Annotated in this window: 53 protein-coding genes and 1 pseudogene (2 of these 54 only partly in view); 31 read left to right on the forward strand and 23 right to left on the reverse strand. The window is 71.9% G+C overall.

Features of this window, described 5'->3' with window-relative positions; translation table 11 throughout:
- The 5 genes from MILUP08_RS00680 to pheA form a co-directional block, all read left to right on the forward strand.
- A protein-coding gene (locus tag MILUP08_RS00680; RefSeq protein WP_007453741.1) for a hypothetical protein crosses the window boundary here: on the forward strand, positions 1-491 show its 3' portion. Its footprint begins 250 nt before the window's first position; the window shows 491 of its 741 coding nt (coding positions 251-741); its start codon lies off the left edge, out of view; its stop codon occupies positions 489-491.
- A gap of 168 nt (positions 492-659) precedes the next feature.
- Positions 660-1118: a hypothetical protein gene (locus MILUP08_RS00685; protein ID WP_007453743.1), complete on the forward strand. Its 459-nt coding sequence runs from the start codon at positions 660-662 to the stop codon at positions 1116-1118.
- 75 nt (positions 1119-1193) lie between these two features.
- Entirely contained in the window at positions 1194-1583 is a 390-nt protein-coding gene (locus MILUP08_RS00690; RefSeq protein WP_007453745.1) for an ACT domain-containing protein, read from the forward strand.
- An 83-nt stretch (positions 1584-1666) separates the two neighbouring features.
- Positions 1667-2269 carry a hypothetical protein gene (locus tag MILUP08_RS00695; protein WP_337588087.1) on the forward strand — a complete coding sequence of 201 codons (603 nt, stop codon included), beginning with the start codon at positions 1667-1669 and terminating at the stop codon, positions 2267-2269.
- Between the two features lie 10 nt (positions 2270-2279).
- Entirely contained in the window at positions 2280-3236 is a 957-nt protein-coding gene (gene pheA / locus MILUP08_RS00700) for a prephenate dehydratase (protein ID WP_039905106.1), read from the forward strand.
- A 44-nt stretch (positions 3237-3280) separates the two neighbouring features.
- Here the strand turns inward: pheA and MILUP08_RS00705 are convergent, their stop codons facing one another.
- The 3 genes from MILUP08_RS00705 to MILUP08_RS00715 all read right to left on the reverse strand — a co-directional run bounded on the left by MILUP08_RS00705 (position 3281) and on the right by MILUP08_RS00715 (position 5074).
- Positions 3281-4003 carry an AIM24 family protein gene (locus tag MILUP08_RS00705; protein ID WP_007453751.1) on the reverse strand — a complete coding sequence of 241 codons (723 nt, stop codon included), beginning with the start codon at positions 4001-4003 and terminating at the stop codon, positions 3281-3283.
- 137 nt (positions 4004-4140) lie between these two features.
- Positions 4141-4488, reverse strand: a complete 348-nt coding sequence (locus MILUP08_RS00710) for a metallopeptidase family protein (RefSeq protein ID WP_193376559.1) — start codon at positions 4486-4488, stop codon at positions 4141-4143.
- Positions 4489-4642: 154 nt separating this feature from the next.
- Positions 4643-5074 carry an OsmC family protein gene (locus tag MILUP08_RS00715; protein ID WP_007453754.1) on the reverse strand — a complete coding sequence of 144 codons (432 nt, stop codon included), beginning with the start codon at positions 5072-5074 and terminating at the stop codon, positions 4643-4645.
- Positions 5075-5248: 174 nt separating this feature from the next.
- Here MILUP08_RS00715 and MILUP08_RS00720 point away from each other — a divergent pair, with 174 nt between their 5' ends.
- The 3 genes from MILUP08_RS00720 to MILUP08_RS00730 all read left to right on the forward strand — a co-directional run bounded on the left by MILUP08_RS00720 (position 5249) and on the right by MILUP08_RS00730 (position 7845).
- A complete protein-coding gene (locus MILUP08_RS00720; RefSeq protein ID WP_007453756.1) occupies positions 5249-5968 on the forward strand; it encodes a hypothetical protein in 720 nt (239 codons plus the stop codon).
- A 243-nt stretch (positions 5969-6211) separates the two neighbouring features.
- Positions 6212-7033 carry an HAD family hydrolase gene (locus tag MILUP08_RS00725; RefSeq protein ID WP_007453758.1) on the forward strand — a complete coding sequence of 274 codons (822 nt, stop codon included), beginning with the start codon at positions 6212-6214 and terminating at the stop codon, positions 7031-7033.
- A complete protein-coding gene (locus MILUP08_RS00730; protein WP_007453760.1) occupies positions 7033-7845 on the forward strand; it encodes an HAD family hydrolase in 813 nt (270 codons plus the stop codon). Before MILUP08_RS00725 ends, MILUP08_RS00730 begins: the two co-directional genes overlap by 1 nt.
- 8 nt (positions 7846-7853) lie before the next feature.
- Here MILUP08_RS00730 and MILUP08_RS00735 read toward each other — a convergent pair whose 3' ends face one another.
- Positions 7854-8456 (reverse strand): bacterial proteasome activator family protein, encoded by a 603-nt coding sequence (locus MILUP08_RS00735; RefSeq protein WP_039905022.1) that lies wholly within the window; start codon positions 8454-8456, stop codon positions 7854-7856.
- Between the two features lie 84 nt (positions 8457-8540).
- Here MILUP08_RS00735 and MILUP08_RS00740 point away from each other — a divergent pair, with 84 nt between their 5' ends.
- Complete coding sequence (locus tag MILUP08_RS00740) at positions 8541-9338, forward strand: alpha/beta hydrolase family protein (RefSeq protein ID WP_039905109.1); 798 nt, start codon at positions 8541-8543, stop codon at positions 9336-9338.
- A 79-nt stretch (positions 9339-9417) separates the two neighbouring features.
- A complete protein-coding gene (locus MILUP08_RS00745; RefSeq protein ID WP_007453766.1) occupies positions 9418-10605 on the forward strand; it encodes an ABC transporter substrate-binding protein in 1188 nt (395 codons plus the stop codon).
- A gap of 76 nt (positions 10606-10681) precedes the next feature.
- On the opposite strand, the gene ddaH is transcribed toward MILUP08_RS00745, so the two are convergent.
- The gene (gene ddaH / locus MILUP08_RS00750; RefSeq protein WP_337588088.1) at positions 10682-11515 is read right to left on the reverse strand and encodes a dimethylargininase; all 834 of its coding nucleotides are present in this window, start codon (positions 11513-11515) and stop codon (positions 10682-10684) included.
- A 59-nt stretch (positions 11516-11574) separates the two neighbouring features.
- Here ddaH and MILUP08_RS00755 point away from each other — a divergent pair, with 59 nt between their 5' ends.
- Together MILUP08_RS00755 and MILUP08_RS00760 are read left to right on the forward strand one after the other, a co-directional pair.
- The gene (locus MILUP08_RS00755) at positions 11575-12036 is read left to right on the forward strand and encodes an Lrp/AsnC family transcriptional regulator (RefSeq protein ID WP_007453771.1); all 462 of its coding nucleotides are present in this window, start codon (positions 11575-11577) and stop codon (positions 12034-12036) included.
- Between the two features lie 60 nt (positions 12037-12096).
- The gene (locus tag MILUP08_RS00760; protein WP_007453773.1) at positions 12097-13053 is read left to right on the forward strand and encodes a zinc-binding dehydrogenase; all 957 of its coding nucleotides are present in this window, start codon (positions 12097-12099) and stop codon (positions 13051-13053) included.
- A 3-nt stretch (positions 13054-13056) separates the two neighbouring features.
- Here MILUP08_RS00760 and MILUP08_RS00765 read toward each other — a convergent pair whose 3' ends face one another.
- The 3 genes from MILUP08_RS00765 to mobA all read right to left on the reverse strand — a co-directional run bounded on the left by MILUP08_RS00765 (position 13057) and on the right by mobA (position 15292).
- Positions 13057-14160 carry a T3SS (YopN, CesT) and YbjN peptide-binding chaperone 1 gene (locus tag MILUP08_RS00765; RefSeq protein ID WP_007453775.1) on the reverse strand — a complete coding sequence of 368 codons (1104 nt, stop codon included), beginning with the start codon at positions 14158-14160 and terminating at the stop codon, positions 13057-13059.
- A gap of 182 nt (positions 14161-14342) precedes the next feature.
- A complete protein-coding gene (locus MILUP08_RS00770) occupies positions 14343-14627 on the reverse strand; it encodes a DUF6457 domain-containing protein (RefSeq protein WP_007453777.1) in 285 nt (94 codons plus the stop codon).
- Positions 14624-15292, reverse strand: a complete 669-nt coding sequence (gene mobA / locus MILUP08_RS00775) for a molybdenum cofactor guanylyltransferase (protein WP_007453778.1) — start codon at positions 15290-15292, stop codon at positions 14624-14626. The genes MILUP08_RS00770 and mobA overlap by 4 nt, the downstream gene beginning before the upstream one ends.
- A gap of 132 nt (positions 15293-15424) precedes the next feature.
- Here mobA and fdhD point away from each other — a divergent pair, with 132 nt between their 5' ends.
- Positions 15425-16291: a formate dehydrogenase accessory sulfurtransferase FdhD gene (gene fdhD, locus MILUP08_RS00780; protein ID WP_007453780.1), complete on the forward strand. Its 867-nt coding sequence runs from the start codon at positions 15425-15427 to the stop codon at positions 16289-16291.
- A 152-nt stretch (positions 16292-16443) separates the two neighbouring features.
- Here the strand turns inward: fdhD and MILUP08_RS00785 are convergent, their stop codons facing one another.
- A complete protein-coding gene (locus tag MILUP08_RS00785; RefSeq protein ID WP_007453782.1) occupies positions 16444-17490 on the reverse strand; it encodes a DUF4192 domain-containing protein in 1047 nt (348 codons plus the stop codon).
- Between the two features lie 152 nt (positions 17491-17642).
- Between MILUP08_RS00785 and MILUP08_RS00790 the strand changes: the two genes are divergently transcribed.
- The 5 genes from MILUP08_RS00790 to MILUP08_RS00810 all read left to right on the forward strand — a co-directional run bounded on the left by MILUP08_RS00790 (position 17643) and on the right by MILUP08_RS00810 (position 24345).
- Positions 17643-18557, forward strand: coding sequence for a fructosamine kinase family protein (locus MILUP08_RS00790; protein ID WP_039905111.1), 915 nt, complete (start codon positions 17643-17645; stop codon positions 18555-18557).
- The gene (moaA, locus tag MILUP08_RS00795; RefSeq protein ID WP_007453785.1) at positions 18554-19567 is read left to right on the forward strand and encodes a GTP 3',8-cyclase MoaA; all 1014 of its coding nucleotides are present in this window, start codon (positions 18554-18556) and stop codon (positions 19565-19567) included. Before MILUP08_RS00790 ends, moaA begins: the two co-directional genes overlap by 4 nt.
- 3 nt (positions 19568-19570) lie before the next feature.
- On the forward strand, positions 19571-19825 hold the full coding sequence (locus MILUP08_RS00800; protein ID WP_007453787.1) for a MoaD/ThiS family protein: 255 nt from the start codon (positions 19571-19573) through the stop codon (positions 19823-19825).
- Positions 19826-19838: 13 nt separating this feature from the next.
- The gene (locus tag MILUP08_RS00805) at positions 19839-21089 is read left to right on the forward strand and encodes a metallophosphoesterase (protein WP_007453788.1); all 1251 of its coding nucleotides are present in this window, start codon (positions 19839-19841) and stop codon (positions 21087-21089) included.
- Between the two features lie 61 nt (positions 21090-21150).
- A complete protein-coding gene (locus MILUP08_RS00810) occupies positions 21151-24345 on the forward strand; it encodes a UvrD-helicase domain-containing protein (RefSeq protein ID WP_039905024.1) in 3195 nt (1064 codons plus the stop codon).
- 198 nt (positions 24346-24543) lie between these two features.
- On the opposite strand, the gene MILUP08_RS00815 is transcribed toward MILUP08_RS00810, so the two are convergent.
- Together MILUP08_RS00815 and MILUP08_RS00820 are read right to left on the reverse strand one after the other, a co-directional pair.
- Entirely contained in the window at positions 24544-25173 is a 630-nt protein-coding gene (locus MILUP08_RS00815) for a prepilin peptidase (protein ID WP_007453790.1), read from the reverse strand.
- Positions 25174-25183: 10 nt separating this feature from the next.
- On the reverse strand, positions 25184-26188 hold the full coding sequence (locus MILUP08_RS00820) for an EamA family transporter (RefSeq protein WP_007453791.1): 1005 nt from the start codon (positions 26186-26188) through the stop codon (positions 25184-25186).
- Between the two features lie 516 nt (positions 26189-26704).
- Here MILUP08_RS00820 and MILUP08_RS37245 point away from each other — a divergent pair.
- From MILUP08_RS37245 to MILUP08_RS00835, 3 genes and pseudogenes are all read left to right on the forward strand, one after another.
- Positions 26705-27175 (forward strand): annotated as a pseudogene (locus MILUP08_RS37245) (LppU/SCO3897 family protein); the annotation flags it as partial.
- Between the two features lie 384 nt (positions 27176-27559).
- Entirely contained in the window at positions 27560-28015 is a 456-nt protein-coding gene (locus tag MILUP08_RS37250) for an LppU/SCO3897 family protein (protein WP_051065633.1), read from the forward strand.
- 134 nt (positions 28016-28149) lie between these two features.
- Positions 28150-29391, forward strand: a complete 1242-nt coding sequence (locus tag MILUP08_RS00835) for an ATP-binding protein (protein WP_007453794.1) — start codon at positions 28150-28152, stop codon at positions 29389-29391.
- Between the two features lie 16 nt (positions 29392-29407).
- Here the strand turns inward: MILUP08_RS00835 and MILUP08_RS00840 are convergent, their stop codons facing one another.
- On the reverse strand, positions 29408-29956 hold the full coding sequence (locus MILUP08_RS00840) for a GNAT family N-acetyltransferase (protein WP_039905025.1): 549 nt from the start codon (positions 29954-29956) through the stop codon (positions 29408-29410).
- Positions 29957-30090: 134 nt separating this feature from the next.
- On the opposite strand from MILUP08_RS00840, the gene MILUP08_RS00845 reads away from it, so the two are divergent.
- Together MILUP08_RS00845 and MILUP08_RS00850 are read left to right on the forward strand one after the other, a co-directional pair.
- A complete protein-coding gene (locus tag MILUP08_RS00845) occupies positions 30091-30636 on the forward strand; it encodes a DoxX family protein (protein WP_007453796.1) in 546 nt (181 codons plus the stop codon).
- Between the two features lie 215 nt (positions 30637-30851).
- The gene (locus MILUP08_RS00850) at positions 30852-32297 is read left to right on the forward strand and encodes a glycosyltransferase 87 family protein (RefSeq protein ID WP_007453797.1); all 1446 of its coding nucleotides are present in this window, start codon (positions 30852-30854) and stop codon (positions 32295-32297) included.
- Positions 32298-32301: 4 nt separating this feature from the next.
- On the opposite strand, the gene MILUP08_RS00855 is transcribed toward MILUP08_RS00850, so the two are convergent.
- The 5 genes from MILUP08_RS00855 to MILUP08_RS00875 form a co-directional block, all read right to left on the reverse strand.
- Complete coding sequence (locus MILUP08_RS00855) at positions 32302-32730, reverse strand: molybdenum cofactor biosynthesis protein MoaE (protein ID WP_007453798.1); 429 nt, start codon at positions 32728-32730, stop codon at positions 32302-32304.
- A complete protein-coding gene (locus MILUP08_RS00860) occupies positions 32727-33983 on the reverse strand; it encodes a molybdopterin molybdotransferase MoeA (protein WP_039905029.1) in 1257 nt (418 codons plus the stop codon). The genes MILUP08_RS00855 and MILUP08_RS00860 overlap by 4 nt, the downstream gene beginning before the upstream one ends.
- A 129-nt stretch (positions 33984-34112) precedes the next feature.
- Positions 34113-34583, reverse strand: coding sequence for a MogA/MoaB family molybdenum cofactor biosynthesis protein (locus MILUP08_RS00865; RefSeq protein WP_007453802.1), 471 nt, complete (start codon positions 34581-34583; stop codon positions 34113-34115).
- Positions 34580-35071, reverse strand: coding sequence for a cyclic pyranopterin monophosphate synthase MoaC (gene moaC, locus MILUP08_RS00870; protein ID WP_007453803.1), 492 nt, complete (start codon positions 35069-35071; stop codon positions 34580-34582). Before moaC ends, MILUP08_RS00865 begins: the two co-directional genes overlap by 4 nt.
- A 259-nt stretch (positions 35072-35330) precedes the next feature.
- Positions 35331-38429: an AfsR/SARP family transcriptional regulator gene (locus MILUP08_RS00875; RefSeq protein WP_007453804.1), complete on the reverse strand. Its 3099-nt coding sequence runs from the start codon at positions 38427-38429 to the stop codon at positions 35331-35333.
- A gap of 528 nt (positions 38430-38957) precedes the next feature.
- Between MILUP08_RS00875 and MILUP08_RS00880 the strand changes: the two genes are divergently transcribed.
- The 5 genes from MILUP08_RS00880 to MILUP08_RS00900 all read left to right on the forward strand — a co-directional run bounded on the left by MILUP08_RS00880 (position 38958) and on the right by MILUP08_RS00900 (position 44877).
- Positions 38958-41486 carry a putative bifunctional diguanylate cyclase/phosphodiesterase gene (locus MILUP08_RS00880; RefSeq protein ID WP_039905031.1) on the forward strand — a complete coding sequence of 843 codons (2529 nt, stop codon included), beginning with the start codon at positions 38958-38960 and terminating at the stop codon, positions 41484-41486.
- A 186-nt stretch (positions 41487-41672) separates the two neighbouring features.
- On the forward strand, positions 41673-43010 hold the full coding sequence (locus MILUP08_RS00885; protein WP_420329256.1) for a glycosyltransferase 87 family protein: 1338 nt from the start codon (positions 41673-41675) through the stop codon (positions 43008-43010).
- A gap of 41 nt (positions 43011-43051) precedes the next feature.
- The gene (locus tag MILUP08_RS00890) at positions 43052-43684 is read left to right on the forward strand and encodes a phosphoribosyltransferase (RefSeq protein ID WP_007453807.1); all 633 of its coding nucleotides are present in this window, start codon (positions 43052-43054) and stop codon (positions 43682-43684) included.
- A 22-nt stretch (positions 43685-43706) separates the two neighbouring features.
- Positions 43707-44078, forward strand: a complete 372-nt coding sequence (locus MILUP08_RS00895) for a TFIIB-type zinc ribbon-containing protein (RefSeq protein ID WP_007453809.1) — start codon at positions 43707-43709, stop codon at positions 44076-44078.
- Between the two features lie 121 nt (positions 44079-44199).
- On the forward strand, positions 44200-44877 hold the full coding sequence (locus MILUP08_RS00900) for a maleylpyruvate isomerase N-terminal domain-containing protein (RefSeq protein WP_007453811.1): 678 nt from the start codon (positions 44200-44202) through the stop codon (positions 44875-44877).
- A 16-nt stretch (positions 44878-44893) separates the two neighbouring features.
- On the opposite strand, the gene MILUP08_RS00905 is transcribed toward MILUP08_RS00900, so the two are convergent.
- Positions 44894-49384, reverse strand: a complete 4491-nt coding sequence (locus tag MILUP08_RS00905) for a replicative DNA helicase (RefSeq protein WP_337588090.1) — start codon at positions 49382-49384, stop codon at positions 44894-44896.
- 9 nt (positions 49385-49393) lie between these two features.
- On the opposite strand from MILUP08_RS00905, the gene MILUP08_RS00910 reads away from it, so the two are divergent.
- Positions 49394-50932 (forward strand): hypothetical protein, encoded by a 1539-nt coding sequence (locus MILUP08_RS00910; protein WP_007453814.1) that lies wholly within the window; start codon positions 49394-49396, stop codon positions 50930-50932.
- 81 nt (positions 50933-51013) lie between these two features.
- Here MILUP08_RS00910 and rplI read toward each other — a convergent pair whose 3' ends face one another.
- The 4 genes from rplI to rpsF form a co-directional block, all read right to left on the reverse strand.
- Entirely contained in the window at positions 51014-51460 is a 447-nt protein-coding gene (gene rplI, locus MILUP08_RS00915) for a 50S ribosomal protein L9 (RefSeq protein WP_007453817.1), read from the reverse strand.
- A gap of 14 nt (positions 51461-51474) precedes the next feature.
- Positions 51475-51714 (reverse strand): 30S ribosomal protein S18, encoded by a 240-nt coding sequence (gene rpsR, locus MILUP08_RS00920; protein WP_007073789.1) that lies wholly within the window; start codon positions 51712-51714, stop codon positions 51475-51477.
- Between the two features lie 41 nt (positions 51715-51755).
- On the reverse strand, positions 51756-52295 hold the full coding sequence (locus tag MILUP08_RS00925) for a single-stranded DNA-binding protein (RefSeq protein ID WP_193376555.1): 540 nt from the start codon (positions 52293-52295) through the stop codon (positions 51756-51758).
- A 90-nt stretch (positions 52296-52385) separates the two neighbouring features.
- The gene (gene rpsF / locus MILUP08_RS00930; RefSeq protein WP_007453836.1) at positions 52386-52676 is read right to left on the reverse strand and encodes a 30S ribosomal protein S6; all 291 of its coding nucleotides are present in this window, start codon (positions 52674-52676) and stop codon (positions 52386-52388) included.
- 642 nt (positions 52677-53318) lie between these two features.
- Here rpsF and MILUP08_RS00935 point away from each other — a divergent pair.
- Positions 53319-54110, forward strand: coding sequence for a deoxyribonuclease IV (locus MILUP08_RS00935; RefSeq protein ID WP_007453838.1), 792 nt, complete (start codon positions 53319-53321; stop codon positions 54108-54110).
- Positions 54107-56419, forward strand: coding sequence for a hypothetical protein (locus tag MILUP08_RS00940; RefSeq protein ID WP_007453840.1), 2313 nt, complete (start codon positions 54107-54109; stop codon positions 56417-56419). The genes MILUP08_RS00935 and MILUP08_RS00940 overlap by 4 nt, the downstream gene beginning before the upstream one ends.
- 15 nt (positions 56420-56434) lie before the next feature.
- On the opposite strand, the gene MILUP08_RS00945 is transcribed toward MILUP08_RS00940, so the two are convergent.
- On the reverse strand, positions 56435-56988 hold the 3' end of the coding sequence (locus MILUP08_RS00945; protein WP_007453842.1) for a glycosyltransferase family 87 protein. 958 nt of this gene lie beyond the right edge of the window; 554 of the gene's 1512 nt are visible here — the last part of the coding sequence; its start codon lies beyond the right edge, outside the window; the stop codon is at positions 56435-56437.

Consider the following 56988-nt stretch of genomic DNA (forward strand, 5'->3'; position numbering starts at 1 on the left):
CGGACGTCCTGCTCGACCGCACCCAGGACGACCGTGCCGGGTTCCTCGCCATCGGGCCGAGCGGCCTGTTCGCGGTGACCATCGCCGACCACGGCCGGGCCCGGGTGCTCGTCGCCGGGGACGTCGTGCAGATCAACGGCAAGCGGCCTCCGTACGTCACGGAGGCCCGCCGGGACGCCAAGCGGGCCAGCAAGGCCCTCTCCGACGCGGTGGGACTGACCATTCCGGTGACGCCGGTGCTGACCTTCGTGGGCTCCGGCGTGATCAGCGTCTACGGCCTTCCGAAGGACTGTCTGATGGCCACCCACCGGGAGTTGGATCGGCTCCTCGTGGCCGGTGGCAGCCGGATCAGCCCGGCCACGGCCGAGAAGCTGTCCCGGGTGGCACAGCACCCCAACACCTGGCTGAACGGCACCTACCGTCCATCGGCCGACTACCGGTGGTACGACGAGGGCCGAACGGCCGCTGACAAGCCGGCCCACCGCCGGTAACGTCACCGGCGACGCCACGCGGCCCCGGTCCCCCACCTACCCCACCGGCCCCCGCGCCGTCGCCGGCCGCCCCGGTTCGAGCTGTGCGGCCCGGTGACCTGGTGCGCTCGGTGATTCCGTCGGCGACCGGCTAGCGTGGACAGTCCGTCGGTGGACATAGGAGGCGCGGTGGCCCACGTCGAACTCTCGCTCTCGGAAGTGTTCGTGCCATCGGCGCGGGCCTCGACAGAGCTGGAGTCCGACAACGTCGGCCAGTGGTCCTCGACTGTCGGCCGGGCCGATGAGCCCTGCCTGCTGATCGACGCCGACACCCGGGTGGTGGCCATCTCCACCGCCGGCTGCGAGCTGCTCTGCCTGGGCGACCCGGCCGGCCTGATCGGGCGACCGCTGCTCGACGGCGGGCTGCGCCTGCTGGATTTCACCGCCAATCGGGGCGAGCTGACCGAGGCCGAGATCGACAAGATTCCGCCTCTGCTGGCGCTCTCCTCCGGCCGGCTCGCCCGCGGGCTGCTGCGGGTGCAGGCCGCGTCGGCGGACAGCTCCGACGCGACTGTCGACGCGATCTCCACCCCGGTGCTCACCGACGGCGCGGTGGCCGGCTCGCTCACCTTCTTCTCCGAGGTCTGACCTGCGGCGCAATGTGTCGTTCGCCGCACGCGGCGATGACGGGGTGGGCCCACACCCACGCCGTAAGGTGCCCTCATGCTCGATATCGCTCTGCTCCCGGGGGAGTACGCCGTGTGCCGGTTACGTGCCGGCACCGCCCTGCCGGACGCACTGTCGAGCGGGCTGGGCCGCGCCGACGTGGTCACGGTGAGCTGGACAGCCGACGGGATCTCGGTGATCTGCCCGGCCGACCGGGTACCCGCCCAGGCCGTGGTGGAGACCACCTGGCGCTGCCTGCGCGTCGTCGGCCCGACGGGCGTGGACGGCACCGGCACACTGGCGGCGCTCGTCGACCCGCTCGCCGCGGCCCGGGTCAGCGTGGTCACGTTCTCCACCTTCGACACCGACTACGTGCTGGTGCCGACCGTCCGGTTGACCGAGGGCACAGCCGCCCTGGAGCGCGCCGGGCACCGCGTCCTCGGCTGACCTTCACCCGGCCGACCACTCGCCCTACGATGGGCTCGGCCACCCCGGCCGCGACGACGTTCCCCTGTCCCGAGGATCGGCCCGTGCCGTTCACCACGCCCCGCCACCCGGCGCCCCCACCCCGGGTGACAACCGCCATCACACCCGTGGCGGTTCGTGCGCTGCCCCTGGCCGGGGCCCTGCTGGCGCTCCTCACCATCGGGGCGCTGACCGGCTGCGGCGCCCCTCCCGAGCTGAGCGATCCGGCCGGGGCGCCCAGCGGCGTCAGCACCCCGACGGCACCCGGCCCGACCGGCGTCCCGACGGGCACGCCGTCCACCGTGCCGAGCACCCCGCTGTCCACTCCGTCGGCCACCCGGGACCCGGGCCTGGTCGCGACGGCCTGCCGGAACGGCCCCACCGGCCAGCGAGTGGTGCAACTGCTGCGCGGTCGGGCGTCGGTGCTCCCGGACAACGTCCGGGTGCGGGTCCGCACCGGGCCGCTGTGCGCCGGCGACTGGCAGTACACCGTGGTGGAGGTGACCGGGCACGAGGAGCTCCAGGTCGTCACCCGGGGTCGACCCGCCGCCCCGGAACTGGTCACCGCAGGCACCGACGTGTGCACCATCGAGGTCCGGGCCACCGGGCCCGCCGGGATCCGTACGCTCGCCTGCGATGAAGGTCCGGCGGTCCGACCGGGTGCGTAGTCTGGTCGACATGCCCGGAACACCGCCTACGCGCTTCGTCTACCTCGGTCCCGAGGGCACCTTCGCCGAGCAGGCCCTGCGCACCGTCCCCGCCGCCGAGCACGGCTCCCGGACACCGGCCCGCAGCGTCGGGGAGGCACTGGACGGCGTCCGTGCCGGAGATGCCGACGCGGCGCTGGTGCCGTTGGAAAACTCGATCGGCGGGGCGGTCGGCGTCACCCTCGACGAGATGGCCGAGGGCGAGCCGCTGGTGATCACCCGTGAGGTGATCCTGCCTGTCGACTTCGTGCTCGCCGCGCGTGCGGGCACCGCGCTGGCCGCGGTCCGCACGGTCGCGGCGCACCCGCAGGCGTCCACCCAGTGCCGGGGCTGGCTGCGTGACCACGTTCCCGACGCGGTGGTGGTCGACGTGCTCTCCAACGGCGCGGCAGCCGCCGGCGCCGGGTCCGGTGAGTACGACGCGGCGATCTGCGCGCCGATCGGGGCGGCCCGACACCGACTCGCCCTGCTCGCCGACAAGATCGCCGACCACCCCGACGCGGTGACCCGTTTCGTCCTGGTCTCTCGCCCCGGCCCACCCCCACCGCCGACCGGCGACGACCTCACCTCGCTTGCCGTCTACATCGCCCACGACCGGGTCGGCGCGCTGCTGTCGGTGCTGATGGAGCTGGCCGTCCGCGGCGTCAACCTGACCCGGATCGAGTCCCGCCCGACCGGCGAGGCGCTGGGCCGGTACGTCTTCTTCCTCGACTGCACCGGGCACGTGGCCGACGTACGCCTGGGCGAGGCGTTGCAGGGGCTGCGCCGGGTGTGCGCGGACGTCCGCTTCCTGGGGTCGTACCCCCGACACCGCTGGGTCGAGGCGGCGGGCGAGCGACCCGTGCCCGCGCCGGCCGGCCTCTCCGATGTCGACTACGCCGACGCGGCGGCCTGGCTGGCCCGGCTGCGCAGCGGCGAGTTGAGCTGACCGGGCGGGGCCCTCCCGGATCAGGGAGCGCCCCGCCGGCGTGGTCAGCTCAGCAGACCGCCGAGCAGACCGCCCTCCTGCTGCTGCTGACCGCTGCCCAGGACCGGCGGCTCCTCGGACGGCTGGACCACCACGAAGCCCTGACCGGCGAAGCTCATCGTGAACGACTCACCGGTGCGCCGGCCCAGCAGCGTGCCGAGGCCGAGCTGCTCGGCCCGGTGGTAGCCGGTCTGGAGGTTGGCCGACCAGCAGACGGCGGCCTGCGGGTCGACGTACGTCGGGGCGTCCACGTTGAGCACCACCGGGGTGCCCTTGGTCGTGATGGCGATCCGGCCGTGCCCGCTGAACACGCAGTTGAACAGGCCGGACGAGGAGGCCATCCCGGCGCCGCCGACCATCCTGATGTCGTACTGGAGGGTCGAGTCGAAGGCGAGCACGCTGGAACCGTTGATGGAGAGCGCGTCACCCGGCTCCAGGTCGATGATGTGCACGTCCTTGGCCAGCTCGGCGAGGAAGACGTCCCCCTGGCCGGTGACCTTCATCAGCGGGACGCCCTCGCCGGTGAGCTTCTGCTTGAGGAACTTGCCGAGCCCACCCGAGCCCAGCGCCTGGAACTGCACGTTGCCCTGGTAGGCGACCATCGACCCGACCCGGGCCATCGCCTCGCCGTTGAGCTCGATCTTCAACATCTTGGAGTTCTGTAGCCGCATGCCGGCCTGCGCGGACTCCTTCTCCAGATTTTCCGCCGAGAACAGCTCGCTGCGCATGAAAGGTGCCTCCTGAAAACGGTCGCGGTCGCTGCTCCGACGGTAGGCGACCACGGCAACCGGGGGCCATCGGCCGAGCGGCGTGCCGCGCGCGGGCATCGCGGGAAGCGGCCGGCATCGCGGGAAGCGGCCGGGTCTCAGCCCCAGCCCAGTGCGTGCAGCCGTGCGTCGTCGATGCCGAAGTGGTGGGCGATCTCGTGCACCACTGTCACCGCGACCTCGTCGACGACGTCCTCGTCGCTGTCGCAGATCCGCAGGATCGGCCGACGGTAGATGAAGATCCGGTCCGGCAGCACCCCGGAGTAGTCCCAACCGCGGCTGGTGAGCGCATGCCCCTCGTAGAGGCCGAGCAGGTCGGGTTCGGTGTGCGGTGGGTCGTCCTCGACCAGGATCACCACGTTGCTCATCAGGCCGAGCAGTTCCTCGGGCACCTCGTCGAGGGCGTCAGCAACCAGCTCCTCGAAGCGCTCGCGAGTCATCTCCACCGGCACGGCGTCCATTGTGCCCGACACCGGACCGATCGGCCGGCTCGTCGTGCTCGGGGACGCAGCCCGCTGTCCGCGCGTTCACGAAAGGGAGCGGCCACCCGGGACCGGGCGGAGGCTCCTTCCGTGAACGTGCGGCGTGCGGATCAGTTGGTCAGGAAGCCAGGCGAGCGGTGAGGGTGATCTCGGCGCCCGGCGACAGCAGGCGGGAGATCGGGCAGTTGGCCTTGGCGGCCTCGGCGAGCTTCTGGAACTCCGCCTCGTCGACCCCGGGCACCTGGCCGACGGTCTCCAGGTCGATCCGGGTCACGCTCATTCCGGCGTCGGTCTTGTCCAGGTGGACCTTGGCGGTGGTCTCGACCGAGGTGGGCGTCGAGCCGGCGTCGGCGAGGGCCTTCGAGAACGCCATCGAGAAGCAGCCGGCGTGTGCGGCGGCGATCAGCTCCTCGGGGTTGGTGCCCTCACCCTCCTCGAAGCGCGACTTGAAGGAGTAGTTGCCGGACAGGCCGCCCTTACCGGTGCGGACGGTGCCGGAACCCTCGGTGAGATTGCCCTGCCATTGTGCGGAAGCGGTACGGATAGGCATGAGGAGAACGCTAGCGGAAACGCGTCTCCCGAGCGACCGACCGGCACCGACGCCTGTCGTGCGATTCCCGTCACCCCTCGCGGAGGCGCGACGCGGGCGGCTTCGGCAGCGCCACCAGCGCGAGCCTCTGTGCCATGATTCGACGCAGGCCCGTGACCGGCGGAAGGATGGCCGATGTCCGAGGAGCTGCCCATCCCACGGCAGGGCGACCCGTCCGACGGGCCGGCCGTGATCGAGTGGGGTGCCGACGAGCCCCCCACCGGACCCCGCCGCCTCGGCTGGTCCCTGGCCGGCATCACCCGGGATCCCCGCCTGCCCGTGCTGCTCGCCGGGCTCGGCGCGGTGGCGGGGGTGGCCTCGCTGCTCGGCGAGTGGCTGGTGATGACCCTGCCGAACGGCGGCCCGGCCGGTTCCACGACGATCGACGTGCCCGCCGGGGTGTCCGACGTCGGCGGCTTCGGCATCGGCTGGCTGGTCGGTCTGCTCGCGCTGGTCTGCACCGTGGCGCTGGCGCTGCGGGGTACGCCGGCCGTCCGGCCGAACGCCCGACTGGTCGGGTTCACCCTTAGCGGCGCACTGCTGGCACTGCTGGTGGCGGCGACGGCGACGCTCGACGACACCGGTCAGCGCAACTACTTCTACGAGGCGGACGACAACTTCCGGGTCGCGTACGGCCGTGGTCTGGTGATGGCGTTCGTGGCCTGCGTGCTGTTCGCCGCGGCCCTGCGGCTGGCCCCGAGCATGCCGACCGAGGACGGCCCGCCCAGGGCCGCGACCGTGCAGGGCTGGCGCCGTCGGCACCTCGACCCGGTCGAGAAGGACGCCCCGCCCGCCCCGGCCGACCTGACCGTGACGTCGGCGGCCCCGTTCGCCCGCCCCGAACACCCCGCCTGAGCCAGGAAGACCCGCCCCGACCCGCCGACCCGTCGATCTTGCACTTTCTGGACCGGCGGAAGGCGCATTCCACCGCATCTCGGCGACGGAAAGTGCACGATCGCGGGGGTGGGGGAATGCTCCGCGAGTTGGTGTTCGATTCGCCTGGAAGCCATGGTTGAGGGCTGTTTCGCGAGGTACGGTTGCTGCCCGCCGTCACGCCGGGACCTGGCAGGTGCGACGGCGGCGGGCGAAGGAGGAACGATGACCCGCCCGGGACTGCCCAAACTGATCGCGACCGACCTCGACGGAACGCTGGTCCGCAGCGACGACACCGTCTCCGCGTACACCCATGGGGTGCTCGACCGGGTGCGGGCCGCCGGAATTCCGGTGGTCGGCGCGACCGGACGCGGCCCCCGACTGACCGAGCTGACCCGCAACGACATCCGGGCCGCCGACTTCCTGGTGATGGCCGGCGGTGGGCGCGTGGTCGACCAGAGTGACCCGACCGGCCCGGTGGTGCTCCGCGACGAGCGGCTGCCCGCCGAGGTGCTGGCCCGGCTGCTCGCCGACCTGGAGGCCGAGGTCGGCCCGCTGACCGTGATGGTCGAGGCGTCCGACGAGCAGGACGCCCCGCTCTGGGGTGACTACCACGAGAGCTGGCCCTACCAGGACCGGTTCGAGGCGCGCAGCCGCGCCGAGTGCCTCGCCTGCGACGTGATCAAGGCGTTCGCCCGGACCGCCGACCACCACGTCGACGAGCTGCTGGCGGTGGCCCGCCGAATCGTTCCGCCGCAGGTCGCGACGCTCACCCAGGCCGGGCTCGGGTTCATCGAGATCTGCCCGCCGGGCGCGGACAAGGCAACCGGGCTGGCCGTGGTGGCGCAGAGCCTGGGTGTCGACCCCGCCGACGTCCTGGTCTTCGGCGACATGCCCAACGACCTGCCGATGTTCGAGTGGGCAGGCTGGTCCCGGGTGGCGGTGGCCAACGCGCACCCCGACGTCCGGGCCGCCGCCGACGAGGTGACCCTGCGCAACGACGACGACGGGGTGGCGGTGTACCTGGACCGGCTACTGTCCCGGTAATGGGAGACACCCCTCGGCTGGTCGCCAGCGACATCGACGGCACGCTCATCCGCGACGACCGCACGCTCAGCCCGCGCACGGCCGACGTGCTCGCGCGCTTGACCGTGCGCGGCACGCCTGTCGTTCTGGTCACCGGCCGTCCGGTCCGCTGGCTGCAGATGGTGTACGACCAGCTCACCGAGCCGCTGCCGGCGGTCTGCGCCAACGGGGCGGTGGTCTACGACCCGGTGCGGGACGAGGTGCTGCGGGCCGACCCGCTCGCGCCGCAGCACCTGGCCGAGGTGGCCCGGAGGCTACGGGCCGAGGTGCCCGACATCAGCTTCGCGGTGGAGGTTCTGGACAGCCGGGAGATGCGGCACGAGGCGCACTATCCGCTGCGCTGGGACGCCGACCACGATCGGATCCGACCGGTCGAGACGCCGGAGGAGCTGCTGTCGGTTCCGGCGGTGAAGCTGCTCGCCCGGGCGGGTGAACAGGACCCGGACACGTTCGTCGAGCTGATCGGCGCAGCGGTGGCGGGGTTGGCCGAGGCGACGCACTCGTCGTACTCGGGGCTGGTGGAGATCTCCGCGGCCGGGGTGACCAAGGCGGCCGGTCTCGACTGGTACTGCGATCGGCTCGGCGTGGCCGCCGCGGACGTGCTGGCCTTCGGCGACATGCCAAACGACGTGCCGATGCTGAGTTGGGCCGGGCGCGGCGTGGCGGTGGCCAACGCGCACCCCGCCGTCCTCGCGGTCGCCGACGAGGTGATCGGGGCGAACTCCGAGGACGGCGTGGCGGCGTACCTGGAAAAGATCTTCGGGGTGGACTGACCGGCCGGTTACAGGTACTGACCGGTGTTGTGGCCCTCACCGCCGCCCGGCTGGCCGACGCCAGGCATCCCGGGAACGACCCCGCCGGGGCCGCTGGGCAGCGCCTGCCGGCCGCCGCGCATCTGCTCCAGCTGGACCCGCGCGGCCATCTGCTGGGCGACCAGGGCCGCCTGGATGCCGTGGAACAGGCCCTCCAGCCAGCCGACGAGCTGGGCGTGCGCGATGCGCAGCTCGCCCTCGCTCGGGGCCTTGTCCTCAGTGAAGGGCAGCGAGATCCGCTCCAGCTCGTCGCGCAGCTCGGGGGCGAGGCCCTCCTTGAGCTCGACGATCGAGCGCTCGTGGATCTCGCGCATCCGGTTGCGGCTGGCGTCGTCCAGCGGGGCGGCCTTGACCTCCTCCAGCAACTGCTTGATCATGCTGCCGATCCGCATCACCTTGGCCGGCTGCTCGACCAGGCGGGTCGGGTCCTCACCCTGCCCCTCATCGGTCTGCATGGTGCCGATCGGCCGGCCGTCCGGACCGACCACCACCACGGTGCCGGAGTGGCCGGAGTCGTCGGGGCCGGGCTGGTCGTTCTGCTCAGCGGAGCGCGCTTCGGTCATGGGGTCCATCTTTACCCAGTGGGCGCGACCCATGCTGCCCGGGACCGACTCCCTGTGCCGAACTACCCGGGCGGGGCGCGCTACCGTCGCGCCATGCCTGCCGACCCACGCGCCGTGCTGACCCGGCCCGCGCCGGCGCCGGACCTGACGGTGGCCTACGGCGACCACCCGGACCAGGTTGCCGACCTGCGTCGCCCGGCCGGTGTCGGCCCGGCCCGACCGCTGGTCGTCGTGGTGCACGGAGGTTTCTGGCGGGCGGAGTACGACCGCCGGCACACCGGGCCGCTGGCCGCCGCGCTCGCCGCCGAGGGCTACCCGGTGGCGCAGGTCGAGTACCGGCGTACGGGGCAGCCGGGCGGTGGCTGGCCGGGCACGCTCACCGACGCGCTGGCCGGGATCGCGGCGCTGCCCGAGCTGGCCGCCGAGGCGCTGCCCGGTCGGGTGAGCGGGGCCGCGCCGATCCTCATCGGTCACTCCGCCGGTGGCCATCTGGCGCTGTACGCGGCGGCCACCGCGCCGTCGACGGTGGGCGGGGTGCTGGCCCTGGCCCCGGTGGCCGATCTCGCGGCGGCGTACCGGCTGGATCTGGACTCGGGTGCGGTGGCCGCGCTGCTCGGCGGCGGCCCACTGGACTTCCCGGACCGCTACGCGGCGGCCGACCCACGATCATTGGTACCGATACAAACACGGACGGTAGTCGTACACGGTTCGGTGGATCACCAGGTGCCGGTGGCGATGAGCCGGGACTTCGTCGTGGCGGCTCGTGCCGCAGGATCCGATATTTCCCTTGTCGAGCTGCCCGGATGTGAGCATTTCGGGCTGATCGACCCGGAGTCTTCAGCATGGCCCCGAGTGCTCGGCGTGTTGCGGTCCCTGCACGATGATCACTAGCCATTGACGCAGCGTCGCCGAGCAGGTAGAACGCCGGAGGGGCGGTGTTCGGCCCTGCAACGCTCCTGGAAGGAACTCGGTGTCCCAGATGAATCGCAGGCGGGCGCTCCAACTGTTGGCCGCGCTCGGAACGACCGGGTTCGCCGCCGCGTGCGGCTCCGACACCGAGGACAAGCCGGCCGCTCCCAAGAGCCCGATCAAGATCGGGCTGATCGCGCCGAAGTCCGGCGGCTTCAAGTCCATCGGTGACGACATCACCAACGGCTTCCAGCTCTTCCTCGACCTGCACGGCCAGCAACTGGGCGGACATCCGGTCGAGCTGCTGACCGCCGACGAGGGTGACAGCGCCAAGACCGGCAAGGCCGCCGTCGACCAACTGCTCAAGCAGAACGTGCTGGCGCTCACCGGCGTGGTCAACTCGGCGGTGATGGTCGGCATCCGCGACACCGTGGAGGAGGCCCGGGTCCCGCTCATCGGCTCGAACGCCTCGCCGAGCAGCCTGCAGAGCGTCGTCTACATCTGGCGTACGTCGTACGTGCTGGACGAGGCCGGTCGGGCGCTGGGCCGCTACCTGCGCGACCAGCTACCGGCGAACGGCCGGATCGCGATCATCGTGCCGGAGAACGTGGGCAGCCCGGACGTGGTGCGGGGCTTCCGGCAGGAGTTCGGCACCTCCGACCCGCGCATCGCCGACCCGGTGACCAACACCAATCCGACCACGACCCCGGGCAAGGCCACCTACGTGGCGGACATCGAGAAGGCGCTGCGCAAGAACCCGACAGCCGTCTTCTGCTTCTTCGCCGGCTCGGCCGCCGTGGAGTTCATCAAGCAACTGCGTGACCAGTTCACCGGGCCGGTCTACGCGCCCGGCTTCCTCACCGAGGGCAGCGTGCTGGAGAGCCTGGACCGGGACGCGCTGGGCATCCAGACCGCGCTGAACTACTCGGCCGACCTCAACAACACGTCGAACCGGGTCTTCGCCTCCGCCTACCGCAAGAAGCACCAGGCCACGCCGACGACCTACGCGATGGCGTCGTACGACGCGGCGCAGGTGCTCGACCAGGCGATCCAGCTGACCGCTGGCTCGCCCGACCCGCAGAAGGTCAACCTGGCGCTCGGCCGGATCGGCCAGATCGACAGCCCGCGCGGCATCTGGCAGTTCAACCAGCCGCGTACGCCGCAGCAGAAGTGGTACCTGCGCGAGGTGCAGCGCGACGGTCAGGTCATGTCGAACGTGCTGATCAACGAGCTGGCCACGCTCGGCTGAGACGCCGACCAGAAGCAGCAGCAGGGGCCGGCCTCCGACGGGAGGCCGGCCCCTGCCGTACGCGGCAGTGTTCGGGTCAGTGCCGCAGTTCGGCGATGCAGCACTTCACGCTGCCGCCGCCCTTCTTCAGCTCGGCCAGCTCGACCGGAACCGGGTTGTAGCCGGCGGCCTTGAGCTTGCCGGCCAACCGGGTGGCCTCGCTGTTGAGCACCACGTTCGCGCCGTCGCTTACCAGGTTCAGCCCGAAGGCCATCGCGTCCTCGTCATCGGCGATCACCGCGTCCGGGAAGAGCTGGGTGAGCACCCGCTGGCTGGCCGCCGAGAACGCGCCCGGGAAGTAGACGACGTTCGCGTCGTCGAGCGCGGCGAGCGCCACGTCCAGGTGGTAGAAGCGGGGGTCGATCAGCCGCAGCGACACCACCGGCCGGCCCAGCACCTCCTGCGCCTCGGCGTGCGCCGCGATCTCGGTACGGAAGCCGTGACCGGCCAGGATGAGCCCGCCGTGCGCCTCCGGCACGTACGCGAAGTCACCCTCACCCTCGTTGGTCTCGCTCGGCGCGACGAACCGCCAGCTCTGCTCCGCGTAGAACGCGTGGTGCGCGGCGGCCTCGCCGGCCCGCTGCTCGTGCTTGAACCGAGCGCCGTAGACGCTGCCGTCGACCACGAAGGCGCCGTTGGCGGCGTACACCATGTCGGGCAGGCCGGGCTCCGGCGTGAGCAGGTGCACCTGGTGGCCGAGACCGACAAGCGTCTCGCGCAGGCGGTCCCACTGCTTGACGGCCAGTTCCCGGTCCACGGGAGTGGTCACGTCCATCCACGGATTGATCGCGTACTCGACCGCGAAGTGCTCGGGCGAGCACATGAGATATGTCCGCTTTCGCGAGACTCGCTGCTGGTTCACGGTCACCAAGAGTAGGTACCGTAGAACTTTGGTAACAGCCACAACCATTGCTTCCCAGAGGCGGAACGTTGCAGATAGACGCCGTTGACCAGCGGATCATTGCGTTGCTCGTCGCTGACGCCCGCGCGTCGTACGCCGACATCGGCACCCGGGTGTCACTCTCCGCCCCGGCGGTCAAGCGTCGGGTGGACCGACTACGCGCCACCGGCGTGATCAGGGGATTCACCGCCGTCGTGGACCCGGCGGCCGTCGGCTGGACCACCGAGGCGTTCGTCGAGCTGTTCTGCGCGGGCCGGACCACCCCGGCGCAGATCGGCGTGGCCGCCCGCCGGCACCCGGAGGTGGTCGGCGCGTACACCGTCTCCGGCGAGGCGGACGCGCTCGTGCACCTGCGGGCCGCCGACATCGCCCACCTGGAGGCGGCGCTGGAACGGCTGCGCGCCGAGTCCTTCGTGACGTCCACTCGCAGCACCATCGTGCTGTCCCGGCTGGTCGAGTCCCCCGGCGTCGGGCCGTCCACCCGGGCTTGACCTCAAGCGCGGTTCAGGTGTTGGACTCGTGGCGGCCTGGCACGACACGAGGGGGATTCCATGCGGGCGATCTGGTTACGTGAGTTCGGCGGTCCCGAGGCGCTGGTGCCCGGCCCCGCGCCCGACCCGACGCCCGGCCCCGGCCAGGTGCTCATCGACGTCGCGCACGCCAACATCACCTTCGTCGAGACACAGCAGCGCTCGGGGCGTCCCGGACCGTTCCGGGTCACTCCACCGCTGATCCCCGGCAACGGCGTCGGCGGAGTGATCGCCGCCGTCGGGCCGGACGTCGACCCTGCCCGCATCGGGCAACGGGTGGTCAGCGCCACCGGCGGCTCCGGCGGGTACGCCGAACGGGCCGTGGTGGACGCGGCCGCGCCGATCGAGGTGCCCGCCGGGCTGGCCCTGGACGCGGCGGTGGCACTGCTGGCCGACGGGCGTACCGCCGCGATGCTCGTCGACGCGGTAGGCGTCCGCGCCGGTGACCGAGTGCTGGTCGAGGCGGCGGCGGGCGGCGTGGGCAGTCTGCTCGTCCAGCTCGCGGCGCGGGCCGGCGCACGGGTGATCGGCGCGGCCGGCGGGCCGCGCAAGGTGGACCTGCTGCCCGACCTGGGCGCCGAGGTGGCGGTCGACTACCGGCAGCCCGACTGGGCCGACCGGATCCGGGACACGCTGGGTGGTGTCGACGTCGTCCTCGACGGCGTCGGCGGGTCGATCGCCCGGACGGCGTTCGAGCTGCTCGACCCGGGCGGTCGCATGGTCAGCTTCGGGTTGGCCAGCGGCGAGTGGTCCCCGGTGCCGCCGGAGGCCGCCGCCGCACGCCAGGTCACCCTGATCCGGCCGGACGTGCCTCCCGCGCGACTGCGGGCGTACACCATCGGGGCTCTGGCGGACGCGGCGGCCGGCCAGCTCCGGCCGCTGATCGGCCAGCGCTTCCCGCTGGAACGCGCCGCCGACGCGCACGCCGCCATCGAGGCGCGCGCGACGGTCGGCAAGACCCTGCTGGACGTGGTCTAGCGCCTACAGATACATGCCGGTGCGGTGCTCCGACTCGTCCCGCCGAACCGGCTTGTCACCCTCACCGAAGAACCGCTTGCCGCCGAACTCGCCGTGCAGGCGGTCGTCCAGCTCGTCGGCGAGGCCGGTCATCACCTGCACCGCCAGCATGAGGTGGGTGGCCTGGAAGTTGCGACCGAAGACCGGGATGGAGGCCCAGACCGTGTCGTCGGCGCAGTAGAGACGACCGATCGGCATCCGGTTGGTCAGCTCCGACAGCTTGACGTAGAGCCGTTCGGTCGGCTCGACCTCGGTGAGCACCGGCGAGAAGACGTCCACCAGGGGCGGATTGTCCCGTACCCGCACGAAGACCATCGCCGATCCGGCCCGGATGGTGATGTCACCGTCCGAGTCGATCTGCAACCGCTCGGCGTCGGACTTCAGCATCGTGGACACCACCGTGCGGACGCGGTCCGCCAGATCAAGCACGTCGTCCCGCCCGGTCTGCGCGGCGGCCGCCTCGGCCAGCGCCTCCTCCAGGTCGCCCTCGACGTCGGAGTCCGGCCCGAACTCGCTGCGCGCGGTGCCCAGCGGCTCGACCGTCAACGGCTCACCCTCGGCGTCATTCACCACGTACACGAGGAAGGCCGGGTGCGGGGCGCCGTACACGTCACGCAGCGTGCGGGACAGCAGTGGGGCGATCCGGGCGGCCTCCGCAGTCGTACCGTCCAGCCCGAACGAGCCGCCGGAGCCGGCCACCACACCGGGCGGGGACCAGCCCAGCGCCACCATGTCCGCCACCGCGGCACGGTCCAGCCGGTAGCCCTGCGGCAGGGCGGCGTTGCCGACGGCCCGAGCGGAGAGCCCGCCGTCGCCGGTCACGTCGACGCTTATCGAGTAGACGGCATCCCCCGTACCGGAGGCGGTGGGGTCGAGGGTCAGTTCGAGGTGCGCGCCGGCGGGCAGCTCCCGCAGCCGCAGCGCGAGCATCCGGGCGAACTCCCGCCACGCCTCCGTCACCTTGGCGCGCAGGTCCGTGGTGCTGGGCTCGTCGAGCAGGATCGACTCCGCCGGCTCGGATGTGCCGCCGGCCTCGCCGTCCGGCGCCGAGGGGTGGTCAGCCGTCATGATCGCCTCCGTCCGTCACGATCACCCTACTCACGCCGTCCGGACGTCGAATCAGCCCGGACCGGGATCGGACACCGGCCGGCCGGCAGCCGACCGCTCGCCATCGGGTCGGCCTGGTCACGAGACCCCGGCGGGGCAGGTCAGGCGGTGCGATCGTCGGACCGGGCGGTGGGATCGTCGGGTCAGGCGGTGGGATCGTCGGACGGGGCGGTGGGATCGTCGGGGTCGGCGCCCAACCGGACCGGCCAGTCGGCCGCGAGAGCGCTGAGCCGGGCCGCGGCGTCCGCCGGGTCGGCACCCCTGCCGACGGCCAACCCGAGCAGGTACGCGGTGACCGGCGCCCCGGGCCGCAGCACCTGGTGGGCGACATCGCGGGCGAGGTCCAGCACCGCCGACACGGGCACCTCGGTCGGGTCCAGACCCACCTCGGCACAGGCTGCCGTGACCCAGTCGTCCAACACCGTCATCGCACCCACTCCTCCGCCCGGCGTACGTCCTCGTCAGTGTCGCAGTCGAACCACGGCGGCGGACCGTCACCGGCCCACGGCACCTCCCGGACGGCGAGACCGGCCAACAGCCCCCGTACCGGAGCACCGGCCAGGCTGCCGCCCCGCTCGGCGGCCAGCCGGGCCAGGCCGGTCCGCAGCGCGGCGACCCGCCACACCCCGCACAGCGACTGCCGCCGGCCGTCCGCGTCGACGAAGCAGACCCCGTCGACCGACTCCGGACCGGCGGTGCCGGTGCCGGCCAGCGGAGTGGTGCTCCCCGGATTGACGGGTGACGAGCTGCCGGCCGGGGCGAGGTGGGTCAGCAGGTCGCCGATCGCGGCGCGGGTGAGCAGCGGGAGATCGGCGGCGAGCAACGCGACAAGCGTCGTGTCGGGATCGAGAAGTGCCAGCCCGGCCGCCGTCGCGGCGACCGGCCCGCCGCCGGGCGGATCCTCGCGGGTGACCCGGACACCGTCCGCAACACCGTCACCCGGGCCGACCAGAACCCGCGGCGCGGCATCGTCCACGGCGGCCAGCACCCGGTCACGCATCGACCGGCCACCAACCGGAAGCGCGGGCTTGTCCACCCCGCCCATCCGTCGGGCGGCCCCACCAGCGAGCACCACCGCGGCGTACGTCCCCACCCGGTCACGGTAGCGGGGTCTGGTGCCCGCTGCTGGAGTGCGTTGGCGGGTGCCCGGCGTGAGCGTGCGCCGGCGGGTGCCTGGTGACCGGCGGCCGTGCGGGTGGGCCGGGGTGGGGTGCAGGATGGCGGGATGGGACGGGCGACAGACCGACGGGGCGTACTGCGGATCGACCTGGACGCGGCGGTCGACGGGCGCGTAGCCGTCCGACGGCCGGACACCCTCGCGGTGGAGGAGCCGTTGGAGATCCGGGTCGGCGCGGCCGGTCCCGGCCGCCGAAAGCCTCTCGCGGTCACCATGCGCACCCCGGGCGACGATCTGGACCTGGCGATCGGGTTCCTGCTGACCGAGGGGCTGATCCGGTCGACAGACGATGTGCTGACCGCCCAGCTCTGCGCGGGCGCGGAGACTCCGAACACGTACAACGTCGTGGACGTGGTGCTCGCCCCCGGCGTGCCGGAACCGACCACCGACCCGTCCCGGAACTTCTACACGACCAGTTCCTGTGGGGTGTGCGGCAAGGCGAGCATCGACGCGATCCGGACGCGGTCGCTGTTCGACGTCACGGCGGACCCGCTCACCGTGCCGGCCGCACTCCTCGCCGAACTGCCCGACCGGTTGCGTGCCGCCCAGCGCGCGTTCGACCGCACCGGCGGGCTGCACGCGGCGGGCCTGTTCAGCCCGGCCGGTGAGCTGGTGGTGCTCCGGGAGGACGTGGGCCGGCACAACGCCGTGGACAAGGTGATCGGCTGGGCGGTGCGGGAGCGCCGGCTGCCGCTCACCGGGCACCTGCTGCTGGTGTCCGGCCGGGCCAGCTTCGAACTGACCCAGAAGGCGTGGATGGCCGGCCTGCCACTGCTGGCCGCGGTGTCCGCGCCGAGCACCCTCGCCGTCGAGCTGGCCGAGGAGGCGGGCATGACGCTTGTCGGCTTCCTGCGCGGCAGAACCATGAACGTCTACGCCGGCCCGCAGAGGATCACGGTCGACCAGCCGACCTGACAAGCCGTTCGCAGGTCTGTGGTCTCGCGGGTCGCCGGACTGGACAAGTGGAGTTTGATCGACTCGGGTTCGCTGATAACGGGGTATCCCGGTAGCGGGGATGCCCCGAGTTCCATGAAGTTGCGGTATTACCGAGCGTCCGGGCGGGCCCGTCAGCGCCGGCCACGTCGACGCCGCTTCCGTGGCCGGACGACGCCGGGCATCCCGACCGACGGCCAGCCGTCCAACTCGGACGGCGGCACGCCGCGCCGGAGCAGGTCGTCCAGGAGCAGGGCCAGCGAGTAGTCGGGGTGCAGGCTCAGCGTGCGCTCCAACGCGACCGCCGCCAGTGCCCCCTGCCCCGCTCGCCAGGCCGCGAACGCCAGCAACGCGCCCGGGGCGGCGGTCAGCTCCGGCTCGGCGCGGCGCAGCACGTCGGTCCAGAGGGCGATGTCCCGGTCGCGACCGTCGGTGCGCTCCCAGGCGTGGTCACGCACCGGCAGGTGACCCAGCAGCAGGCTCAACCAGGCCACCTCGTCGTCGTCGAGCCGCTCACCGCGCCGCTGTCGGCGTTGCGCCTCGCGGACCGCCGCCACCCCGGCGGAGCGCAGGGCCCGCCCGCCGAGGAGGTCGCTGTCGGGCGCCTGCTCGAGAAGTTCGACCAGTCGCCGTTCGGCCCGCACGGTGGCCGCGCGCAGCGCCTCGCGGGCCGGGCCGTCCACCGGCGACACCTGCGCCGCGAGGGCCGCCCGGTCGGGGAGCGCGACCTGGCCGGCGAACACGGCGGACGCGGTCACCGGGTTGGCCGTCGGGTCGTAGCGCCGGCCCTCGGGTGGGCAGCAGTCCGCCTCGGTGCACAGGTAGGACCACCACCTGCCGTCGGTCACCCGCAGCGCGTCGAGGACCTCCAGGCCGGCGCCGGTCAGGGCTGCCCGGACCGCGTCCACGCTCGGGGTCACCCGGTCGGGTGGCCCGTACCCCACGACGGTGGCGGCATCCGCGCCCTGTCGCTTGATCACCCCGGCCAGGTGTCGGGCGCGGTCGACCGGGTCCGTGGACGGATCGGGCAGATCGGCGCGGGCGGCGAAGATGATCTGCCGGCCGCGCAGGGCCACCGCGACCACGCTGTCGGCGGGATGGAAGCCGAGCAGGTACGGCACGGCGGCGAGCAGGTCGGCGGGTGAGCGGACGGAGAGCTTCGCACGTTCGGTCGAGGTCATGTCGGCAGCCTGCGGCGGACCCACCCGGCCGCGCCGCCCCTGTGGATGACACGCGGCTCATCCACAGCTACGGAGCGTATTCATGCAGGTGGACGTGTTTCGACATCCGCGCACGGCATCGCGCTGTCATGGGCAGCGGCTACCGTGCGCTGATGGACCTGGCGTACCTGCGCGCGCACCCGGCACACCTGCCGACGTTCCGGACCCATCAGCGACTCCGCGAGACGCCGGTCGCCGGAGGGGACATCTGCGCCGCCGCCCGGCTCACCCTGGACGACGGTCACTCGGTCTTCGCCAAGTCCTGGCCGGAGCGGGCCGACCGACCGGTGCCCGAGGGCTTCTTCGCCGCCGAGGCCGCCGGGCTGCGCTGGCTGCGGGAGGCCGACACGATAGGCGTACCCGAGGTGATCGTGGCATTGCCCGACCTGCTGGCGCTCGACTGGGTGGAGCCCGGCGAGCCGACGCCGGAGGCAGCCGAACGCTTCGGTCGGGAGCTGGCCGCCCTGCACCGGACCGGCGCGCCGGCCTTCGGTGCGGCCTGGGCCGGCTTCATCGGCGCGCTCGAGCAGGACAACACCCTCGACGAGGGTCCCTGGGCGACGTGGTTCGCCCGGCGTCGACTCACCCCCTACCTGCGGCTGTCGGTCGACGCCGGTGCGCTCAGCAGCGGCGACGCCGCGCTGGTCGAGCAGGTGATCGACCGGATCGGCGAGTTCGGCGGGGACGAGCCGCCGGCCCGGGTCCACGGCGACCTGTGGCCGGGCAACGTGCTGTGGGGCGCCGACGAGCGGGCCTGGTTGGTCGACCCGGCGGCGCACGGCGGGCACCGCGAGACCGACCTCGCCCAACTGGCGCTCTTCGGCGGCGTCGCACACCTGGATCGGGTGCTGGCCGCGTACCGGGAGAGCTGGCCGTTGTCCGACGGTTGGCGCGAGCGGGTGCCGCTGCACCAGCTGCATCTGCTGCTCGTGCACACCGCGCTGTTCGGCCGGGTCTACCGCGATGCGGTCGTCGAACTCGCCCGAGCCGCCCTGGGCAGCGTCGAGCGCGCTACGGTCGACCGGTGAGTGTCGCCCCACGCACCGACGGCGTCCTTGTCGACCGGTACGACCGTGTCGCGCGGGACCTGCGCGTGTCCCTCACCGACAAGTGCAACCTGCGGTGCACGTACTGCATGCCGGCCGAGGGGCTGCCCTGGTTGGCCGGCCCGGAGCTGCTCACCGACGAGGAGATCGTCCGGCTGGTCCGGGTGGCCGTCGAACGGCTCGGCGTGACCGAGGTGCGGTTCACCGGCGGGGAGCCGCTGATCCGGCCCGGGTTGCTGGGCATCGTGACCGCGGTGGCCGCGCTCGACCCCCGCCCACGGATCTCGCTCACCACGAACGGCATCGGTCTGGACCGGCTGGCGCCCGCGCTGCGCACGGCCGGCCTGGACCGGGTGAACGTCTCGCTGGACACGCTGGACCCGGCCCGGTTCACCCAGCTCACCCGCCGTCCCCGCCTCGACGCGGTGCTGGCGGGGCTCGCCGGGGCGGCCGCCGCCGGGCTCGACCCCGTAAAGATCAACTCGGTCCTGATGCGCGGCGTCAACGAGGACGAGGCACCGGCCCTGCTCCGCTTCGCGCTCGACCACGGCTACCAACTGCGGATCATCGAGCAGATGCCGCTGGACGCGCAGCACGGCTGGGACCGGAGCACGATGGTCACCGCCGAGGAGATCCTGGCCTCCCTGCGTACCCAATTCGATCTCGGCCCGGACCCGACCGAACGCGGCGCGGCGCCGGCCGAGACCTGGTTGGTCGACGGCGGCCCCGCCCGCGTCGGCGTGATCGCCAGCGTGACCCGGCCCTTCTGCGGCGACTGCGACCGCACGCGGCTGACCGCCGACGGCCAGATCCGCGCCTGCCTGTTCGCCACCGAGGAGTCCGACCTGCGGGCGGCGCTGCGCGGCGGCGCGACCGACGACGAGGTGGCGCAGCGGTGGCGCACCGCGATGTGGGGCAAGCGCGCCGGGCACGGCATCGACGATCCCACCTTCCTCCAGCCGACCCGGCCGATGTCCGCGATCGGAGGTTGACCTGTGGAGCCGAGACCGCTTACCGTCCGCTACTTCGCCGGTGCGCGCGCCGCGGCCGGCCGCCCCGAGGAGGTCGCTGCCGCCGGCCGGTCACTCGACGACCTCACCACCGAGTTGGCCCAGCGGCACGGCGACCGGCTCGCCGCCGTGCTGCGGGTGGCCAGTTTCCTCGTGGACGGCGTCGCCTGCCATGATCGTCGGGCACCCCTGCCGGGCGGGGCCACGATCGATGTCCTGCCCCCGTTCGCGGGCGGCTGAGGGGGGCGCGCACATGTTGGCGGTTCTGGGGTTCATGGGCGTCCTGGCGCTGGTCACCGGTCTCATCCACCTCTACCTGTGGAAGCGCCTCATCCGGGACACCACCACGCCGGGTCGCTGGCGGCGGGCCGGCGGGATCGCCGCCCTGGTGCTGGCGGTCCTCGTGCCGGCCACCCTCGTCGGCACGCAGGCCGGCCTCTACTGGCTGGCCTGGCCCGGCTACCTGTGGCTCGCGGTGATGTTCTACCTGCTGGTCACGCTCGTCGTGCTGGAAGCGCCGATGCTCGTCGCCCGGCTGGTGCTGCGCCGCCGGGTGACCGCCGCCGAGCCGACCACCGCCGCGCCCGAACCCGTGCTGGTCGGGGCCGCCGGGCCCGCCGATCCGCCGGCCACCGGCGCCGTCACGGCACCGGACCACGACCCGGCCCGCCGCCTGCTGCTGGCCCGCGGAGCCGCCATCTTCGCCGGCCTCACCGCCACCGGCATCACGGGGTACGGCGTCCGCACGGCGCTCGGCCCGCCCCAACTCGACCGGGTGCAGATCCCCCTGAGCAAGCTCCCGCGCAGCATGGACGGCCTGCGCATCGCCACCGTCTCGGACATCCACCTCGGCCCCCTGCGCGGGCGGGCGCACACCGAGCGGATCGTCGCCGCGATCAACCGTCTCGACGCGGACCTGGTAGCGGTCGTCGGTGACCTGGTCGACGGCTCGGTCGCCGAGCTGGGCCCGGCCGCCGCGCCGCTGCGTGACCTGCGTTCCCGGTACGGCAGCTTCTTCGTCACCGGCAACCACGAGTACTACTCCGGGGTGGAGGAGTGGGTCCAGGAGGTGGACCGTCTCGGCCTGCGGGTGCTGCAGAACCGTCGGCAGGAGATCCAGGCCCGGGGCGGTGTGCTCGACCTGGCCGGCGTGAACGACCTGGACGCCGACCCGGCGGGCACCGGCCTCGCCGCCGGGCCGGACTTCGCCGCCGCCCTCGGTGACCGCGATCCGAGTCGCCCGGTCGTCCTGCTCGCGCACCAGCCCCTCGCCGCGAAGCAGGCGGCCAGCTACGGCGTCGACCTGCAACTCTCCGGGCACACCCACGGTGGGCAGGTGGTGCCGTTCAACCTGGTCGTCGGCCTGGCGCAGCCGGTGGTCAGCGGTCTCGGCGAGGTCGACGGCACGAAGGTCTACGTGACAAACGGCGCCGGTTTCTGGGGCCCGCCGGTGCGGGTGGGTGCCAAGCCGCAGATCAGCCTCGTCGAGTTGCGCTCGGCATAGCGGACGTCACGTCCGCGCGTGGCGGAGGGCGGCCGGCGTGGCGGGCGTGACAGGATGCGGCGTGCCCCCGTTCAGCGCCGTACCCCCCGGTGGCCTCCCGCCCTTCGTCGCGGACCTGCACATCCACTCGAAGTACTCGCGCGCGTGCAGCCGTGACCTGACGTTGCCGACCCTCGGGTGGTGGGCGCGGCGCAAGGGCATCGCGCTGCTCGGCACCGGCGACTTCACCCACCCCGCCTGGTACGACCATCTGACCGAGACGCTGCGGCCGGCTGAGCCGGGCCTCTACCGGCTCGCCCCGGAGGCGGAGCGCGACATCGCCCGCCGGCTGCCGCCGCGACTCGCCGGCACGACCGACGCGGACGCGGTCCGGTTCATGCTGAGCGTGGAGATCTCCACCATCTACAAGCGGGACGACCGGACCCGCAAGGTGCACCACCTGATCTACCTGCCCGACCTGGAGTCGGTGGCCCGGTTCAACACCGCGCTGGGCCGGATCGGCAACCTCGGCTCCGACGGCCGCCCGATCCTCGGCCTGGACTCGCGGGACCTGCTGGAGATCACCCTGGAGGCGAGCCCGGACGGCTATCTCGTGCCGGCGCACATCTGGACGCCGTGGTTCTCCGCGCTGGGCTCGAAGTCCGGCTTCGACGCGATCGCCGACTGCTACGCCGACCTGGCCGAGCACATCTTCGCCGTGGAGACCGGCCTGTCGTCCGACCCGGCGATGAACTGGCGGGTCGGCAGCCTGGACGGCTACCAGCTCGTCTCCAACTCGGACGCGCACTCGCCGCCGGCGCTGGGTCGGGAGGCCACCGTGCTGACCGCCGAGCGGGACTACTTCGCCGTCCGGGAGGCGCTGCGTACCGGCGACGGCCTTGCCGGCACCATCGAGTTCTTCCCGGAAGAGGGCAAGTACCACGCGGACGGGCACCGGCTCTGCGGGGTCAACTGGACCCCGGAGCGCACCCGGGCCGCCGGCGGACGCTGCCCCGAGTGCGGCAAGCCCCTCACCGTGGGCGTTCTCAGCCGGATCGAGGAGCTGGCCGACCGCCCCGAGGGGCACCGGCCGGCGCACGCCCGGGACGTCACCCACCTGGTGCCGCTCGCCGAGATCCTTGGCGAGATCAACAAGGTGGGCGCCCGCTCGAAGAAGGTCGAGGGCCGACTCAACGAGCTGCTCGCCGCGCTCGGCCCCGAGCTGGAGATCCTGACCGCGACGCCGCTGCCCGACATCGCGCAGGCCGGCGGCGAACTGCTCGCCGAGGGCATCGGGCGGCTGCGGCGTGGCGACGTACGTCGGGTGCCGGGTTACGACGGCGAGTACGGGGTGATCACCCTGTTCGACCCGGCGGAGCTGGGTACGGGCGCCGGCACGGCACAGGAGACGCTGTTCGACGTACCCGTGCCGGCGCAGCGGCGACCCCCGGAGCCGGCGGCCAGGGCCACGGCCAAGCGCCCGGCGGCGGCCAGGGCGGAGCCGAAGCGCAAGCCGGCCCCCACGCCCGCGCCCCCGATCGCGTCGCCGCCGTCACCGCACGAACCGTTCGAGCCGATGCTGTCCGGCATGGAGGAGGTCGGCACCGGCCTGCTGGACCGCCTGGACGCCATGCAGCGGGTGGCGGCGTCCGCGCCGGGCGGGCCACTGCTCATCGTGGCCGGCCCGGGCACCGGCAAGACCCGGACGCTCACCCACCGGATCGCGTACCTGTGCGCGGAGCTGAACGTCTTTCCCGAGCACTGTCTCGCGATCACGTTCACCCGGCGGGCGGCCGAGGAGCTGCGGCACCGCCTCGACGGTCTGCTCGGCCCGGTCGCCGAGGACGTCACAGTGGGTACGTTCCACGCGCTGGGGTTGACGATCCTGCGGGAGAACGCCGACGCGGCGGGCCTGCCGGCCGGGTTCCGGATCGCCGACGACGCCGAGCGGGCAGCGGCTCGCTCGGAGGCGGGCGACGACGGCGCCGCCTACACGGCGTTGCTGCGCAAGCAGGACCTGGTCGACCTGGACGAGCTGGTGAGCCTTCCGGTGGAGCTGTTGCGGGCCGACCGCAAGCTGGTCAAGCGGTACCGGGACCGCTGGCAGTGGATCTTCGTCGACGAGTACCAGGACGTGGACGCGGTGCAGTACGAGCTGCTGCGGCTGCTCAGCCCCGCCGACGGCAACCTCTGCGCGATCGGTGACCCGGACCAGGCGATCTACTCGTTCCGGGGCGCCGACGTCGGCTACTTCCTGCGCTTCTCGCAGGACTTCACGGACGCCCGACTGGTCCGGCTCAACCGCAACTACCGCTCGTCGGCCCCGATCCTGGCCGCCGCCGTGCAGGCCATCGCGCCGTCCTCGCTGGTCCGCGGGCGGCGGCTGGATCCGGCGCGGCTCGACCCGGAGGCCCCCCTCGTCGGGCGGTACCCGGCGGCGTCGGTGGCCGAGGAGGCCGACTTCGTGGTCCGCACCGTCGACGAGCTGGTCGGCGGTCTGTCCCACCGTTCCCTGGACTCGGGCCGGATCGACGGCCGGTCCACCTCGCTGTCGTTCTCCGACATCGCCGTGCTGTACCGCACCGACGCGCAGGCCGCCCCGATCGTGGACGCCCTGACCCGGGCCAACATCCCCGTGCAGAAGCGCTCGCACGACCGGCTGCGGGACCGGCCCGGCGTGGCGGCCATCGCCCGCGAGCTGCGGCACGCCGACGGGCTGGCCGGCTCACTGGCCGCGCGGGTGCGGCTGGCCGGCCAGGTGGTCGCGGAGCGGTTCGCGGTGCCCACCCTGGACGGCGCCGGCACCACGGTCCGCCCCGACGACGTCCGCTCGGCGGTGGACCTGCTGACCCCGCTGGCCCGCCGCTGCGGCGACGACCTGGAGGCGTTCCTGTCCCAGTTGGCCACCGGCGCGGAGGTGGACGCGCTCGACCCGCGCGCCGAGGCGGTCACCCTGCTCACCCTGCACGCCGCGAAGGGCCTGGAGTTCCCGGTGGTCTTCCTGGTCGGCGTCGAGGACGGGCTGCTGCCGCTGCGCTGGCCGGGTTCGACACCCGACGAGGACGCGGTCGCCGAGGAGCGCCGGCTCTTCTTCGTCGGCGTGACCCGGGCCCAGGACCGGCTGTACGTCAGCCACGCCGCCCGCCGCACCCGCCACGGCGCGGAACGCGACTGCGCGCCGTCGCCGTTCCTCGCCACGATCGACCCGGGCCTGTTCGAGCGGTTCGGCGAAGCCGAACCACGCCGCCCCAAGGATCGCCAACTCCGCCTGATCTGAGCCACCCGGCGGCTGGGCGCCGTCGGCGTGGCGCGCTCGGGCCCATTCATGCCAACGAGCGGTATACCTCAGAGTCATAGTTATGACTGTGAGGTATGGCGCTCGTGCGGACGAGCGCCACAGGCGAGGTCACTGATGGTGATTGCCCCGCCGCCGCTGGGACCGGCAGCAGCGCGTCGGTGAAGCGATCCGGGCCGGTCAGCCGAGGAGCACGGCGAGCCACGCGCCGGCCAGCAGGGCCGGGCCGACGGGCACCAGCGTGTCGCGTCGGACCATCCGCGCCGCGAGCAGACCGAGGACCAGGGCACCGTGCAGCAGGTGCGGCAGGAGCAGCCCGGTGAGCAGGGCGTCCCGCCCCAACCAACCGAGCGGCAGGCCGAGGACGACTGCGAGTTTCACGTCCCCGAAGCCCAGCCGGGACCCCGGCAGCAGGGCCAGCAGCACGTGCGCCGCGCCCGCGACCGCCGCACCCCCCAGCGCGCCGAGCAGCCGGCCGGGAGTGCCGGCCAGCAGCGCCGCAGCGCTCAGCCCTGCGAGGGCCAGCAGCCCGGCAACGAGGACCAGCGGGTCGGGTAGCCGCAGGCAGGCCAGGTCGACCACGGCCAGCACCAGCCCCACCGCCGCCACCGCGAGGAGGACCGGCAGCGCCGGGTCGTCACCCCGCGCGACGGCGAGCCCCACGAACACCACGGCCGCCACCGGTGGGCTCGACCAGGCGCCACGCCGCAGCCGGGCCGGCATGGTCGTGAAGCGCCGGGCCAGTGGGGGTACGACGACACCGACCGCCCCACCGAGCAACGCCACCCCCACCAGCCCAGCGGCCGACATGGGCCGGACGTTACCGCCGGTCGGCCGTCGACGCGGTCCCCGATCGTGATCCCGCGCCCGTCCGACGGGGGCGTTCGGTGGTCACCACCAGGGCCACCCCGGCGACGATGACCGCCCCGCCGAGCAGCACCCGCGGAGTGATCGGCTCGGCCACCAGCAGCGCCCCGAGCCCCACGGCGACCGCCGGGTTGACGTACGCGTACGTCGAGACCAGCGAGATCGGCGCGTTCTGCAGCAGCCAGACGTACGCGGTGAAGGCCACCAGCGAGCCGGCCACCATGAGGTAGCCCAACGCCAGCCAGGACCGGGTGCTGACCGTCGTGGGGTGGAACTCGCCCAGCTCGCCCCGGCAGGCGGCGACGACGGCCAGGACCACCGCGCCGGCCACCATCTCGTACACCGTCGCGACGAACGGATCGGCGGGCATTCGGATCCGTCCCGACAGGAACGACCCGACCGACCAGGTGACGGCACCCGCGACCACCGTCAACGCGCCGACCAGCGGCACCGCGTCCGCGCTGCCGGCGGGCAGCACCAGCAGCACCAGCCCGACGAAGCCGAGCGTGACCCCGGCGAACGTCCAGACCCCGGGCCGGTCCCCGGTGGCGGAGCGCAGCAGCACCACGAGCAGCGGCACGGTCGCCACCAGCAGAGCCGCGATTCCGGACGGCACCGCCACCCCGGGCGGCCCGGACTCGGCGAGCACCACCAGGCCGTTGCCACCGGCGAGCAGGAGCACACCGACCAACGCTGCGGAGCCGAGCTGCCGACGCTGCACACGAAGCGCGCCCGGCCCTCGGCGCAGGCGCAGCACCACCGCCAGCACCAGGCCGGCGACGGCGAACCGCAGGGCGGCCGACAGCAGCGACGGCAGCGTCTCCACCGCGACGCGGATGGCCAGATAGGTGGAGCCCCACAGCACGTAGACCACGATCAAAGCGGTCCAGACCAGGGTTGGCGCGGCGGCGGCGCGGCGGCCGGACAGGGCGGCGGCGCTCGGTGGAGATGAGCTCATCGGTGGACCACGCTACGGTGACCTCGGAGTCGGCGTCGCGCATTGGTGGCCGGCCTCTCACCACATGTGCAGGAGGGCGGCATGACGAACTACGGACCACCGGGTGAGGGCTTCCGAGGCCCGTGGCGTGGGCAACGGCCCGACGAGACGCCCGGCCGGCCGCCGCAGCAGCCCTATCCGCCGGGCCCCGAGCCCTACCCGCCGACGGTCCAGTCCTACCCGCCCGCCCCGCAGGAGCGACAGGGGTCCCACGGCGACGGTCCGTACGGCGGCGCACCGGCGAGGCCCTACGGTGGCGGGCCCTCGTACGGCGGCGAGCGCGGGACCCCCTACGGGGCGGAGCCGTCCGGTGCGCCGTACGGCGGCGAGCCGGCAGCCGCGCCCTACGGCACCGGACGGTACGGCGGGGAGGCCGGGGCGCCCTACGGTGGCGCGTACCGGCCGGCCGAGGCGAATCCTCCGTACGGCGGGGAGCCCTACCGGCCCGACGGCGGCCCGTACGGTGGCGAGCCCTCACCCGAGCCGCCGAGGCGCGGCAAGGGGCCGCTGATCGCGGTGGTGGCCGTCGTGGTGCTGTTGGCTCTCGCCGGTGGCGGCGCGTACTGGTTCCTCGGCCGGTCCGACGACCCGGTCGCCCCGGCGGCCGCTCCGACCGGTTCGGCAGGTGTCGGGCAGCCCAGCGCGGACGTGACCGCGCCGGCCGAGCCGGTGCCGAGCGCCGCGGCGCCTGAGTCGTCGGCCGACCCGCGGTTCGTCAAGGTCGGCCAGTGTGTGCGCAACGACGGGGCTGCCGGCGGCAAGCCCAAGCTGCTGATCAGCGGCTGCACGGCGAAGTCGTACGAGGTGCTGCGGCGGATCGACGGCGCGACCAGCGGCGAACGCGACGCCGAGGCGAAGTGCGCCAAGGTCGAGGGCTACACCAACTGGTACTTCTTCGACAGCGAGCTGGACACGCTCGACTTCGTCCTCTGCCTGAAGCAGCGCTGACCACCCACCCCTGGGGATGAGATGACGACCTACGGACCATCGGGTTCCGGGCAGCCGGACGACCCGTACCAGCCCTCGCCGACCGGCCCCGACGGCCCGTCCCCGGTCGATCCGACGGTCCCCCAGTGGGGTCCGCCGCCACCGCCGCCACCGCAGCCGCCGCAGTGGGGTCCACCGCCGCAGCCCGCGCAGTGGGGCCCGCCACCGCAGCCCGCGGAGTGGGACGCGCCACCGGGGCCGTTCCCACCCGCCGGGCCCACCCCAGGCCAGCCGGCGACGCCGTGGGCCCCGCAGGCGCCCGGCGGGTACGGGATGCCACCCGCTCCGCCGCCGCCCGCCGGGTACGGCATGCCACCCGCTCCGCCGATGCCGGGCGCGTACGGGATGCCACCCGCCCCGCCGGCGAAGAGGCGTGGCGGGAAGATCGCCCTCATCGTCGTGCTGGTGGTCCTGCTCCTGGTCTGCCCCTGCCTCGGCCTCGTGGGCTGGGCGGCGTGGAAGGCGGCCGACAACGACAGTGACGCTGCCGCGCCCGCCCCGTCGCTGAGCGCACCCGTCGTCCCGCCGGTCCTGCCCAGCGACCTTCCGAGCCCCAACCTGCCGTCCCCGGACGAGGAGGAGTTCGCCAAGGGCGACTGTGTGGTCAACGACGGCAGCGAGGACGACGCGGACCTGCGCAAGGTGCCGTGCGGCCCGAACACCTACCAGGTGCTGCTGCGCATCCCGGCGACCACCGACGGGGACCGGTGCAAGACGCTCGCGCCGCAGGCGACCGCGAACTACGTGCACGACAACACGATCGACGTGCTCGACTACGTGCTCTGCCTGAAGAAGCGGTAGTCGATTCCACAAACTAGGGCTGTCTAGCGTCCACGCTAGACAGCCCTAGTTTTGTGTCGACGGCTGCAACACGCCGGTAGCCCCATCTATCCATATCTAGCTTCGCAGCTAGAGGGCCCGATACTCTGCGATGCGTGGATCCGGTCCGCAACCCGTACGCCCCGGGCGCCGGCCAGCGCCCGCCCGAACTCGCCGGGCGGGGGCGGGAACTCGACGTCTTCGACATCGTGCTGGAGCGCATCGCCCGCGGTCGGCCCGAGCGCAGCCTCATGCTCACCGGCCTGCGCGGCGTCGGCAAGACCGTCCTGCTCAACACCCTGCGGTCCCAGGCGATCAATCGACTCTGGGGCAGCGGCAAGATCGAGGCCCGTCCGGACCAGTCACTGCGCCGCCCGGTCGCCGCCGCGTTGCACATGGCGGTCCGTGAACTCGCCCCCCGGCACCGCGCCCCGGACCGGATCGACGCCTTCCTCGGGGTGCTCAAGGCGTTCGCCCAGCGGTCCGCGCCGACCGGCCGCGCCGGGGCCCCGTCGAAGCTGCGCGACCGCTGGCAACCCGGCATCGACGTGCCCGCCGCCAGTGGCCGCGCCGACTCCGGCGACATCGAGATCGACCTGGTCGAGCTGTTCAGCGACGCCGCCGCCGTGGCCAGCGACGTGGGCACCGGCATCGCGATCTTCATCGACGAGATGCAGGACGTGGGGCCGGAGGACGTGTCGGCTCTCTGCGCCGCCTGCCACGAGCTGTCCCAGATCGGTGCGCCACTGATCGTCGTCGGCGCCGGGCTGCCGCACCTACCGGCCGTGCTCAGCGCCGCCAAGTCGTACTCGGAGCGGCTCTTCCGCTACCAGCGCATCGACCGACTCGACCGGATCGCCGCCGACCAGGCGCTCTGTGCGCCGGCCGAGCGCGAGGAGGTGGAGTACGAGCAGAAGGCGCTCGACCTGCTCTACGAGAAGTCCGGCGGCTACCCGTACTTCGTCCAGGCGTACGGGAAGGCGACCTGGGATCACGCGCCACGGTCGCCGATCACCGCCGCCGACGTCCGGGTCGCCGCCCCGGAGGCCGAGGCCGAGCTGGCGGTCGGCTTCTTCGGCTCCCGGTTCGAGCGGGCCACCCCGGCCGAGCGCGAGTACATGCGGGTCATGGCCACGCTGTCCCTGGTGGAGGGCGAGTCCGGCGGCGTGGTCCGCGACGACATGGACGCCGCGGTGCCCACCGCCGAGATCGCCCGCGCCCTGGGCCGGAAGCCGGCCAGCCTCTCCCCGGCCCGCGACGCGCTGATCAAGAAGGGGCTCATCTACTCGGGCGAGCGGGGCACGGTGGCCTTCACCGTTCCGCACTTCGGCCGGTACCTGCGCACCCAGCCAACCTGAGCGCCGCGCCCGACGGTCAGACCCTGGACCAGGGCGCCGGGAAGACCACCTCGCCACGCGGCGGTGGCCCTTCCTCGCTGGTGGACGGCGGCAGCACAAGCGCCTGCCAGGGCTCCCCGAGCCCGGCCCACGGGCTGGTGAGACCCAGCTCCGCGGCCGGCTCGAAGCCGAAGCGGCGATAGAAGGCCGGGTCACCGAGGACCACGACCAGCCGCTCGCCCAGCTCGGTGGCGGCGTCCAGGGCGGCCTGCACCACCGCGCTGCCGTGCCCGACCCGCTGTCGGTGCGGCGCGACCGCCACCGGCCCGAGCGCCAGGGCCGGCGCGACGGCACCTCGATCGGGTCGCACCCGCACCCGGGTGAGCAGCGAGTATCCGACGACCTCACCGCCGTACTCGGCGACCATGGCCAGCTCGGACACCCAGGCGTCGGTGTCGCGCAGGTCGTCCACCAGCCCGACCTCCGGCGGCGTCTGCACCTCCGGGCGGGCGAACGCCGAGGCCAGCACCCGACGCACCGGGCCGGCGTCGGCCGGGCCTTCGGGGCGGAGCCGCAGCGTCGTCACCCGCGCGACGTTACCCGTGACGGGCCGTCCATCAGCGATGGTCGCTCGAATCGGCGTGGCGCACGTGCACACCGACCGATCCGGATCCGGCGGTTGCCGGGGTAGCAAACGCCGCGACGGGGTATGACTGATCCATGACGCCCGTACGCTCCCTTGCCCGCGCCATGCTGAGCGGCATCTTCGTGGTCAGCGGGTACCGCAACCTCCGCAACCCCGGCCGGCTCGCCGTGGCCGCCAAACCGGTGACCGACAAGGTCGCGCCGATGCTCAAGAAGGCGCACCCGAACTTCCCCACCGAGACCGAGACGTTGATCCGGCTCAACGCGGCGGTGCAGGTCGGCGCCGGGCTGATGCTGGCCACCGGGCGGTTCAGCCGGCCCGCCGCGCTGGTCCTCGCCGGCACGCTGGTGCCGGTGACCGTCGCCGGGCATCCGTTCTGGAACAACGACGACCCGATCGCCAAGAACAACAACGAGATCCACACCCTGAAGAACCTCGGGCTCTTCGGCGGCCTCCTGCTCGCCGCCACCGACACCGGCGGCAAGCCGGGCATCCGCTGGCGTACGGGTCACCGCATCGGCCACTCTCGACGTTCCATGCAGCGCGCCGTCCGCACCGCCCGCCGCGAGGCCCGGATCGCCGTCCGGTCAGCGGCCACCGCACGTCGACTCCCCGGCTGACCTGCGTCGATCTGCCTCAGTGTCACCCCCACCCCCCGCTAAGGCCACGAATTACCTGAACCACCCGGTAGGCGTTAACGCGGTGGAAATGTCAAAAACATGTGTGGGATCGGACACGGTCGCATAACGCGGGAGGCACTGACGTGAGGCGCCGTTCTAGGCTCCGTGCAGGACCTGGACGGGTAGGACGACCTTGGTACGGGGGTGGCCACGCCATGCCGACGACTGTCGGTAGACGGGCGGACCGCCTCGCCCCAGTTCAACGCATGACGCGGGGGATCGATCGCAGGAACGTCGTACGGGGTGCCATCGTGGCCGCCGTCGCCTACGCCGCATGGCTCGCCATCGGTGAGTTCGGGCGACCGTACAACTTCTTCGATATGAAGATCTACCATGGTGCGGTGGCGTGGTGGGCGAGCGGTCACGAGCTCTACGAGTTCATCGCGCCCGGCACCACGCTCGGCTTCACCTACCCGCCCTTCGCCGGGCTCGTGATGCTGCCCATGGCGCAACTGCCGATCGACGCGGCGGGGATGGTCAACGCCCTCGCCAGCATCGCGGCGCTCGCATTGGTGCTGGCCGGGCTGCTCCGCCCCATCGTGGACCGGTTGGCCTGGCCACTGTGGTTCACCGTGGCCCTGGCGGTGCCGCTCGCGCTCGCCATCGAGCCCAGCCGGGAGACGCTGGGCTACGGGCAGGTCAACCTCCTGCTGTTCGCACTGATCATGGCGGATCTGATCGGGCTGCGCTGGCGCTCGCGCCGGGGCACCCACTACGCAGCGACCGACGGCCCGCTGCTGCGCTTCGTCTACGGTGGCGCCTGGGCGGGCGCCGGCATCGGCCTGGCCACGGCGGTGAAGCTCACTCCGGCGTTGTTCATCGCCTACCTGCTGATCACCCGTCAGTGGCGGGTGGCGGCCACCGCGATCGGCACCACGATCGGCGTGACGCTCGGGACCTTCGCGATCGTCGGCGACGAGTCGCGGACGTACTTCGGCAGCGTGCTCTGGCAGACCGAGCGGGTCGGCGCGGCCGACATGACGCCGAACCAGTCGCTCGCCGGCCTGCTGGCCCGGCTGTACGACTCGATCGAGACTCCCGGGCTGCTCTGGCTCGCCTTCTCGGTGCTGATCCTGGCGGTGGGTCTGTCCCGGGCGGCCAGCTCACGCGCCGACGGTGACGAGCTGACCGCGTTCACGCTTGTCGGTCTGACCGCCAACGTGATCAGCCCGATCTCCTGGACGCACCACCTCGTCTGGGTGATCCCGGCGATCATCGTGCTGGCCGACGCCGCGGTCCGGCGACGGGAGGCGAGCAGGGGTCTCGGCCAGCGCACCGGTCAGGGCAGCGCGTTCGGTGGCCTGAGCGGGCTCAGCGGTCTTCGCCCGCCGATCTGGTATCCCACGCTTACCGGGTTCCGGCACGGCGTCGCCGCCCTCGGCCTCTACCTGCTCTTCCTGATCTCCCCCATCTGGCCGTACGAGCACCAACTGCCGGAGGTGTCGCACTACCAGGACGGTCTGTTCGGGGCGCTGATGGAGAACTCGCTGGCCCTCGCCCTGATCGTGCTGGTCGCGGCGCTGCCCTGGCGCCCCGGCGCCGAACCGGCGTTCTACGGCGAACGGCTCGCCCGGGCCGTGGTGGTCAACAGCCGCCGGTGAGCGGTCAGGGACAGTTGACCCATTCCTCGCCGCCGTCGGCGAAGACCTGACGCTTCCAGATCGGCAACCGGGCCTTGGCCTCGTCGACCAGCCGGGCGCAGGCGGCGAAGGCCGCGGCGCGGTGGGCGGTGCTCACCGCGGCGACAAGCGCCACGTCCCCGATGGCAAGCGGCCCGACCCGGTGGGAGACCGCCACCGCGTAGACGTCGGGATCGGCGGCGATCTCGGCGGCCACCTCGCGCAGCACCTGCACGGCGCTCGGGTGCCCCTCGTACTCCAGGCTCACCACCGGACGCCCGTGGTCGTGGTCGCGCACGACGCCCTGGAAGGACACGACCGCCCCGGCCCGCCGGTCGGCGACCGCCGCCTCGTGCGCGGCGAGGTCGAGGGGCTGGTCGGTGACCTCGACGACGGTGATCGTCGGCGCGGTCACGACGCCCGCTCCCCGGACAGCAGCGGCAACGGGACGATCGGCACCCGGTCACCCTGCGCGCCGTTGGTGCCCGGTCGGATGACGGCGAACCCGTCGGCGCCCGCGAGACCGCGCAGCATCGCCGAACCGACGTGCCGCACCGGGTACGCCGTGCCGGCGGCCCGGTCCAGACGGACCAACGCCAGATGGGTGTGGTCGCCGCGCCCCGGCACCGCCTCGGCCAGCGTGGCCTGGGGCAGCACCGGCATCGCGCGGCCCTGGAGCCCGGCGAGCAGCGGCGCGACAAGTGACACAAGCGCGACGATTGCGGACTGCGGGTTGCCCGGCAGACCGGCGACGAACCGGACCCGGCCGTCGTGATCGGCCAGCCGGGCGAGCAACATCGGGAAGCCCGGTCGGACCGCCACCGTGTTGACCACGTAGTCCGCGCCCAACGCCTCCAGGGTCGGGTGCAGGTGGTCGACCGGGCCGTGCATCGTGCCGCCGGTGGTGCAGACCAGGTCGGCGTTGGTGAGCGCCGCGCGCACCGCCGCCACGTGCGCGGGCAGCGTGTCGGCCACCGGGCCCACCACGTCCGACGGGCGGACGTGGCAGCCGTACCGACGCAGCCACGCGGGCACCGCCGGGCCCAGCGCGTCGCGCACACGGCCTGCCCCGGGCGGACCGGCCGTGAGCAGCTCGTCGCCGAAGACCAGCAACGCGGCGCGCGGCGCCCGCCGGACCCGCAGCGTGTCGTGCCCGCAGGAGGCGGCCAGGCCGATCACCGCCGGGTCGATCGGCGTGCCGACCGGCAGAAGCTCCTCATCGGCGTACGCCTCCTCGCCCGGCTGCCGCCACTCCGGCGCCGGCCGGGGCGTGCCGCTGACCAGGCCGCCCTTGACGGTGGACTCCTCGATGCGCAGCACGGCGGTGGTGCCCTCGGGCACCATGGCTCCGGTCGCGATCTCGACTGTCGTGCCGTCCTCGGCGAGTGGCGTGGGGGTGTTGCCGGCCAGCACACGCCCGACGACGCGCCACGGCCCGGTGCCGCGCACCGCCCAGCCGTCCACGCTGGAGGTGGGGAACGCGGGCAGGTCGGTGCGGGTGGTCAGCGGCTCGGCCAGGGTCAGCCCGTCGGTGTCGACAAGCGGCCGGGCGACGGCAGGCAGCGCGGCGGCCAGCCCCACCGCGTACACCCGGGACCGCGCCTCCTCCCACCCTGCTGGCGGGGGCGCGGCGACCCGGTCCGCGGTCGGTGCGGTTTCCGTGCTCACCGACCGAGCCTATCGGGACGGACCGACGCCCGCCGGGCCTGGGCGCGACCGGCGGGTGGGTCGGTGGTCGCCGCGGACCGATCAGTGGTCACCGCCGCGGACGGACCGGTGGTCGCCGGCTCGGAGTGGTCAGTGGTCGCCGCCGCGGAGCTGGTCGACGGTGTGCCCGAGGATCGGCCCGAGCACGGCCAACCCGTCGCGGGCGCCGCCGGTCGAGCCGGGCAGGTTGACCACCAGCATCCGACCGGCCACCCCGGCCAGGCCCCGGGACAGGACCGAGGTGGGCACCCGCTCGCGACTGTGCGACCGGATCGCCTCGGCGATGCCGGGGATCTCGTAGTCCAGCAGAGCCCGGGTCACGTCGGGCGTCCGGTCGGACGGGGTGACCCCGGTGCCGCCGCTGGTCAGCACCACGTCGACGCCGTCGCTGACGGCGTCCCGCAGCGCGACGCCTACCGGCTCTCCGTCGGGCACCACCACCGGCTCGTCGACCTGACAGCCCAACTCGCGCAGGCCGGCGACGAGCAGCGGGCCGCTGGTGTCGGCGTAGACGCCGGCCGCGGCCCGGTTGGACGCGACGATCACCCGGGCCCGGATCACGGCCGATTCTCCGGCCGGACCCACTCGCCGGTCTTGCCGCCCTCCTTGCGCAGCACCCGGACCGCCTCCACCGAGGCCGCCGGATCCACCGCCTTGACCATGTCGATCAGGGCCAGGCCGGCGACCGCGACCGCGGTGAGCGCCTCCATCTCGACGCCCGTCCGGTCCGCCGTACGAGCGGTGGCGGTGATCTCCACCGTTTCTGCCGTGATCCGCAGGTCGACTGTCACACCGTGCAGGGCGATCGGGTGGCAGAGCGGGATCAGGTCCGGAGTGCGCTTGGCCCCCATGATGCCGGCGAGCCGCCCGACCGCCAGCGCGTCACCCTTGGGCAACCCGTCGCGGTGCAGCAGGTCGACGACCTCGGGCGTGGTGCGCAAACGGCCCGCCGCGACGGCCACCCGGCCGGTCACCGGTTTGGCGGAGACATCGACCATGCGGGCCGCGCCGGCACGGTCGACGTGGCTGAGCTGCGCGGGTTCGGTCACGGCCGTGAGCCTATCGGTGCGGTACGACGCACCGGGGCTCGGAAGGGGCGCGGCCCGGCACTCGCCGGGTGCGACAGCGCTCACCGGGCCGCGCCCCTTTCCTCGCCGGACCCGCCGCCGAAGTCGCTGGGGGGACCTGGCGGCGGGCGCGTGTCGACGACCCGGTTCTGCCCACGGGCAGAACCTCCCCCGTTCGCCGATACGTTCCAGAAGCTACCGGGCCCGGCGATAAGAAATCGATAAGCGACGTTCGCGCAGGTCAGCACCCCGCATCGACGACACTGGCACCCAGTTCGGCGAGGCGGCGCTCGACATCGAGGCGTTCCGGTACGCCCATCCGACGGAAGATCGCCAACGCCCGCTCCCAGTGCCGCCGGGCCTCGGCCGGGTCGATGGCCTTGAAATGCTCCGCGAGGCCCGCCAGTGCACGCCCCTGCTCGTGCGGGTGTGCGATCCGCGTCGCCAACCGCAGGGCCTCGCGGTGCATCTCGGCTGCAGCACGGTCCCGCCCGCGTGCCCGCAGCGTGCGGCCCAGTTCGTTCAACGCCGCGGCCTCGACATGCCGCTCGCCCGAACCGACCGCGAGGGTCCGAGCCAACTCATGCTCCTGCTTGGCCTCCGCCAAGCGACCAAGACCGCGGTAGGCGATGCCAAGGTCGAGGCGTACCTCTGCCTCGCCGTAGCGGTGGCCGGTGCGGTCGCGAAGCGCCAGCGAGGCCCTGAGGATCCTGATCGCCTGATGGAAATCTCCCATTCGGGTGCGTACCGATCCGATATGGCTGAGAGCGTTGAGCACGTGGAACTCGTTCGAGTTGGTTCGGGCCCAGGCCAGGTGACGCCGGTGAATCCATAACGCCTCTTCGTAACGGCCCAGTGACGTGAGGGCGATACCAACGTTCGGTAACGCGTTCGGCGCTCCTGCGTTGCCGTAGCCCCGGTAGTCACGCAGATGTTCCATACCGAGTGCCACCGCCTCGGTCAGATTGCCGCTCCAGTAGTGGACCGGGGCAAGATTGGCCTGGTAGCGAGCCGTGTTCAGCATGTCCCGGGATTCCTTGGAAAGCTCGACCGCGCGGGTCAGGTGTTTCAGGGCTTCCCGGTTGTCGCCGGTCCGGACGTAAGCGGAGGCCAGGTAGTTCTGCATCAGCGCCGTCGACTCGGCGTTGCCCGTCGCCTCTGCCGCTGCCAGCCCCTGCTGGTGGGTCACGATGATGTCCTCGAAGTATCCGCGGATGTAGCAGAATCGCCACAGGGCACGAGCCAGCCGCCAGGCGTGCTCGTGGAAGCCCGCCTCATGTGCCGACGCCACCATCGTCACCAGGTCCGCCCGCTCGGCTTCCAACCACTCGACGCTCGGCTCGCCAAGAGCCTCCAGCAATTCAGGCCGACCGAACGGGAGATGACTGACCTGGCTTTCGATGACAACGGGCTCGATAATCTCAGCAATCCGCAGTGCCGCTGCCAGGGTGAAGTCGAGCAGTTGGGCCAGGGCTGACCGGCGGTCCTGCGCCGAATCGACGTACAGGCATAGCTCGACGGAGTACTGGCGCATGAGGTCGTGCAATCCGTATTGCCTGGAGTTCAGATCCTCCACCAGGTGCCTGTCGGTGAGGTCGTCGAGAGCCGCGTGAGCTTCCGCCACCGTCAGCCCGGCCAGTGCCGCGACCGCCGTTGGGCTGAACCGGCTACCGGGGTACAGACCCAGAAAGCGAAAGACCCGCTTGGTCGACTCGGGGAGAGGTTCGTAGGAGGCGGCGAACGCACCGGTGACTGTGCTGTTCTCCCCGGCCAGATGAGGGAGAACCGACGCCGCGCCGGCCATCTGTGCCGCGAGATCCGCCAACCGCCAACCACGTCGGTGCGCCAGCCGGGCGCCGGCCAGCCGAATCGCCAGGGGAAGATGGCCGCACCGCCGGACCACCTCCACCGCTGCTTCCGGCTCGGCGTCGACCCGTTCCCGCCCCACACTCGCGGCCAACAGGTCGACGCCCTCCCCAGACGACATGACCGGCAGGGACTGCGACGCGCCGAGGTCCGGGTGGGTGAGTCGGCGTCGAGACGTCACCAGCACGACGGCGGTGGGCTCGATCGGCAGAAGCGGCAGGATCTGGTCGCTGCTGGCGGCGTTGTCCAGAATGATCACCGACCTCCGGCGGGCCAGTTCGCGTCGCCAGAGTTCCGTCCTGTCGTCGAGGTCAACCGGCACCCGCTCAGGCGGCACCCCAAGCTGGCGAAGCAGGACGACAAGAGCCGACGCCGGTCCAATCAGGTCCTTCTCGCCATGCCCCCGCAGGTCGACGTACAAACGGGCATCCGGGTACCGGTCGCTCAGCCGGCGGGCCAGGTGCACGGCAAGTGTTGTCTTGCCGCTGCCGGCCATTCCGTCGATGACGTGCACGGCCGGTACGCGATCCTCGACACGCCGCGTCTCCGCCAACAGCCTGGCCACGACGGCCTCCCGACCAACGAAGTCGGTGACCGAACGAGGCAGATGATCCACCGCTGCGACTGTGGGCATCTGCTTCGTCGTCGGGTCACCCGCCGGTCCTGGTGGGGACCCAGCAAGGCGCCCAGCCGTGCCTTTGCTCAGGCCGGTGACGACGGGTTTCCGGCTCGGCGCCTCGGTGAGGATCCTGCGCCGCAACTTTTCGAGGTTGGCCCCCGGGCGCACCCCCAGCTCCGTCATCAGATGCCTGCGAATCTCGTCGTACGCGACAAGCGCCTCCGCGTTGTCACCGCGCTCGTGCAGGGCCCGCATGAGAAGGAGGTATGTCGGCTCTCGGAGCGGATGAAGGGCAGTCACCGCGCGCAGTGACGGAATTGCGAGATCATCCCGCCCGGATCGCAGATGAACCTCGGCGAGGAGTTCCACGGCCAGAAGACGCTCCTCCTCCGCAGCGACGGTTCGAGCCGTCAGGACGGGCCCAAGCGGGATGCCGGCGAGCATGGGACCCCGCCACCGCACCAAAGCGCTGCCCAGCAGTTCCGACGCACGCGACAGGTCGCCAGCGCCCAGAGCATCCCGGCCAGCGTAAAGCTCGTCCTGGAAGCGGAAGACGTCGATCACATCCGGCCGCAAGGCGAGGCGATAGCCGTTCCCCTGCCGCACGAGAGTCGCGTCCGCGAGCGCTAACGTCTCGAACTCCCGGCGAAGATTGGCCGCATAGGTCCGCACATTCGCCACAGCGGAACGCGGAGGACGGTCGGCCCACAGCTCGTCTATGAGGCCGGACAACGTCACCAACTGGCCTGGCTGGACCGCGAGCATCGCGAAGATTACCCGTTGTTTGGGCGTACCCAGGTGCAACTTGTGGTCGGCAAGCAGCACCTCCAGGCCACCCAGCAGGTTGATCTCCACCGGCCCTCCGAATTCGCGTCTATCGGTGTCTAGCTGATCACACTGGGGAAGGTTAACGGTGGTCAGAATGCAGGCCAACCCCCCAACGAGACACCCCAAATCCACACCGACCAGGCGACGGAGAGCAGATTCTGTCCGACCGGATTGACCCTGAGCCCAAACTGACGGATGAGGCCAGGCGCACGTCCTGGCCACACTAGGGAGGAGGCGACAACGCCGATAGCCTCTCCGCAGCGCGCAAGCTGCGGATCGCCAGTGCAGCACGACCGCGCTCCGCTCAGGTGGCATGGACAGACCGTCACAAAGGCCGCTGACTTGGCTAATGTTGCGTATACCGACATTTATCGCTACTAAAACTGCCTAACTGCTCTTAGGCTCCCATCACGAGAACGGATCCGGAATTCGGAAACGGCCGGACGAGTGGAGGGAGCATGCAATGCGCGGCAGCGACTGGTTCTGACATCGAAGTAGCACTGAGCGGTAAGCTCCTGTCGTCAACAGGTAACTGTGGGCGACGACAGGAGCTTCATGAGCCAGGTGTCACCGCAGAGTCCCCGGGCAGATCGGTCGCTTCTGCTGCTCGTCGGTCTCATCGTCGTCATGGCAATCGTTCCCACAGTCATCGCTGGGGCCAACGTGTTGACCCGTCGCCCCGTCTCGGTAGGCGACGGTGCGACATTCGTAGCGCTGACCTTCATGACTGCGCTTGGCACGATCGTCATGGCACCTATCCGAATTCGCTCGACCACACACGGCATCACCTGGGTCGAGACGGCGATCGTGATAGGGCTTGCCGTGGCACCACCCGCCTGGGTGGTACTGGCGACCGGGGCTGGCGTCGGTATCGCATCAGCCATCATGAAGCTGCCGATGATCAAAGCGGCCTTCGGCGTCAGCAAGAACATTCTGGTGGCTGGTGGAGCGGGCCTCACCACTTTGGCCATCCCCTGGCAGTGGCCGCCGGCCGGCGTGGTCGAGCTGGCCACCTTGCTCGGGGCGATCTACCTGGTGGCGGCACTCCTCGACGACCTGCTGGCCATCCCGGTGATCGCTCTCGCCACCGGCACGCGAGTGTCCCGTCAATTCCTGAACAACCTTGACCTGCGGATCGCCGGCTTCGGCGTGCGATTCATCGTGGCTGTCTGCACGCTGCTCATCCTCCGCGAGGACCCCCGACTGCTGCTTGCCGTCCCGCCACTGATGTTGAGCCTGCACCTGGCCTACTCCGCACGCATCAGAGGCCGCACCGAGCAACAGGCGTGGCAGCGACTCGCCCGCACCACCGACGCGCTCAACGTCGTCGACCTGGACAACGTGCTCACCACCGCCGTCACCCAGGCCGCCGAGCTGTTCTCCGCCGACGAGGTCGAGATCGAGCTACGCGACGGCGGTCGCACCGTTCGCGGCGGTGCCGGCGGCATCACCTTCGACGGACCGACCGGCACGTCCACCGACGTGGACGGCACCATCGTGCCCACCCCGCTGGAAGGCCACGACCGCTCCGTCGACGTCGGCATCCTGCGCCTGCGTTTCCGTGGGCCGGTGCAGCTCTCCGAGCGGGAGCAGTACACGCTGCGCACGTTCGCCTCCGCCCTCTGCACGGCCGTCCGCAACGCCCAGGCGTACGCCGAACTGGCCCGCGTGGCCGACGAACACGCGTACGCCGCCACCCACGACGCGCTCACCAACCTCGCGAACCGGCGGCACCTCCTCGACCAGGGCACCGAGCATCTGGGCGCCCGACACGCGGACGGGGTGACCGCACTGGTGTTGATCGACCTCAACCACTTCAAGGAGGTCAACGACACCCTCGGCCACGCCGCCGGCGACCAGGTGCTGGTCCAGGTCGCCGACCGGTTGCGACGCGCCGCCCAGTCCAGCGACCTGGTGGCACGCCTCGGCGGCGACGAGTTCGCCGTACTCCTGCGCGGGCTGCCGGCCCCCGCGGTGGCCGCGCACCGGTCCGAGACGCTGCTCGCCGCCCTGCACGAGCCGTTCGAGCTGGACGGCATGCGCATCAGCGTCGAGGCCAGCGGCGGAATCTCCGTCGCCCCGGCCAGCGGCGGCATGGCCGAGCTGCTGCGCCGCGCGGACGTCGCGATGTACCAGGCGAAACGGGCCGGTCAGCGGATCTCCACGTACGCCCCGACCCGGGACACCGCCGACCTGAGCCGCCTCACCCTCGGCGGCGACCTGCCTCGTGCCGTCGCCGATCACGAGTTCATCGTCAACTTCCAGCCGATCGTCGACCTGGGCACCGGTGAGGTGACAAGCGCGGAGGCGCTGGCCCGCTGGCACCACCCCACACACGGGCTGATCGACCCGCTGCGCTTCCTGGAGGCGGTGGAGCGTTCGGGAATGCTGCCGGCCTTCGCCGAGGCGATCCTCGACCAGGCACTGATCGCCGCGGTCAACTGGCGCGACGCCGGCTTCGACGTACCGGTCGCGGTAAACGTGTCGCCGCGCAGCCTGCTCGACGCCCGCTTCCCCGGCTCGGTGCTGGCCCGGCTGCGCGCCCACGACCTCCCGCCGGACCGGCTGGTGCTGGAGCTGACCGAGACGCTGACCCTCAGCCAGCTCGACGTGGTCGACCGGGTACTCAGCCGGCTCCGCGACGAGGGCGTGCGGTTGGCCCTGGACGACTTCGGCACCGGCTACTCCTCGCTCTCCCTGCTCTCCCGGATCCCCGTGCACGAGCTGAAGATCGACCGCAGCTTCGTGACGACGATGGAGAGCTCGGCCGAGGCCGCAGCCGTCATCCGCTCCACCCTCGACCTGGGCCGCAGCCTCGGCCTGGCGGTGGTGGCCGAGGGCGTGGAGAGCGAGCCGCAGCGACGCGCCCTCTGGGAGTTGGGCTGCGTGGCCGGCCAGGGCCACCTCTTCGCCCGGCCGATGCCCGCCGGCACCCTGCTCGCCACGTTGCAGCGCGGCTCGGGCGGCCAGCCCGGCACCCTGGCGCCGCCGCTGCACGACACCGGCGCGGTGATCCGGCTGAGCCAGACCCGCCGCCAGGCCGGACGCTCCCGCCCCGACCGCCTTCCCCACCTCCCCGCCTGACCGCGCGGCAACACGCCACCGCCGCTTCCGCCAGGACCGCCACGGGAAGCAGAGTGGCCGCCGCCGTGTGACCGGGGCTGGCCGGCGTCGGGAAGCGGAGGAGCCGGTCGCCGTGTGTGACCGACGCCGGCCGGCTCCCCGCGGACAACCGGGTGAGCAGCGAGGTCTGCCAGACTGGCGCTCGTGATCGCCGACGCCCCGACCGCCCGCCGCCACCGCTGGCGGACGCTCGACACCGCCGCCGGCGGACTCGCCCTCGACCTGGGCCTCTACGCCGTCTCGACCCTCTTCGCGGCGGTCACCGCGCTCACGTCGACCCTGCTGCCGCACCGCGCCTGGGGCGCGGTCGCCGCCGTCGGCTACCTGGTCGCGACGCTGGCGGTGCTCGTCCAACTCCTCCTACGCCGGCGCAGGCCGACGACCCGACTCGTCGGCCTTCCCGGCCGCTGGGCGGTGACCGGCTTCGCCTGGGTGAGCACCGCGCTGCTACCCGCGCTCTGGCAGAGCGTCGAGCGGGCCACCGGACGCACCGACCGCGCGCAGGAGGAGGTGCTGGTCGTCGAGCAGGCCGGCATCCGCCTGCTGCAACACGGCACCCCGTACCTCGGCCGCGACGCGATCGCCGCCCTGCCCGCCGGTGACCAACTGCTCGGCTACACGCCGTACCAACCCGGCATGGCGCTGTTCGGCCTGCCCCGGGCACTCGCCGACACCTGGTGGACCGACGCCCGGGTGTGGTTCGCGCTGGGCACGGCGCTGGCGCTCGCCCTGGCCGTGGCCGCCCTGCGCGCCGCGCCCGGCACCGTCGGCCGGCCTCTGCTCGGGGCGCACCGGTCCGACGCCGCGCTGCTGCGGGGCGTGCAGGCCGCCACCGTCCTGCCGATCTGCGCGCTCACCCTCGCCACCGGCGGCGACGACATGCCCGTACTCGCGCTCTGCCTGCTGGCCCTCGCACTCGCCGCCGCCGGTCGGCCCGGCCGGGCCGGCCTCGCGGTCGGCCTGGCGGGCGCGCTGAAACTGTTCGCCTGGCCGATCGCCCTGGTCCTGATCGTCTGGGGTCTGACCCGGCGGGCCGGCGCCCGCGTCGCGGCCGGCGCGATCGGACTGCCCATCGCCGCCCTGCTCCCGGCCCTGCTCGTCGACCGCGACGCGCTCACCGAGAACGTCCTGCGCTTCCCGCTCGGACACGGCCTGGTCACCAGCCCGGCGCAGTCCCCGTTCCCCGGTCAACTGATCGCCGCCACGATGCCCGGCGGCCGGCTGATCGCCGCCGCCCTGCTGGTCGCGGCTGGTGCGGCCATCGCCGTCCGACTCGCGCGCCGCCCGCCCGGCACCGCCGCCACCACCGCGCTGATCTGCGGGTACGGACTCCTCGCCGCGATCGCGCTGATGCCCTCCACCCGCTTCGGGTACCTGCTGTACCCGCTGGCCCTGCTCACCTGGGCACCCGCCCTGCACCGCCCCGACGCCACACCGACCACTCCGACGCCCGACCCCCTGCCCGGTCGGGCCACATCGGTCTAACCGGCAGGCGGAACACCGCCGCACGGCGTACACCTGAAGACATGACCACCTACCGCGACCGCGCCGAGGCGGGCCGGGTGCTCGCCGAGCGGCTCACCGCCCTCGTCGGCGAACCGGACGCCGTCGTCCTCGGCCTCGTCCGCGGCGGCGTACCGGTGGCCCGGGTCGTCGCCGAACGGCTCGGCGCCCCACTCGACGTGCTTGTCGTCCGCAAGCTCGGCATGCCCTGGGCCCGCGAGGTGGCCTTCGGCGCGCTCGGCCCGGGCGGGGTGCAGGTGCTCAACGACGCGATCGCCAGCCGCCTCAGCAGCGACGACATCGCCGAGGTCAGCCACCGCGAACAGGCCGAGTTGGAGCGGCGCGAGCGGCTCTACCGGGGCGGTCGCCCACCGTTGGACCTCACCGGGCGCGTCGCCGTGATCGTCGACGACGGTCTGGCCACCGGCGCCACCGCCCGCGCCGCCGTCGAGGTCGTCCGCCGGCTCGGCGCCCGCCGCGTGGTGGTGGCCGTGCCGGTCGGCGCGCAGGAGGCGTACGAGCTGCTGGCAGCCGAGGCCGACCAGGTCGTCTGCGCCCAGCGGCCGCCGGATTTCGGCGCGGTGAGCGTCTACTACGACGACTTCCACGAGGTCTCCGACGACGAGGTCGTCGACGCGCTCACAGCAACCGCTTAGCTCGACCAGGTACCGTCGGGTGATGAATAGCCTCACCTGTCCCAAGTGTCACGGCGAAATGCGTCAATACGAGCGCAGCGGCGTCGTCATCGACCAGTGCGGGGAGTGCCGGGGCATCTTCCTCGACCGCGGCGAGTTGGAGAAGCTGTTCGAGGCAGAGGCCAACTGGAGCCGCCAGCAGGCCGGCGGCCCGCCGCAGCCCGCCCAGCAGCCGGGTGGCTACCCACCGCCGCACCAGCCCGGCTACGGCGCGGTCCCCCCGCCGCCGCCCCCGCCGCCCGTCCACGGCTACCCGCCGGCGCCTGCCTACGGCCACCAGCAGCAGCACCAGGGCTACCACGGCCACTACCGGCAGAAGAAGCGCAAGGGCTTCCTCGACGAGATGTTCGGCTGAGCCCGACGGCAGAGTGGTCCCAGGCGACATGCCTCTGAGTCACGGGACTCAGAGGCATGTCACTCGTGGCGGGTCGCACGTCTCGTTGGCGGCCGGGGTGCGTCATGCGAGGCTGCATCACATGACCGAGATCCAGCAGGATCAGGCTCTCGCCGAGGCGTACGACGGCATCACCGCCGTGGTCGACGACCTGGACGACGCGCACCTGCAACGAGCCACCCGCTGCCGGGGCTGGCTCGTCGCGGACCTGCTGCTGCACGTGCTCGGCGACGCCCAACGGGCGCTTGTGGCCCTGGCCAGCCCCGTCGACGGCCCCGCTGATGTGGACGACGTGTCCTACTGGCGCGGCTTCCCGGGCGGCGATGACGGGGCCGTGAGGCACGCCTGGTGGGTTCGCCGGTCGGCGTCCGCCTTCGACCGGCCGACAGGCATCGCCCGAGTCTGGAAAGAGACCGCCCCGGCGGCGGTCCGTGCCGCCGCGGCGGCAGACCCCGAGGGGTACGTCACCACGCAGGGGCACGTGCTCCGCGTACCGGATCTCCTGGCCACCCTGACCACCGAGGCCGTGGTGCACCACCTGGACCTGACGCCCGAGCTGCCGGACGCGCCGCCGCCCGGCCCACTGGCGGTACGGGTCGCGGTTTCCACTATGGACGGCCTGCTGAGCGACGACGCGGTCCGCCCCGCCGGATGGGACGACACCGAATTCCTCCTGAAGGCCACCGGCAGGATCCCGCTCAGCGACCGGGACCGATTGGAGCTGGGCGAGGCGGCGGGCTGGTTCCCCCTGCTGGGGTGACCCGATCCAGTACGCCTCAGCCGATGGCCATGTCGACGAAGCGGGACAGGTGCAACTGGGCCGCGACCGTCACCGTGTCCGTCGGCCCATTCCGGTGCTTGGCGACAATGAAGTCCGCCTCGCCCGCCCGTGGCGACTCCTTGTCGTAGTAGTCGTCGCGGTGCAGCAGGATGACCACGTCGGCGTCTTGCTCGATCGAGTTGTGGGTGGCGATGCCGTTGGCAATGAAGTTGTGCTTCTCAAGCACGGTCGCGTCGAACACCTCCTGCTCACCGATCGGCTCGATAGACACGATCGAGTCCCAGAAGATGTCGTTGGTCGCGTGCAGGTCCAGGTCGGCAGCGTCGAGAACGCGGGCGATCGCCGCAAGTCGGGAGCGGCTGGGCGCACGCTTCCAGAGGATGCTGCCGCAGAACTGGGTACCGATTGCCTTCGCAAACTCGCGATGGGTCATCCCTTGCTCAACCAGGATCTCCTTGACCCTGGCCCACACCTCGCGCGGCACTGTGTCGACGTTCGTGTTGCTCTCCGTCGACTCCAACGAGGCAAGGAGAGCGGCACAACCCTCCGACCGCTGCCCGTGGACGCCGATCTCACGCAAGAACCTCAACTGGTCGTCGCGGCCGGAGACGTCGAGTGTGTACTGCGGACGATGACCCACCACCGGTACGACCTTCAGCCGGGCCGTGATGCCATACCTCAGGAGCAGTCGAGAGATGTCCTCAAGCAGTCGTCGGCTCGTGGACGCGAAGTAGACGCGTCCGCCGCGACCTGACTTGTTGACAGTCACCGACCCGTCCGTCGACCACAGGTGGCGCAGGAATGTGGTGACCTGCTCCTTCGGCAGGCTGAAGAGAGCCTGGGGGAGGAATTTCTCGTGTGATCTGAGGCCGAAGAGCCCCAAGCTGTCCAGCCACTCCGCGATCGGGTTACGCCGACCACGCGCCAGTCGGTACGGAGCGGGCAGGCGGAGCGTGGTCACTCTCGCCGCCGGATAGTCGTCACGCACGGCGCTGATCCCGAAATGCTTCGCCGCGTCCGTCACCGCCTGGAGGTTCAGCTCATCGCAACTGGCGTATCGGATCGGCTGACGCCGCACGAAGGAACCATCGCCGAGGAGATGCGCCAACATGACGACCTCGGCGTCGGCCCACGGCCGGACGGCCATTGGGGGCGGCAGGTGTCGCGGCGTGGCGATGCGATCTCCTGGTGAGAGTTCACCCAGGGGCACCCATCCGGTGAACGCGAGGAACGGGTGGTTGGCTGTGGCGTCGATTTGCTTGCCCGAAGCGAGGGTCAGACGAAAGACCTCGCGGGTGCCACTAGGAAAGACGTGAGTCATGGTGCGTGGGGTGTAGCGAAGGCCCTCATCCAGTGCCCAGACCGGGATGCCCTTCGCGCTGTTGGCTAGCAGTTCACCGAGCGTGACCTCACTATTGTCATCTGCTCGTATCAGTCGGGTGTCAGCCGTAAGGCACCCGGACTCACGCAGGTCGGACAGCTGTGGACGCTTGTCGGTGCGCTGCTCGGGACCACGGTTCAGCTGACTGACCGCGATGACCGGGCACTCGACCTCCTTGGCGAGCAGCTTCAGACCACGGGAGAGGTCCGCGACCTCCTGCTGCCGGCTCTCGGTGCGCTTGGGCGAGGTCATCAGCTGGAGATAGTCGACCACGATCATCTTGAGGTCGTGCCGCTGCTTGAGCCGGCGGGCCTTCGCCCGGATCTCCATCAGGTTCATGCTCGGGGTGTCGTCGACGAAGAGCGGCGCCTCGCTGATCTCACCCATGCACCGGGCCAGCTTGGTCCAGTCGTCGTCGGAGAGCTGCCCGCTGCGCAGCACGTGCAGCGGCACCCGCGCCTCGGCCGAGAGCAGTCGCATGACGATCTCGACCTTGCTCATTTCCAGCGAGAAGATGGCGGCAGCCTGATTGGCACGGATCGCGGCGTTCCGGGCGAAGTCCATACTCGCCGTGCTGTTGTGGGTTGGGATCATCGCCCGACTGGCCAGATAGAGATGCTCGGAGTTGTCCACCGTGACGCAGCGGACCGGCACGCTCGGCACCGGGCGCACGTCGACGATGAAGCGCGAGGTCGTCCGGACGTCGGAGGCGGTGCGGCGGCGTTCCGCGTGCGCGACCCGCTTTCGTTCGAGTCGGAAGATGACGTCCGGCGTGGAGAAGTTCACGGTGTACGCGATGGACGACTCGGGGGTGCGTCCGGGTACCGACTTCGCGTTCACCGTGCAGCGATAGCCGAGGCTGACGACGAGTTCGCGAACGTCGTCCGCCAGTCGCTTCGAGGTCGACGTGTACTGCAGGTTTCCCATGGGGGCGACGGTGCCATCGGTGTCCATCAGCCCCGCCAGCAACGCCCGGCGCTGGACCTCCGAGGCGCGCAGGTAGGTGTCAGGGATGTGCTTGGCCGCCGCCACTCCGACCTGACGGAGCAACCCGACGAAGGAACCGTTCCGGTTGTGGCAGTCGGCACACCTCCTGGTTGCCCGGTTCTCGCGCAACGCCCTGGTACGGACGCCGCAGTCCACGCAGACGCCGTTCCCCGCTGCGACAGGCGTGGGCGGGAGCAGAATGGTGTAGACCATTGGCCCGCTGGGTCGAACGACGAAGCCGTCCGCCTCGACGTGGTTGATCATCTCTGGGTCTGCGGTGGTGAATCGGCTGGCACCCGTGTGGCCGTCGCCGAGCCACGCCCCCAACGTGTAGGGCGGGACCACCAGTTCCCGATCAGGAAGGCGCAGGGGAGCGCTGTTCCGTACGGCGTGGTTGAGCCGGCGGTCAGCGGTGTCCGTACGCAGGGTTGCTGCGATCTCAGCAGTGGTGACGACACCGTCGTGGTCGACCCGGCTAGCGGCGTTGACCTCCCGCTCCGCGCGTTCGAGCAGCGCGCTCAGAAGGGGGCCGGCCGGATACCCGGGGGCGCTCCAGTTCCGCGCCCTGCCGTTGCGGACGATGGGACGGCTGATCCGGCCGACCGACCCGACCTGACGGGCGACGGTGTGCAGGACATGTCGGAACTCCGGCCCGACCTGCTCGATGGTGTCGAAGAGCGTGATCGGCTGGTTTCGCGAGGCGCCGAATCTCTCGTGTGCCGCACGTACGTTCGCCAGCGACGACTCGGACCAGTGCCGCCTCTGCCGTGCCGGAGGCTGCCGTCGACTCGCGCGGCTTGTCGTCTGCCACAGGTGCTCCGCATCCGCCACGATGACCGTGCCGTCGGAGAATTCAACCTCGTAACAGGGTCGGTCGTACATCACGTCGAAGGCGTGGGTGACCCTGGTGGGAGTGCCGTCCGCCGCCAGTAGTTGGTCGCCCACCCGGACCTCGCCCATGGTGGTCCAGCCATCCGGCGTCGGCAGCGGAGTGTCCAGGGCCAGCGCCTTTCCCAAACCAGGCCTACCCGCCACGATGATCAGTTGCCCCGCGTGCAGGCCGTTGAGCAGCCGGTCCAGGTCGGTGAAGCCGGTCGGCACGCCGGTCATCATCCCGCCCTGCGCACCCACCGCCTCGATCTCGTCGAGCGTCGGCTGGAGCATGTCGGCCAGGATCGCGAAGTCCTCGCTGACCCGACGTTCGGTGACGTCGTAGACGGCCTGCTGGGCGAGGTCCACGACGTCGTCGACGTCGCGGCTGCCGCCGTTGGCGGTGCCGTACCCCAGTTGCACGATCTTGGTGCCGGCCTCGACCAGCCGCCGCAGGACGGCCCGCTCGCTGACGATCCGCGCGTAGTAGGCGGCGTTCGCGGCGGTGGGCACGCTGGCGATGAGGGTGTGCAGGTAGGGCGCGCCGCCGACGCGGACGAGGTCGCCGGAGTCGGCGAGGGCCGCCGCTACGGTGATCGAGTCGGCCGGCTCACCCCGGCCGTAGATGTCCAGGATGATGTCGAAGATGGTGGCGTGCACCGGCCGGTAGAAGTCGTTGGTCTTGAGGATCTCGACGACGTCGGCGATGGCGTCCTTGGAGAGCAGCATGCCGCCGAGGACGCACTGCTCGGCCGCGACGTCCTGGGGTGGGGTCTTGTCGAACTGGCCGTCCCGCTGCACGGGCGGCTGGCCGCCGCCGGGCCGTGACTCCGCCCGCCTGTCGTCGGTGACCGACACGGGTCCCCCCTCCACTGCGTCGGATCCGGTCCCAGCTCTACCGCCGGGGTACGACAGTTCTCCTCCGACCAGGCCGGTCGATCGGGGGCCATCGCGCCGGCGGTCGAGGGCCAACCATACGGACCCCGAGGTCAGCGACTCAACAAGCCCGGTGGACGAGCCTCGGGACAACCTGTGGACACCGGTGGGCGAGCATGTGCGCAGGGTGTGCACAGGCTGTGGACAACGGTTGGGGAATTCTCGACCACAGGCCTCTGAGCTGCTGAAACGCGGTCCCCAGCCTGTGGAGGAGAATATTTCGGTCGGTTCTGTGACACGATCTTCCCGTACTATCTCCAGCGAACGGCTACACCTGGACAGCGGATTACGCTTTCGGTTCAGAAGGGTCACACTCCGGCCGTGAGTTACCGGGACTGGGGACGCGGGGAGGGCAGCCCGCGCGAGCGCCCGCCGACCGCCTCGTGGGGTGAGCCCATGCTGCCCTCTCCGGTCGACCCGTACGACGAGGACGCGCGCTATCGCACCTCCAGTCGGCGGCGCGCGCTGGACCGTGGGCAGGACGAACCGGTCGACGCCTACCTGCCGCGGTGGGCGCTGGAGTCGGGGGTTCGGCACGCCGACGGCGGTGGGCGGCATGCCGCGCCCGACGAGGACGAGCCCGAGGTCGAGGTCGAGCGCCCGAGTTCCGGGGGCGGCTGGCGCAGCGCCGAGACGACGGGTCCCCGACGGCGTGCGATCGAGACGGGTCGGCGCGAGCAGCCGGCGATCGGCGCGGGCCCCGATTCGGACCACACCCGGGAGTGGACGCTCGACCGACCGCAGGAGCGGGGGTACGCGGGCCGTCGGCGTGCCGACGCGGCGGAGGAGCAGCCGGTCTCCGGCGCGGCCCCGGATCGTCGTCCCCGTCGTGCGCCCGCCGGCCGTCCGCAGGTGATCTGGTCCGGTGGGGACCTGGAGGCCGACTCGGCCGACGTGACGGCTCGTCCGGAGCCGAGCCGGCCGACGCGGCGCAGCCGACGGGCGGCGGAGGAGTCCTGGACGCGTCCGGCGGTGGATCCGTGGGAACGCGGGCCGGAGCGGGCCGTGGAGCCCGAGTCGTCGTACGCGCCTGCGGTGGATCCGTGGGACGCCTCGGGTGTGCACACGTGGCCGCCGGCCGGCCCGGACGGCACCGACCTGAGCGAGCAGTGGTCGCAGGCGGAGAGCGTCGGTGGCTGGGAGCGGTCGGATCGCACCGGCCAGTGGGAACGCTCGGCTGTCGAGGACGACCAGTGGGACCGGACGCTCCCACCCCGTTCCGACCGGTTCACGGCGGCAGAGGGGTGGCCGAGCCGGGACAACGGTTTCTGGCCCGGTACGCGGTTGTCCGGTGACGATCCGCGCTGGATGGATACGACGACGTCGGCGCCCCGGTCGCCGGTGGTGGGTTACACGGCTCCGCGACCGCGCAGTGCTCCCGTACCCCCGGATGGCGCGCGGCGTCGGGCGGACCGGTCTTCGGTCGGCGCGGCGTCGGTCCGGCGGCGGGTCGAGTCGGTGGCCACGGGCGGTTGGGCGCGTCGTCTGGAGGACGACCTGCTCGACCCGGATCCCGGTGGGTCCGTCCGGCCTCTGCTCTACACCACCGCCTGTTATCTGGTGCCGGCGGTGCTGATCTTCCTGTGGTTGCTGACGTTGGACGGGCAGGCGCCGGCCGGGTGTGTCACCGACATCAGCGGGGGTGGCTGCGACTCCGCCCGGTCGCGCGCGCTGGAGTCGCTGTTGGCCGGCTCGCCGCGTTTCGGGTTGGCGCTGGTGAGCAGTCTGGTGGTGGCGGCCCTGCTGCGGCGGGTCGGCACGACGTGGCGGTCGGCCACCATCGCGCTGGCCGCGGCGGTGGTCGGCGGTGGCCTCTCCACGGTGCTGATCAGCGTGGTGACCGGTCAGCCGATCGGCTGACGCGCCACGATCCCGCCAGGGTATGCGCGAGGGCCCGCACCGATCGCTCGGTGCGGGCCCTCGTCGTGGTGCAGCTGGTCGTCAGCCCTGAACGACGTTCAGGTTGAACGACGCGGTGACCTCGGGGTGCAGCTTGATCTTCACCGGGTAGGTGCCGGTCGACTTGATGTGACCGGGCACCTCCAGCCGGCGACGGTCGAGGACCGGACCGCCGGCGCCCTTGACGGCGTCGACGATCTCGGCCGAGGTGACCGAGCCGAAGAGCCGACCGCCGTCGCCGGCGCGGGCCTTCAGGTTGACCTTGAGACCCTCGAGCTGACCCTTGACCTCGTTCGCGTGGTCGAGGTCGCGGATCTCGCGGGCCGAACGGGCCCGCTTGATGACCGTGACCTGCTTTTCCGCGCCCTTGGTCCAGGCGATCGCGAAGCCCTGCGGCAGCAGGTAGTTACGGCCGAAGCCGTCCTTGACCTCGACGATGTCGCCCGGGGCACCGAGGCCGGACACTTCCTGAGTCAGGATGATCTTCATATCGGTGCCTCCTCTCAGCGGGCCGTTGCGGTATACGGCAGGAGCGCCATCTCGCGGGCGTTCTTGACCGCGCGGGCGATCTGCCGCTGCTGCTGCGAGGTCACACCGGTGACCCGCCGAGCGCGGATCTTGCCGCGGTCGGAGATGAACTTGCGCAGCAGCGCCGTGTCCTTGTAATCGATATAGGTGATCCCGTCCTTGTCGAGCGGGTTCACCTTCTTCTTAGGCTTGCGAAGTGCCGCAGCCTTGGCCATTGACCTTGCTCCTGGTTTGCGATCGCGGGCGCTCGGCGCCATTAGAACGGAGGCTCCTCGTCGAAGTTGCCGCCCGAACCGGCACGCGCGGGAGAGGGTGCGGCCGAAGCCCAGGGGTCGTCGAAGTTGCCTCCGCCGCCACCCTGGCCACCACCACCACCGCCGCCACCACCGAAGCCGCCGCCACCGCCACCGGAGCGGGACATCTTCTGCACCTTCGCCGTGGCGTAGCGCAGCGACGGGCCGATCTCGTCGACCTCAAGCTCGATGACGGTGCGCTTCTCACCCTCGCGGGTCTCGTACGACCGCTGACGCAGCCGACCCGAGACGATCACGCGGGCGCCCCGCTGCAGCGACTCGGCGACGTGCTCCGCCGCCTGACGCCACACGGTGCAAGCCAGGAAGAGCGGCTCGCCGTCCTTCCACTCATTGGTGGTCTTGTCCATGAAACGGGGCGTCGAAGCGACCCGGAACTTGGCGACCGCCGCACCGGACGGGGTGAACCGCAACTCGGGGTCATCGGTCAGGTTGCCGATGACCGTGATGGTGGTGTCTCCTGCCATGACCATCTCCTCGCGCACTCAGCGTCTCGCCGTACAGGCTCTCAGAGCCGTACGACAGAGTCGCGGAGGCTGATCCGGGCGAACCGGGTTGAATGCCGGACTGAATGCTTAGCGCATCTCCGGCCGGATGACCTTGGTGCGCAGCACCGACTCGTTCAGCCGGAGCTGACGGTCCAGCTCGGCCACGGCAGCAGGCGTAGCCTGCAGGTCGACGACGGCGTAGATGCCCTCGGCCTTTTTGTTGATCTCGAACGCGAGGCGCCTGCGGCCCCACACGTCCGTCTTCTCAACCGAGCCACCCGCGGTCCGGATCACGTTCAGGTACGTGTCGAGCGACGGGGCGACGGTGCGTTCCTCGAGGCTGGGGTCGAGGATCACCATGATCTCGTAATGACGCAAGACGTGCTCACCTCCTGTGGGCTAAGCGGCCACGGTCCTTCCGTGGCAGGAGGTCGTGCGTCGCTGCCCGCACGTGCCGGGGGAACCCGGCCGGACGCGGACAACCTGACCAGGATACCCGGTCCGGACGATCATGCCCGGGGTGGTCGGGTCGGTGCTCCGCGCACACCGACGGGGGCCCGCCACCCGACCGTCACTGGTCGGTGGCGAGCCCCCGTCAACGAGGCCGCGGGGCGTCCCGTCCGCATTCCTTGGGTGGGACCTGGGGAGGAACGACCACACCGATGAGGTTGGACCGAAGACGCCCCGCGGAGCTTTATCGTGTTGTTATCTGACGGTACAACGGCTCTCGTGCCTTGTTGGGGCAAAAGGCGGAATTCTCCAAGATTCTGCAGCGGCGGCAGATCTGGTACGTCGAGGGGTCGCCCCCGCGGCGCCGGGCCGCGCCGCAGGGGTGACCTCGCTGTCGGGCCGACGAGCGCCGAGTGCCATGCGCGGCGTACCCGCCACGCGCAGCCCCGGGCCCTGCTCGCCGGGTTCCACCCCATCAACGATCGTCGAGCAGTCGGGGTGACGCGACGAGTGACGACACCGCGCCGGCCGTCACCGCAGCCGTCGGGGTCGCGACGTAGGCTCGCTGCCATGCGTATCGGAGCCCACGTCGACTCGACCGACCCGCTGGCGGAGGCGGCCGCCCGGTCCGCCGACACCGTGCAGTTCTTCCTCTCCGACCCGCAGGGATGGAAGGCCCCCAAGCTGCGGGAGGACGCCGAGCGGCTGCGCGCCGCCGAGGTCGACCTCTACGTGCACGCGCCGTACGTCATCAACGTGGCGACCCTCAACAACCGCATCCGGATCCCCAGCCGAAAGCTGCTGCTGGGCCACGCCACCGCGGCGGCCGCGATCGGCGCCCGGGGCCTGATCGTCCACGGCGGGCACGTCAACGCCGGGGACGACCTGGCGGTCGGCTTCGACAACTGGCGCAAGACATTCGCGTACGCGGCCGACTCCGGCGGCTTCGGCGTCCCGGTTCTCATCGAGAACACCGCCGGCGGCGACAACGCCTGCGCCCGCCGGCTGGACGCGCTGGCCCGGCTCTGGGACGCCATCGGCGACCACGAGGTCGGCTTCTGCCTCGACACGTGCCACGCGTACGCCGGCGGCGAGGAGTTGCTCGGCCTGGTCGACCGGGTCAAGGCGATCACCGGTCGGATCGATCTGGTGCACGCCAACAACTCCAAGGGCGCGTTCAACTCCGGTCAGGACCGGCACGACAACCTGGACGGCGGGACGATCGACCCGGAGCTGGTGGTGGCCGTGATCCGGGCCGCCGGGGCTCCAGTGGTCGTCGAGACCCCGGGCGGCGTGGCCGGCCAGGCGGCCGACATCGACTTCCTCCGCCAGCAGCTCGGGACGGAGCGCTCGGCCGCATGACCACCGGACAGCCCGGGAACGCCCGGCCCACGCCGACCGACGACGCCCCGAGCCGTCCGGCACCGACGCGCGCCGGGGACCCTCCGGCCCCGCCAGCTCCCGCCGCCGCCTCGACGTCCGCCGACACGACAGTCACCGCCTCGTCGTCCGCCGACGCGACCGTCGATACCGGCGCGGACAGCCCGTCCCGCGCCGCTGCCACGACGGCCGGCAGCGCCGAGACTCCCACCGCCACGAACGGCCGCCCGAAGCTCGACGTCACCAAGGACGACATCGCCACGGCCGGCGACACGAAGAGCGCCACGAAGGGCGACGGCACGAAGGGCGACGGCACGAAGGGCAACACGAAGGCCGGCGACACGAAAGCCAACGACGCGAAGAACGCCACGAAGGCCGGCGACACGAAAGACGGCACGAAAGCCAGCGGCGCGAAAGTCGCCGCAAAGGACGCCGCGCAGGGTGGCGCGGTCAAGGACGCCGACGAGGCCAAGGGTACGAAGGCGGATGACGCCGACGGCGACACGAAGCCGGTCGAGGCCGATCGCTGGGAGGCGTTCGCCTCGGCGCCGGAGCCGCGGCCCAGCCGACTCGGCCGAGCCGCGCGCGCCGTCGGCCGGCTCCTGGTCCACGAGTGGACCCTGGCCACCCTCGGAGCGCTGGCGTTGGCCGTGCTGATGACCTGGCCGACGCTGCGCTACCCGCGCTACACACTTCCGCAGGACCACTGGGACCCGAGCCTGCAAGCCTGGCAGATGGCGTGGTCCGGGCACATCCTGCTGGCGGACCCGGCGCGACTGTGGCAGTCCAACACGTTCTTCCCGGAGCTGTGGAGCTTCGCGTTCTCCGACACACTGCTCGGCTACGCCCCGGCCGGGATGCTCGGCAGCGGCCCCGAGGACGCGGTGCTGCGCTACAACATCATGTTCGTGCTGGCGCACGCGCTCGCCACGCTCGGGGCGTACGCGCTGGCCCGGCAGCTTGGCGCCGGCCGGATCGGCGCCGCGGTGGCCGGGGTGGGCTACACCTACGCGCCGTGGCTGTTGGCCCAGGCCGGGCACCTGCACGTGCTCTCCAACGGTGGCATCCCGCTGGCCCTCGCGATGCTCGCGCGGGGGCACGGCTGGTCGCTGCGGCACGGCTACCGGCCGGAGCGGCGACACGACGCCTGGGTGTACGCCGGCTGGCTGGTGGCGGCCTGGCAGATCAGCCTCGGCTTCGGCATCGGCCTGCCGTTCGCGTACTTCCTGGCCGGCGGGGTGCTCGTCGTCGCGGTGCTGTTCGGGGTTCGCCGGCTGAGGTCCGGCCGGGCGCTGCCGTTCGGCCGCCGACTCCTCGTGGCCGACCTGGTCGGTGGGGTGTTCTTCGCCGGGGTGGGCCTGCTGATGGCGCTCCCGTACTTCCAGGTGACCGAGCTGCACCCGTACGCCGAGCGGACGATCCGCGACATCAGCATCTTCTCGCCGCCGGCGTCCGGCTTCGTGACCGCGCCCGCCGAATCGCGGATCTGGGGCGGGTTGCACGAAGGCGCCCGTGCGGCGCTGCCGTGGCATCCGGAGATGACGCTGCTGCCGGGCTTCGTGCTCTACGCGCTGGCCATCGGTGGGTTGTTCTTCTCGGTCTGGCGGCTACGGCACCGGTTGCTGCTGCTCGTCGGGGTGCTGGTGACGATGGCCTTCGCGATGGGCACCCGCTTCTTCGACGGCACGTTCACCTACGTGCCGCTGTTCGAGCACGCGCCGGGCTGGAACGCGCTGCGTACCCCGGGCCGGTTGATGCTCTGGACGACGTTGCTTCTCGCGTTGCTCGCGGCGGGCGCGATCACCGCTCTCACCGACCGGGTCCGTGAGCTGGCCGCGCAGAGGATCCCGTCCTGGCCGGGGCCGTGGCTGCGGATGGCCACCCTGTTGCCGCTGCTGCTGGTCACACTCGAGGGCCTGAACGCCACCCCGCATCCGGTGGTGCCGGCCCAACCGGCGGCGATGCGGTCGGCGGAGGGGCCGCTCCTGGTGCTGCCCAGCGACCAGAGCACCGACCAGCACGTGATGCTCTGGTCGACAAGCGGGTTCCCGGATGTGGTGAACGGCGGCAGCGGCTTCACGCCTCGGCAGCTCGACGACGTCCGACGGGTCAGCCAGTCGTTCCCCGACCAGACGAGCGTCGACTACCTGCGGACGCTCGGCGTCCGCACGGTGGTGCTGCTCCGCGGCCAGGTGCCCGGCACACCGTGGGAGATCACCATCAACGCACCGGTCGAGTCCCTCGGCATCACGCGTCAGGACGTCGGCGACGCCGTCGTCTACCGGCTCTGACGCCCTCGCTCTCGCTCACGTCGTGGTGATCGCGGGCTCGGGTTCGGGCTCGCTTGTCGACTCCCGGCGACGCCAGCGATCCAACCAGGGTGCGTCCGGTGCGCCGTCGAGCACGCCGCCGTCCGGGTCGTCGGCGTAGGTGGCCCGTACCGCGTCCTGCTCGGGGTGCAGGATCTCCCGGATGACCAGCACGCACAGGGTCACCACGGTCGCCAGCCGCAGCGTCGCGGCCAGCACGAACACACCCTCCGGGAAGACCGGGCGGCTGGTCGCCGCGCCGAGCAACTCACCGTAGAAGGCGACGAAGTAGCAGACCTCGGCGAGCTGCCAGGCCAGGAAGGCGCCCCACTTCGGGCGGGCCAGCACCACCAGCGGCAGCATCCAGAGCACGAACTGCTGGGACCAGACCTTGCTGAAGATGAGGAACGCGGCGACCACCAGGAAGGCGAGCTGGGCGAGCCGAGGCCGGCGCGGCGCCCGCAGCGCCAGCACGGCCACGCCGAGGCAGGCCAGCCCGAACAGGGCGTACGAGAGAGTGTTGAGGGCCGGGATGTTGGCGTTCAACCATT

Source organism: Micromonospora lupini str. Lupac 08 (assembly GCF_000297395.2).
Lineage (GTDB): Bacteria > Actinomycetota > Actinomycetes > Mycobacteriales > Micromonosporaceae > Micromonospora > Micromonospora lupini.

What these genes read in the sequence shown, in the direction of transcription:
- MILUP08_RS00690 (WP_007453745.1), top strand. Translation starts at nt 1,194, where the DNA reads ATGCTCGATATCGCTCTGCTCCCGGGGGAGTACGCCGTGTGCCGGTTA.
- pheA (WP_039905106.1), top strand. Translation starts at nt 2,280, where the DNA reads ATGCCCGGAACACCGCCTACGCGCTTCGTCTACCTCGGTCCCGAGGGC.
- MILUP08_RS00705 (WP_007453751.1), bottom strand. Translation starts at nt 4,003, where the DNA reads ATGCGCAGCGAGCTGTTCTCGGCGGAAAATCTGGAGAAGGAGTCCGCG.
- MILUP08_RS00715 (WP_007453754.1), bottom strand. Translation starts at nt 5,074, where the DNA reads ATGCCTATCCGTACCGCTTCCGCACAATGGCAGGGCAATCTCACCGAG.
- MILUP08_RS00720 (WP_007453756.1), top strand. Translation starts at nt 5,249, where the DNA reads ATGTCCGAGGAGCTGCCCATCCCACGGCAGGGCGACCCGTCCGACGGG.
- MILUP08_RS00725 (WP_007453758.1), top strand. Translation starts at nt 6,212, where the DNA reads ATGACCCGCCCGGGACTGCCCAAACTGATCGCGACCGACCTCGACGGA.
- MILUP08_RS00730 (WP_007453760.1), top strand. Translation starts at nt 7,033, where the DNA reads ATGGGAGACACCCCTCGGCTGGTCGCCAGCGACATCGACGGCACGCTC.
- MILUP08_RS00735 (WP_039905022.1), bottom strand. Translation starts at nt 8,456, where the DNA reads ATGGACCCCATGACCGAAGCGCGCTCCGCTGAGCAGAACGACCAGCCC.
- MILUP08_RS00740 (WP_039905109.1), top strand. Translation starts at nt 8,541, where the DNA reads ATGCCTGCCGACCCACGCGCCGTGCTGACCCGGCCCGCGCCGGCGCCG.
- MILUP08_RS00760 (WP_007453773.1), top strand. Translation starts at nt 12,097, where the DNA reads ATGCGGGCGATCTGGTTACGTGAGTTCGGCGGTCCCGAGGCGCTGGTG.
- MILUP08_RS00765 (WP_007453775.1), bottom strand. Translation starts at nt 14,160, where the DNA reads ATGACGGCTGACCACCCCTCGGCGCCGGACGGCGAGGCCGGCGGCACA.
- MILUP08_RS00770 (WP_007453777.1), bottom strand. Translation starts at nt 14,627, where the DNA reads ATGACGGTGTTGGACGACTGGGTCACGGCAGCCTGTGCCGAGGTGGGT.
- fdhD (WP_007453780.1), top strand. Translation starts at nt 15,425, where the DNA reads ATGGGACGGGCGACAGACCGACGGGGCGTACTGCGGATCGACCTGGAC.
- MILUP08_RS00785 (WP_007453782.1), bottom strand. Translation starts at nt 17,490, where the DNA reads ATGACCTCGACCGAACGTGCGAAGCTCTCCGTCCGCTCACCCGCCGAC.
- MILUP08_RS00790 (WP_039905111.1), top strand. Translation starts at nt 17,643, where the DNA reads ATGGACCTGGCGTACCTGCGCGCGCACCCGGCACACCTGCCGACGTTC.
- MILUP08_RS00805 (WP_007453788.1), top strand. Translation starts at nt 19,839, where the DNA reads ATGTTGGCGGTTCTGGGGTTCATGGGCGTCCTGGCGCTGGTCACCGGT.
- MILUP08_RS00815 (WP_007453790.1), bottom strand. Translation starts at nt 25,173, where the DNA reads ATGTCGGCCGCTGGGCTGGTGGGGGTGGCGTTGCTCGGTGGGGCGGTC.
- MILUP08_RS00820 (WP_007453791.1), bottom strand. Translation starts at nt 26,188, where the DNA reads ATGAGCTCATCTCCACCGAGCGCCGCCGCCCTGTCCGGCCGCCGCGCC.
- MILUP08_RS37250 (WP_051065633.1), top strand. Translation starts at nt 27,560, where the DNA reads ATGCCACCCGCCCCGCCGGCGAAGAGGCGTGGCGGGAAGATCGCCCTC.
- MILUP08_RS00845 (WP_007453796.1), top strand. Translation starts at nt 30,091, where the DNA reads ATGACGCCCGTACGCTCCCTTGCCCGCGCCATGCTGAGCGGCATCTTC.
- MILUP08_RS00850 (WP_007453797.1), top strand. Translation starts at nt 30,852, where the DNA reads ATGCCGACGACTGTCGGTAGACGGGCGGACCGCCTCGCCCCAGTTCAA.
- MILUP08_RS00880 (WP_039905031.1), top strand. Translation starts at nt 38,958, where the DNA reads ATGAGCCAGGTGTCACCGCAGAGTCCCCGGGCAGATCGGTCGCTTCTG.
- MILUP08_RS00890 (WP_007453807.1), top strand. Translation starts at nt 43,052, where the DNA reads ATGACCACCTACCGCGACCGCGCCGAGGCGGGCCGGGTGCTCGCCGAG.
- MILUP08_RS00895 (WP_007453809.1), top strand. Translation starts at nt 43,707, where the DNA reads ATGAATAGCCTCACCTGTCCCAAGTGTCACGGCGAAATGCGTCAATAC.
- MILUP08_RS00900 (WP_007453811.1), top strand. Translation starts at nt 44,200, where the DNA reads ATGACCGAGATCCAGCAGGATCAGGCTCTCGCCGAGGCGTACGACGGC.
- rplI (WP_007453817.1), bottom strand. Translation starts at nt 51,460, where the DNA reads ATGAAGATCATCCTGACTCAGGAAGTGTCCGGCCTCGGTGCCCCGGGC.
- rpsR (WP_007073789.1), bottom strand. Translation starts at nt 51,714, where the DNA reads ATGGCCAAGGCTGCGGCACTTCGCAAGCCTAAGAAGAAGGTGAACCCG.
- MILUP08_RS00935 (WP_007453838.1), top strand. Translation starts at nt 53,319, where the DNA reads ATGCGTATCGGAGCCCACGTCGACTCGACCGACCCGCTGGCGGAGGCG.
- MILUP08_RS00940 (WP_007453840.1), top strand. Translation starts at nt 54,107, where the DNA reads ATGACCACCGGACAGCCCGGGAACGCCCGGCCCACGCCGACCGACGAC.